Consider the following 57,671-nt stretch of genomic DNA (forward strand, 5'->3'; position numbering starts at 1 on the left):
CTGTCTTTGAATTCACCGTTTCTCCGTTAATCGTGATGACCGCATTGGTGTTGGTCGTCGTATTTGTGGCTGCCGCAACATCTACTGCTGCCGTACCTGCTGGCACTTGAACATCATAGGTCTTTGTTTCCGCCTTGAAACCTGTCAGCAGATTACTTCCGGAAGAAGTCTTAAGGGTCAGGCTGGAAAGCGCTGCTTCAGGCATGGTTGTTGTCGTGTTTGCCGTGACGATTGCGGAATCGGTACTGTATGCATTTCTGAGGAATGCAGAGACATAGTACTTGGTGTTTGCACTGAGCCCGGTTAAGGTCAGGGTTCCGGCAGTATTGTATTTCACGGAAGTGCTTTTTCCGCCGGATCTGATTTGTGATACCGTAAGCGCTTCGGGACTGGTTTTCGCAATGGCATATACTGTTCCCGTGGAATTCGGCATAAAGGAAACCGTTATTGAGCTATCTGACGGCGTTAACGTAAGGCCGCCCAGTGCCGGAGTGGCGGCTGTTTCTTCCGGTGCCAGACCTTCCGTTGTGAAATAAACCGATCTGCCGTCATTGAGATTGCCGCCTCCGTTGATCAGGGTTTCTTCTGCCAATACGACATAATAACGCGTGCCCGTCAGTAGTTTTTGACTCGGCGTAATGGTAATGATCTTCTTAGCGCTGTTGATGGCTGCTTTAAAGGGAACCTTGTCACCGGTCTTGGAGCCCTTGGCAAGGGTAATGAAGTTTCCTACGGAGGAATCGCTGATCTCCTTGCCTCCCGCAAGCTTCATTGAGGTATTGAAGGTTATGGTGATTTCGGTTTCCACATCGACATCATTCGCTTTGTTTTTCGGTTTGAATGCAACGTCTACGTCTTCATCTCCGCCTTCCTGAGGCCGGTCTGTTTTCAGTCCCACGGTCATTTTACCCGGCTTTGTTTCATATGTCACGCCGTCTGCATTGACAATCATGTAAGCGACTGTGCCCGTTCCATGAAAATAACATTCATTGTCAACCGTTGCCTGGGTGATCTCGGCCTTGCCTGACAGTACAATATCGGAATACCTGCCGTCGTCTGTTACCTGCAAATCCAGAACCTTGCCGGATTCCAGATTGAGAATCGCTCTAGACCCTTCGATGCTGACCTTCGGGAAAACACCTTTTAAAGTGGCATCGGCAGAGCCGTGAATGATGACCTTGGGCGTACCCTGACCGTCTTTCCCCGTCGTCTGAATATAGCTCTTTCCGTAGAGCTCCAAATTGGAGATGGTTGTATTTCCTTTTGTTGCGATCCGGACCTGGGTGTCATCCTTGTCGGCCTCAGCTTTCACAACCCGTGTGTTGTTGAGCGTTATGGTACTCCCGCCGTTTATGATAAGATCTCCGAGGATGATACAGTTATCGATGGTAGCGCTGCCTTCTTCAAGATCCTCATCAATTCTCACATCACCGACAAAGGTTTTGCCCGCGAGAGTTGTTTTGTCTTGGTCGACGATCGTTCTGCGCGTGACGATGTCTTCATTATCCAAAATATCACTCAAAATTTTTGCAGTCTGAGCTCTGGTAAGGGGATCCGCAGGGTGAAGCTTATTATCACTGTACGGTCCCATGTATCCTTTTCCGTTCAATTTAGAAAACGCAGCAGCTGCCCAGCTTTGCAGCTGCTTGGAATCAGGATAGGACTTGAGACTTCCTGCCTTTTTCCCATTGGGAATCAGCCGATCCAGCATTACTGCCGCCTCCTGTCTGGTGATGGGATTGTTGGGTCGGAAGGTACCGTCGTTATATCCACCGGCATATCCCGCTGATACAGCGAGGGTAACGTCCTTGTAGTACCAGGAGCTATATGGGACATCGCTCAGAGTGGATGTATCTGCAATGTCCAGTCGGTTCAATTCGTAGGTCCTGTTTACCATGGAAATAAATTCTGCTCGTGTCACGGCTTTGTCCGGCTGGAAACCGCCGTCGGGATAACCGCTGATCACGTTGGCGTTATTCACTTTCTTCACATAAAATTCAGACCAGTGTCCGCTGATATCCCAAAATCCGCTTGCAGCATTTACGCTCTGCGGCGACAGAAGAGGAAGTGACAGAAACAGAAGCAATGATAATATCAACGTCAATACCCTGTCTCTTATTCTTATTCTGTGTTTCATTCCTATCATCTCTACTCTCCTTATGTCTCACTTGTTGATCTATAATCATTAGACTAATATCTTGAATGATTTGTAATCACTATGCCAGTCAACTCTATTTAACTGTCTATTATTAATTTCGACAGTACTGCCATAAAATTAAACAAATTTTTATTCTGCTTAATTTCTGAATGTAAATCTACTGGCGCAAAATCGAACGACAGAATCTGTCGCGCGATACTTTGCTGCTGCACAATACGATTCTGCCGTTCGATACTTCTCTAATGCATAATACTTCTATGTCGCCCGATCTACTCTGTCGTTACGGCAGACCCGGTAGTTTCTGCGCCTGGGGTACTCGGTACTACAGGCACTTCGGAGTCCGGCTTGGTCGGCTCCGGGTCAGGTTTTGTTGGTTCTGGCTCCACCTCGGGGCGGGTAAACTTGAGCTTATAATTACCGCTTTCAGAACCAGAGGTGATGGTGAAGGTAAACACGGTCTCCGATGCGGAAAGCGTAAAGGTGGTGCTTCCCTTCTGGAGAGATCCTTTTCCGTTCAGCTCAACGATCGCGTAAGGATCAGATGCAGTTACTTCTACCTTAATTAGCGCATCTCCTGTTGAGGTGAGAGAGAAGCTTCTCCCGCCATTGTCCGTAAGCGTTCGGCTTCCTTCTGATACCTTCAGTGTGGAGATAGAGAAATCATCCTTGCTGTTTACGGTAACTCTGTAAGTGGTGCTGTCCGTTCCGCTCTTTGCTATTTTAATGTCAATCGTCTGGTTTGACCCTGTCAGCGCGATCTCTTTTGTGATGTTGTCCTTGGAAGCAGTTCCGTCTATGGTAATATCTCCTGAACCGGACGCCTTAACGATTAGGGACGGTATTCCGGTATTCAAAGAAATGTTATAAGCAGTGGTACCTTTATTGAAGGAGACCAAATTTTTCTGATTGGCACTCCCGTTGACGACCGGAATCACTTCCAGCTTAGTCAACGTCGATACGGGCCGTATCGTTGACGTACTGGCATTTTTTACAGGTGAGTTGACATTGTTTGTACGAACCACCGCGTAAATCTTGTACTGTGTGCTGCTTGCAAATCCGGTGAGACTGAAGGTCTTTGCAGTCTTTGCAGTCAGTGCACCGGAGGCCTTATAGCCTGATTCCAGCGCGATTCCTGAAGCGTTTTGACCTGCTATGATCTGAGCCGCATTAGGGGCGGTATCTCCTGCAGGCAGTGCGACAAGATAAGCCGTTCCTGCAATATTTGAAGTAATGCTTGCCGAGATGGATGTTTCACCAGGCGTAAGGGTCAAGGCATCCACAACCGGTGTTGTCACCCCTGTTGTCCAGGAGACCGCTTTTGCCTCAATTGCCACATCACCGTCAGCAGTCTTTAATTTTTTCCCTGAAACAGCCAGATAATATTTCTGATTCAGCGTCAGGTTGGAAGAAGGTGTTATGGTAATCGTTTTCTTTGAGGAATTGATCTTGGCAGTAAAAGCTACAGAGCTGCCGCTGGAACTGTCTTTCTTAAATACAATGCAATCCTTCAGATAGGAATCGCTGGAGCTGATCGTTGCTCCGTTGCTGTATCGAACCACCTCTTCTGAAAAAGAGATCGAGATACCAGTGTTCACGGGAACAGCGGATGCGCCATTCGCAGGGCTGAAGGTGGTCGTGACCTCGCCAACGCTATCTCCAGTGCTGAAATAGATCGACTGGGCAGTGTTGGCCTTCCCGTTTTTATCCTTCACCGAATTTTTATCCATAATAACATAATATTTTGTATCTGTTGCCAAAGATGACTTTGGCGTAATGGTGATTACCGTCTTTGCGCTGTTCACAGAGGCTTCAAAGGATACCTTTGAGCCGGACGAGCTTCCCTTGCGCAAGGTAACAAAGTCTTCTACGTCAGAACTGGTAAGGGTGCTTCCATCATACAGCTTTACCGCAGAGCCGAAGGTTATTGTGATCTTTGTATCCCGTTTCACCTTGGTCGCCTTATCTTTGGGACTGAAGGTAATATCCGTCTCTGCATCGGATTGCTTCGGTGTATCTATCTTAGAAGCAATGGTCCATTTTTTGGGCTTGGTTTCGTACGTCACACCGTTAGCGTTGACATTCATTTGAGAAACAGAGCCGCTTCCGAAAAAATAGCTTTCAGCATTGACGGTGGCGGTACTTATGGAGGTTCCGCTTTCTGCAGTGATTTCAGAGTATCGCCCATCCACGGTAAGGGTATCAATGGAACCGGAGGACAATGTGACTTTTGCTTTTGATCCGGTTATATTGAGTCTTGGAAAGCTGCCTTTTAAAGTAAGTTGAGCGGAACCGCCTGCTGTGACGCTGCTGAATCCGGGCCCAAACAAACCGCCGCTGAGGCTGGAGGCCTGAAGGATTGCCGCTTGTTCTGCAGAGAGTTTTACGATGGCAGTTTCGCCTTTGGCAAGAATACGAACCGGGTCATCATCGTTTTTGTCAACAGATGCGTTTGCGACTCTTGAATTGCTGATCGTAATGGAATCGCTGCCTCCGCCCTTAACGGAAAGATTTCCAAGGATGATACAATTTTCTATTGTCGCACTGCCTTCATCCAAAGACTTATCGATTGTGACATTATTGACATAGACTTTGCCTGATAGCTTTGTTCCGTTCCGATCTACGGTAGTGTTTCCAGAAACAATGCTTTCCTGATCCAAGAGATCGCAGAGAATCTTTGCAGTCTGCGCTCTGGTCAGCTGATCTTCTGGATGGATTTTTCCGTCGTTATAGGCGCCGATGTATCCTTTTCCATTGACCTTGTCGAGGGCGTCATAAGCCCAGTCGGCTATAGATCTGTAATCAGAGAAGGATTTTAGATTTCCTTTCGCTCCATAAGAAGGTACGATTCTCGAAATCATGACAGCGGCTTCCTGCCTCGTGATGGGACTGTCAGGCCGGAAGGTGTTATCGTCGTAGCCGGCGGTATAAGCAGCGGAAAGTGCTTTTGCCACATCGTTATAGTACCATTCGTCCCGCGGAACATCGCGGAAGGATAGGGATGCGGTGCTGGTATTTCCGAGAGCCTTATTGACCATTGCAGAAAACTCAGCTCTGGTGACCGCTTTGTCAGGAAGGAATCTTCCGTCAGGATATCCGGATGCAAATTTTTTATTGATAGCAGTATTGATGTATTTTTCGGCCCAATGCCCTGATACATCTGTAAATTTTGATGCGGAGTAGGATGTGGTTGGCGCGGCTATTGGCAAGCACAACAAAGCTGCAAAAACGCAGCAGATAAGCCGTTTTAAGTTCATTGAATGTTTCCCCCTTTTAATAAATAACTTCTTGCATCGGCGAAAGGAGGTATCCTTGTTAACCGACGACATAGTTCCACTTCATAAACAGAATGAATCCTCATTCTATTACACACTTTATTAGATGGTATCATTTATATTTACAAAAGACAATTATTGGATTGTCTAGAATTGCCAAAAACCCCTTGGGTTTTCAGCTTTTTTCTTCTTTATTACCTTCCCTCTTATTTTCTCACTTATTTTCTCCATAACCTTTTCCCATTCCTTTTCCCGTTCCTTTTTCGCTGGACACCCCTTTCTGAAAAGAATATAATAAAATTTAACAGCAGGCAGAAGCCTGCAGGATGTTTCGCAACATTCTTTTGACGGGAAAACCAGGGGATTGGTTCCTTACGGGAACAGTGATTTATTTCAAATCATCGCATCTTTAAATTCTCGCTCGGGCGCGAGAAAAAGGGAGGAAGAAGGGGATAATGAGGAAAAAATATATTGCTTCCGTACTTGCCGCAATCATCACTGTGGCGGCGGGTACCGTGTGGAGCTTTGCTTTGCAGGAGCAGGAAGATACAGGGCCAGCTAAAGCGTTGGATTTGACAGAATCCAAGCGCACCTTTTCAGATATTAAGGGTCACTGGGCAGAGGGGATCATCCAGGAAGCCGCTGCTCTCAATATCGTAGGAGGATACCCCGGTGGTACATATTTTCCTGATCATCTGATTAAGAGAGAGGAATTCTTTCAGCTACTGACCAATATTTTAACAAATCGACCGGACATTTCGGGAACAAAAATACCCTTTGCCGACGTCAAAGAAGGTAGCTGGTATGTTCCAGCCATAAAAGCGGCAGTTGCCGCAGGCATTACAGACGGCTATCAGGACGGTACCTTTGGAGTCGGTCGGATGATCAGCAGGCAGGAAGCAGCAAAGGTGGCTGGATCGGTTATTTCCCGCCCTGCTAAGCAAATGGTACAGGGAGAAGAGGAGGCGGGGGGAACGGTCGCTTCTGGCGTTGCGGGTGATTCGGACCTTCCTGCTGGATCAAGCGCTGTGATTGGATCGAGTGCGGCAAAGGCCCTTGATCGAGACGCCATTGCAGACTGGGCATATGACTATGTAGATTTGATGTTTCGGAAAGGATACATGAAAGGGGATTCGGCAGGAAATTTTCGTCCAACAATGGCCCTGACCAGGGCGGAAGCTGCAGCAATCCTTCTAAGCATAAAAAAGAACGAGCCTGTTATATCGCCAAATGCCGATGGGTTTGAAATTACAAGCTGTATGACAGAGCATGAAGGTCATGAAGGAGTTTTTATAAACGGTGAAGGCACAGCGGCCGAACCGTATGAAATCGCCTCGGAAGAACAGCTAAACCACCTTCGGATGCATGCTGATGACGGAGCGTATTACATCCTTACAAAAAACATCGCAATCACTAAGAGTTATGCGCAAAGCGGTTCTCAGACGGGGTCAGGTGAACCGGATTGGAGTGCGGGAAACTTTGTTCCCATAGGAAGCAAAGCCCAACCCTTTAAAGGAACACTTGATGGAAACGGATATACTGTCAGCGGGCTTAATATATACTGCAAAGATGACAGAAACTCCGGGGCGGCTGGTGAAGCGAATCAAAGCTGCGTGGGCTTGTTCGGTGTACTGGCAAAAGAATCTTCGGTTACGAATTTAATCATTGATGCCTCCAATATTCAAGGCGGACAGTACACCGGAGCGCTGGCGGGTTATAGTGAAGGGCTCATCGAGAATTGCAGGCTTGGACCAAAGGGCATCGTGACAGGCTTGGATGTGGCAGGCGGCCTTGTGGGGTTGCTTGATCAAAACGCGGAGATATCAAAGAGTAGAAATAGCGGATCGGTGGAAGGCAATTCCGCAGGAGGAATCGTTGGAAATAACCGAGGAATTGTGATTGACTGCTATAATATGGGGAAAATCGATGCCTCCGAAAATGCAGGCGGTATTGCGGCATATCAAACAAACGGAGAAGGAAGGATTACCCGATGCTACAATGAAGGCAGGGTAAACTCAAAGAACTTCGCAGGCGGGATTGTTGGAGACAATGGAGCGAAAACGGACAACTGCTATAATTCAGGAAGAATCTCAGCTATAAAATTTTCCGGCGGAATTGCAGGAAACAATGCGGATACCATAACGCATGTCTACGGAGCCGGGGTGGTTACCGGAGACGGCGGTGCAGGGAGCATCGCTGGAAAGAATGCGGGGGCGATCCGCAAGGCGTTTTGGCTGGGAACCACGGCAGCTTCCGGAATCGGCGTTCCCGGACAAAATGGGAGCGAAGAAACTGTCAGAAAACTGACCCATGAGGAATTGTCAGGGCAGACCAAGATCTTGACGGACACAGGATATGAGTCAGTCTTGAATATCTTAAATGAAAGCGAAAAAACCTGGAAATTCCTTTATTCCTATCTCCCTTCAGAGAACGTGGAGAAGGATAAATTTTCAGACGAAGGGGGCAGCACTCAGCCGGATGGAAGTCAGAGTGAAGAAAGTCGGGGCAATGTGATTGACCCTAATGATCTTGCGACAAAATACCTCTATCCTGTGCTGATTCAGTGAATTGTAATAAAGCTGTAATGGACATAAACCGAGACTTTGATATAATGTAGGAAAATCAAAAAGTTCTAAATAAGGGACAAAAATCAATTGATTTTCTGACACAAAATTAATTTGTATCGGTGAAAAGCAAGGCGCAGCTGCGGCTTGCCGTTAGCATGTAATCAATTGAAAAATGTGGACGAGATGTACACAAAAGGGGGAAAAAAGATGAAAAGACAATTTAAAACATTAGCAGCATTAACGCTTGTGCTGGCACTGTCCAGTACGACTGCTTTTGCGGCAGTACCTGCAGATGTAAAAGGACAGCCGTATGAAAAGGCAGTGACCGCATTGGTTGAGAAAGGTATTATCACCGGAGATGCGGACGGCAGTTTTAATCCTGAAGCACAGCTCACGAGAGCGCAGGCTTGCATTATCGTGGTAAAGTCCATGAATCCACCGGCCGCTGAAGTAACGGGGACAGCGACTCAGCCGGCTCCCAAAAGCGGCTTCTCTGATTTGTCAGGGTATGGATGGGCCGAGGGCTATATCAGTTATGCGGTAAAAAGCGGAGTGTCAAAAGGATATCCTGACGGAACTTTCAAACCCGGAAACAAAGTGACGATGGATGAGTTCATCACCATGGTTCTTAGAGCAGCTGATTACAGCGATCAGACCTTGGGCGGCACTTGGCCGCAAAATTATACAAGCAAAGCGGATGAGCTGAAGCTGATGGAAGGAATCGACAGCGTGGCAGCCCATTATGCTACTAAGTGGATGGCGGCACAGTTCAGTTACAATGCCCTTGATATCATCGAAAAGGCAAACCTGCAGGAAGAGACTCCTTCACAGAGTACAGACAATAGCGGCACAAACGCGATTCCGGATACTTCAAAGATGAGCTATACTGCTGCCGGCAGCTTTAATGATAGTATGACCGCATACAATGGCAGAACGATTTCAAACAATGTGAAAATCTATACTTACGGACTGAAAAAAGACTATAAGCAGGATATGACATTCTCAAAGAAAGCATCTGATTATCTTGAAAACACAGTCTATAAATATAAAAATGTCAGTACACCGGCATTCTGCCAGGTAGAAAACAACAAGATCACCACCATCGTGCTCCCGGGAGATGTAGGCTTCAGCGGAAGAGCCTACGGCGTGATCAACGGTACGGTCAAAACCGTGAACGCAAGCGGCGAAGCGGTAACAGGTGTTGAAACACTGACTGCCACAAAAGAAATTACATGGCTTGCAAAGAAAAATCTAAGCGGAATCCCGACGAGCTCCAGTTCCTATCTTGACGGCACTGTTTACGAGCTGTATCTTTCCAACGGCGAAATTCAAAATATTGCAGCAGCAGAAGGGAAGCATAAAGGAAAAGTTTTTGAAGAACTATCCGGTGAGGGGTCTGACTTTGTTGAGGTGGAAAGCTATGCAGACGGCGTGGTGACCACCACAGGTGGAAAAATGTTCGCGGTCAAAGACAATGCTTCCGTTTATGTGCTTAATAAAGCAGACGCAGACGAATATAAAGCAGGAAGAGCTTCGAGCATTAAGGCAGGAGTGGAGATCAGAGCATACGACATCTCAGATGATAAAGAAAATTCAGCAGATATCATCGTTATAATGAAGTAAAAAAACTACTAATAATAGAAGCAAAATTCTCGATTCAAACTTGCGACATTTCGAAGCGTAACTTATAGACCATAAAGTTTGAATCCTACATTATATATTAGGAAACTTTTTATTCAACACAGGAAATTTCGATGTTCAAATGAAATTTCCTGTGTTTTTTAAAATGATTAAGTTCAAGCTTAACGCTGCAAATGCAGCACTTTATCATTTATTACATCGAACATTAACAAAGCTGTAATATGTCTGTAATGGACTTCTCTGCACACTCTGTTATAATAAATATATGCTTCGGCGGTGACAGGGAAGACAGGGGCTAACCCAATGAAATCGATGCTTTTGGATGTATTACAATTTCGTTACATTTCCCAGTATCGGTTGACTGCCAAAGAGGCAAACTGTATAATTCATTGTGATAGAATATGCGGGGATTTACGAACTGCATTTCTATAGATAATGTCAAATTATCTTCGGAAGGGGAGGATAATTTGAGCAAAAGAACACTAAAATCTCCCCTTCTAAGCAAAATACCTTAAAGGAGGAATTTTAAACATGAGAAAAGTACTTTCATTTGTACTTGTGCTCACCCTGGTTCTGGGAAGCTTCTCAATGGCATTCGCTGCTACTCCAGCCGCTATAAGCGACGTAGCTGGAAAGAACTGCGAAGAAGCTGTTAGAGTGCTGACAAGCCTTGGTGTTGTTACCGGTTATGAAGACGGCACATATAAGCCAGATCAGGTGGTAACAAGAGCAGAAGCAACTCTCGTTGTAATCAAGGCACTGGGCCTTGCTAACTCCGTTGGAACTCAGAAGAGCTCCTTCACTGACCTGAGTGGTTATGGTTGGGCTGAAGGCTACATCGCTTTCGCTACTCAGCTGGGAATCACAAACGGTTATCCGGATGGATCTTTCAAACCGGGACAGACTGTAAGCTACAATGAATTTGCAACCATGCTGGTTAGAGCATTAGGTTACACTGATGTTTCCTTAACTGGAACATGGCCTGCAAAATATGTTAACCAGGCTTCCGCTGTTGGAATCATGGATGACATCGCAAGCGGCGGCGCAGCTGGCGCAAACAGAGGCGATGTAGCTATTATGGCTAACAATGCTCTGACTGCTTATATCGGAAGCGTTGATAAGGACAACAACTGGAGTCCTATCATCAAGAGCGGATCCGTAGCAAGAGACAATATTGTATATGACACCATGATCGGAAGACTTGGCGGTAACTTCTTCGAAGGTATCATCTTCGATACAGATTCCTCCACGATCAACATCAGACCTTATGTAGGAAAATATGCTGAGTACTACACAAGCAAGGCTGATGGCAAGGGTGACATTATGGCTATCGCTGCTGTAAAATCAACTGCTATCGCTGGTGAATTCGATGATGACAACGCTAATAACTGGACTGTTGCTCAGGTATTCGAAGGCAACGACGATGTTGATTACAAACTTGCAGCAGACATGACTGATGATACCGAATTCTTCTATAATGGAGAATCCACAGGTACTCTTTCACCAAGTGCAATCACTGACGTCGAAGTTGATCTTTCTGGAAAGACCATCAAAGAACTGTACAGTGCATCTCAGTGGCATGTTGATATCGCTGAAAAAATTGATGCTGGTGACTTAGATGATCTGGCTGACGGCGAACTGCTGGGCTTTGATTTCGATACTGATAAGAAGGACAGCATTATCGATGATTCTTTCGAACTGATCGGTGCTAAATCCTTAAGTGATATCAAGGGCGACAATGTTGTTTATATCTACTCCGGAACTGACTACATCAGAAAAGTTGCAGTTGGAACAGAAGTAGTTGAAGGCAAAATCACCAAAATCAACTCTGACGGTGACTGGATCATCGCTGGAAAGACTTATGCTTTCTCTGACGTAGCTGATGCTGCTAGCAGCGATGCTGATGCTGGCGATACTGTAAAAGTATGGCTCGATGCATATGGCGATATCTTTGACGCTGACGTTGTAAGCGGTTCTGCTAAGGATTATGCAGTTGTACTGAATACTGGTTCCTTCGATCAGATCAAGCTGTTCCTGGCAACTGACAGCAGCAAGGTATTTGATACTGATTTAACTAGTGCCGAATATACTGCCGCAACTTCACCTGCTAACAGACTGATTGGATACGGCCTTGATAAGGACGGCGCGGTTGACAGCGTGTACACTGATGACTTCTATGTTGCTGCTACTACTGCAGAAATCGTAAGCAACAAAGTATTCGATGACGGAACAAGAACTTATGCAATTGCAAGTGACGTAGTAGTATTCACCAAAGACGGAAGCGATTACGGTGTTACTAAGCTCGCAGACGTTGATAAGGGTACTGACAGCGTAGGAGAGATCGTTTCCTTCATCCTCAGAGAAAATAAAGTGGTAGCTATGATCGTTAACGAAGGTATTGCAGCTGGAAGCGGAGACGATTCCTATGCGGTAATTTCCAAGACTGAAGCTTCTACAAACGCTCAGGACGACAAAGCATACCTGCTGACCGGATTCATCGACGGAAAGAAGATGAGTGAAGTATACACCTCCAGCAGATCCACTATTGGTGAAGTAACAACTGGAGTTGCAATCTACGAATTCAAGTACAACGATGACAAAAACGTTTCCAAGATCACTAAATTTACGACTGCCCCTGTGACTGGAGCTGTAAGCGCTGATGGTAAGGTATCTGATGGATACATCCAGCTCGCTAGTGGTAAGAAAGCTATCGCAGACAACGCTGTTGTTTACGAAGTAGTGTTCAAGGATGACAATACTACAGTAAAAGAATACAAGGCATACTCCGGAACAATTAAGGCAACTTACAATGTTTGGATGTATGACACAGATGATGACAAAGCTGGTGCTGAAGTCGTAATCATCGAAAAGAACTAATTCGCAAATGCGACTGAGTTCACTGATTAAAGTAAAATATTAAATTATTTTCTCGATGGGCAAGTTTACACTTGCCCATCGTTTTTTATGGGTATAATATGTGGTACTAGTACTTTCGGGAGGAATAAAATGTCAGCTTTTGAGCAACAGCTTGAGTATGTCAAGCTTCGTCACATGACAGGCATAGATCGGTGGCATGATGCAGGATATTTGGGGCAAGACCTTAAAATTTTCTGCGACGATGTGGGTGGGAAGCATGTAGAACATGTTGTGGATATTTTAGAAGTAATTGTACCAGAGGCTGAAATTCTTACAGGAAAAATCGGATACCGTATTCGATACGGATCAGTGGTTGAGAGTTTTGTTCATTATGATAAAACAGGAGAGACGATTGATTTTGACAATTTTATGAAGAGGCATGAAATCAGGCTTATTAACAATTCGACAACCGGATCTGGCGGACCAGCAGTGTCGCCGATAGGGGCTTTTATGAGAACAAAGATAGATCAATACAATATTATAATGACTGCTTCTGCCGGGAATGGATATGGACAGCCTATCAACACCAATTACTACGGCGCCGCAATACTTGTCACATCCGTTCAATTGAATGATGCTGGCAGAATTGTCAATTCAAAGTGTGCTGAAGACGGAGGTATTGATTTTTCTATGTTTTATGGCCCAATGCCGGGAACTTCATATTCATCCCCTTTCTTGTTAGGAATGATAGGTCTACTGCTTGGTAAATATCCGCGCATGAATCAAAAAGAAGTGTATCAATATTTAAAAGAGCACTGTATTTCGCTTGGTATAAGGGAGATATTCGGACACGGATTGCCTATACTTGGGCAGGTTTGAGACTCTGTGATAAACATGAGAAGCCAAAATATTAGTTATATCTGAAATCTATTATGCAAAACTCTGAGGCGGAAACCTTGAAATTGTAGGAAAGAAGCAGTATACTGATTAAAGAAAGAAATTCAATAATGTAAGTATGATCAAGGGGGTATACAGATGCACAAGTTTTTTAACCGCGGTATTGCAATGTTAATGATAATCGCAATGACTTCTTTCTTTTTTCCTGTAACGGCCTTTGCAGCATCGGATGAAGCGGCTCGAATTACCTATTCCATTGATGCGGATGAGGAACTGAACTTTGGGGATAAGGATGTGGACGAGGACCTTAACGATGCCTGCGACGATTTAAATGATGAGGAATTAAATTATATTAAATTTACTTCACTTCCCAAATCCTCTGCAGGGACTTTGTTTTATAAATACGACAGAAGCGGAGAAAAGGAAATCGCAAAATCTGATAAATATTATTATGATAAGTCTCCCTATTTAAAGGATATTACTTTTGTACCAGAAGAAGATTATTCCGGTACGGTCACGATCGGCTATACCGGATATGATGAAGAAGGGGCTTCCTACACAGGAGAAATCAGAATCACCGTGGAAGGCGTTGACGATGAGGAAGTTATCACTTATAAGACAGATGCCGATGAGGAAGTTGATTTTGAAGAAGATGATTTTAATGATCTTTGTGAGGACATTAATGACGAAGAACTGGATTATATTAAATTTACCTCTTTGCCAAAGTCTTCTGTAGGTACCTTATACTATAAGTACGATAAAAAGGGTCAAGAAACGGTCTCTAAATCTGACATGTATTACTACGATTCCTCTCCTTCCATCTCAGACATCACTTTTGTACCAGAGGAAGATTATACGGGTACAGTCAGCATTGGCTTTAAAGGATATGACATTGATAGAGGTTCCTTCACAGCTGAGGTCAAGATTGTCATCGGGAAGGGATCGAAGGAGACCATGAAATATACCATTAGCTCCAGTGAGGTTGTTCGCTTTGATGCAGAGGATTTTAATGATCTTTGCGAGGAGTTGAATGATGAAACTTTGGATTATGTTATTTTTTCAGATCCGGCATCGTCAAGAGGAACCCTTTATTATGACTATTCGTCAGGAAGTGAATCCAAGACAGTTGTAAGCTCCAGCAAAAAATATTATTATGATGGAACGCCTTCTTTGAACAAGATTACATTTGTTCCGACACAGGGAGTAACGGGGACAACAACATTGTCCTATAAAGGCTACGACGAGGATAAAGATACCTTCACAGGTACGATTACCATTACAGTAACGGCCAATACAAGCAGTACTGGCAGCGCAAAGATTATTTCCTATTCAACAGTGCAGAATGCGAAAGTTCAATTAACGGTAGCTGATTTTAACAATGTGTGCCAAAATCTGAACGGTTATCAGTTGAACTATGTTCAGTTTTCACTGCCATCCTCATCATCCGGTACCTTATATAATGGATATATTTCTGATACCAGTTATACTTCTCTAGTAAAATCATCTGAAAAGTATTACTATAGTTCATCGCCATACATTCAGAATGTGTCCTTTGTACCGGCAAAATATGTATCGGGAACGGTTGTGATTGACTATACAGCATATGATGTCAGAGGGATCTCTTATACTGGAAAGGTACAGGTTACTATTACCTCAGGGACTGCAGGAGCGGGTACTGATTACTCGAATCTTCCGGTATCAAAATATTTCAAAGACGTTGACCAAGCATATTCGTGGGCAGTCACATATGTGGATAGTCTGTATGAAGCGGGGATCATTTCTGGTACTAGCACAACGAATAGCTTAAAATATTACGGGCCTTCGCAGAATACCACCAGAGGAGATTTTGTACTGATCCTCTATAGGGCTTTAAAAATGCAGAAGAGTACTACTGGAGGGAGCTTTAAAGATGTTCCTTCCGGCAGCTATTATTACGATGCCATAGCTACAGCAAAATCACTGGGAATTGCTACAGGAACGGATAATTATTTCTACCCTGATAAACCAATTACTCGTGAAGATGCCATGGTGCTGACCTTGAGAGCAGTTAATATTCTGGGAAAAACAATTGCATCTGGAGACACAAATAGCTTATCGAAGTTCACAGATGGAAATAAGATTTCTGATTATGCTAAAACTGCAGTAGCTGCTCTTACGAAAGCGGGAATTATTACCGGAAGTGATGACAATCACATTTATCCTCAAGGTTATTTGACTCGTGTCCAGGTAGCCGCAATCGTTTCACGAATAAAATAGGGGAGATTTAAGTTTTTAACATTAGCTAGAGATATTTTATGAAAGATTAACACTTACTGCGGGCATTCCGAATTCGGAATGCCCGCAGTAAGTGAAAAGATTAAAATTTAATTAGTAGAACAGCATTACACAAATGTGATTGGAGATAATTTTGCGTAAATTGGCATTAACTTCTGCGCAGACAGCCATAATGATGGCAATACTTACGTTAATATCTAAGTTGATTGGATTTGTCAGAGAAATGGTCATGGCTAATTTTTTTGGTACAAGCTTTGTGACCGATGCCTATGCGATGGCCTTTACGATACTGACATTGTTGTTTGGTGGTATTATCGCAGCAATCTCAACAGCATATATGCCATTATATTCTAATATAGTTGTGAACCGTGGAAAAACCGAAGGGGATCAATTTACAAGTAAAGTAATAAATCTTTTATTTTCATTAACAGCACTTATTTCACTCTTGGGCATATTTTTTTCTGATCAGATAATCTCCATATTTGCCAGTGGGTTTGTTGGTGAAACAGCCAGTCTTGCCAGCTATTTTATTAAGGTTTTATTTTCGTATGTAATTTTTTCATCTGCTGCGGGAATTTTAGAATCTTATCTTCAGTATAAAGGAGTATTTCTTCCGCAGATTATAACGGGGTATTTGATTAGTATCTGCACGATTGCCGCAATAATAGTAAGCGCATATGTTAGTTATTATTATCTGGCTTTTGGACTTCTAATTGGATATGCACTGCGGCTCGTCTCGATATTAATAATCGTTAAGAAAAACCAATTCCAATATCATTTTGTAACGAAACCTGACCAGGAGTTTAATAAAATATTGCGCATGGCAATACCAACTTATATTGGAAGTTCCATGCTTTATATAAATCAATTCATTGATAAGACTTTGGCTTCTCGCTTGATTGAAGGGAGTATTTCCGCCTTAAATTATGCGTGGCTCCTCAATGGGGTTATAATAGGTATAACAATTACCATATTATCAACTATCATATATCCTAAACTAACCAATGCTAACTCGCTGGCACAGTATGATAGATTTAATGCGATTATAAAAAAGGGCATGAATATTGTGCTGTTAATAGCGCTGCCTTGCTCTCTTGGAGCTATGGTATATAGCCAGCCTATCGTCCGAATTGTGTTTGAACGAGGTGCCTTTGATTCTACTGCGACGGCCATGACGAGCTCTGCATTCTTTTATTATTCAATGGGAATGCTGTTTATGTCAGCCAATGAGCTTATCACCAAGGCGTATTATTCAATTCACGATATGAAACTACCAATGATTTTCGCGGCAATTACTGTTATCATTAATATTTCTTTATGTCTGGTATTTTTAACCTTTATGGATCACAGCGGATTGGCCCTAGCGACAAGTATTGCATCGTTCTGTAATCTAATTCTGCTAAGCCTGGGAATCAGGCGGAAATACCCACATATTAAATTGTATGATAGTAAAAGTAAAATAATAAAAACCATTATAGCTGCAATGGTCTCGGTTGGGGCATCTTATGCAATATATATGCTTGTTGGATTTCTTCTAATTGATACTTTTATAGTGAATTGCACACAGCTAGGCCTGTCTGTATTATCTGCTTTAATAATTTATTATGTTATTTTGAAGATATATGATTTCGAGGAACTAGAGTTACTGAAATCAGTATTTAGAAGAAATAATTAGACTGATAAATAATAAGAATTTAACAGGGGAATCTTGATGTATAGAAAACATTTCAAAGGGCTGATCGATCGTACCCTTGCCCTAATTTCATTAATGTTATTATTTCCGCTATTAGTATTTCTGGGGATATTAATTCGTTCAAAACTTGGAAGTCCGATTTTCTTCAAGCAGAAGCGCCCTGGAAAAGATGAAGAAATTTTTACATTGTACAAATTCAGAAGTATGAGCAATAAAAAAGATGATAAAGGTGAGCTTCTGTCAGATGAGATAAGGTTGGGTCGCTTTGGTAAATTTTTAAGGAGTTCATCAATGGATGAGCTTCCAGAATTGTGGAATATCTTGAAAGGGGAAATGAGCTTTGTGGGGCCAAGACCCTTGTTGATCAAATATTTGAACCGCTACACACCGGAGCAAGCACGGCGGCATGAAGTAAAGCCTGGACTTACTGGTTGGGCTCAAGTGAACGGGAGAAATTCCATCGGTTGGGAGGAGAAATTTAAGTTGGATGTTTGGTATGTTGATAACTACACACTAGGCCTAGACTTAAAAATCATAGCATTAACGTTCATAAAAGTATTTAAACGGGCAGATATAACTTCCCAGCATGACGTGACAATGGAGGAGTTTTTGGGTACAAAGGAGTGATCTGTTTCATGGAAAATGGTATACAGCGTTATAGAAGGTATTTAAGATTCTTATTAGTATGGATACTAAAAGAGAAACCAAGAGGGTTGGACTTCACTATGCGAAAGAAAGCGAGTGAATCTGAATTCGCTGCCGGTTATCATGGATATTCAGTTACTCCAGAAATGCACTTTCGAAAAGTTATGAGTTATTTTATTATAAGCCCAACAGACAACTTTCTGGACGTTGGATGTGGAAAAGGTTCCGTGCTAAAGCTTGCAAGCGAGTATCCCTTTGGAAGAATCGAAGGGGTAGAATATCAGGCAGACCTGGCTCAAATCGCACGAAAGAATTTAAAAAAGCTAGCCTTGGATACTCGTATCAGTATTGTTTGTATGGATGCTCTTAAATACAATGATTATGATATGTTCCAGTACTTCTACCTATTTAATCCATTCGGAGAGGATTTATTTTCGAAATTTCTAGACATTGTTGCGGAGAGTATTGCCAATAAACCGAGATCTATTGTTTTGATTTATCATAATCCGCTCTATCATGAACTGGTACTGAAGAGTAACTTATTTAAATTAAAGTATGAAGAGTATGACCACCTTAAAAACTATTGGACATATATTTACCAATATGAATACAATAAGAAGGAGTCAGTATGAGCTATAATTTTCTATTTTGCAGTTCTGGCAGAAGAAATTCGTTGTTGGAGATCTTCAAAAATGAGTTCGGCAGACAGGGAGAAATCATAGCCTGTGATTTCTCAGAATACTCACCAGCAATGCATACTGCGCATAAAAGATATACTGTGCCGTCAATTAATGATGAACGTTATATTGCTACGATTTTAGGTATTTGTATGAAGAACAATGTTAAGGGATTGACCACATTAATTGACCCAGAGATAGAGCTGCTGAGTAAAAACCAGAGAATTTTTCAAGAAAACGGAATTCTGGTCTTTGGCCCTTCTCATGAAACTGCTAAGGTTTGCTATGATAAGTACAGCACATATCAACATCTTGAGAAAAATGGGATTCCTTGTGTAAAGTCCTATTTGCCATCTGAGATCCGTTATAAAATTGAGGAGTTTATTTCAGCAGGACGGCCCCTGTTTGCAAAGCCACGCTGCGGCAGCGGAAGTGTGGGTATTAAGAAAATCGCGCCACATGAGGCGCTTGAAGCAGAGCTATATACCGATGAAGGCTATGTCATTCAGGAGTATATGTCAGGTGAGGAATATGATGCAGATATTTATATTGATATGATCAGCGAAGAAATGGTTTCAGTATTTTGTAAGAAAAAATTGTCTATGAAAATCGGCGGAGCAGATAAGACCATCTCTGTGAAAGATGAGCGACTGATTTCCTTAGTTGATCAAGTTTTACTTGCTTTTGATTTTGCTGGCCCCATCGATATTGATTTTTTTTATCAGGATGGTGAGTACTTAGTGTCTGAAATCAATCCAAGGTTCGGTGGCGGGTATTTACATGCTTACGGCTGCGGCGTAAGCTTCCCAAAGCTAATATTAAATAATATGATGGGAAAATCCAATCCCAGAGAACTATTTCAATATGAGGAAAATATGGTCATGATGATGTATGACAGCTATCTTATTAAACGTCTGGATGAAATTAATCGTGTGGTCAAAGGCTAAAAGGGTAGGATTTTTCGCAAGTCTTAATAAAATAAAGGAAAAAGATATGAGTAAAAGAATTGAACTCTCCGTTCCGAATTTGAATATTGAAATTCTGGAAAATTTACGCGAGTGCATTGAAACCGGCTGGGTTTCAACGGGCGGGCGCTTTATCGCGGAATTTGAGCAGAAAATGGCATCTTATGTAGGTGTAAAAGAAGCCGTTTCAACGCAGAGCGGTACTGCAGGGCTGCACCTTGCTCTGAACGTATTAGGGGTAGCGCCTGGTGATGAAGTGATTGTGCCTACCTTAACATTTATCGCCGCAGTAAATCCTGTACGCTATGTGGGAGCAGAGCCGATTTTTATGGATTGCGATGATTACTTTTGTATAGATGCCAATAAATTGGAACGATTTTGCAAAGAAGAGTGCAAGCTAGAAAATAATAAACTGATTAATCGTCTGACTGGCAGAACTATTTCAGCAGTGGTTGTTGTTCATGTTTTTGGCAATCTGGCAAATATGAGTAAGATCATGGATATCGCAAAGAGATATCACCTGAAGATCTTAGAGGACGCGACGGAGGCGCTAGGAAGCTACTATGTCGGGGGGCGTTATAAAGGATGCTTTGCTGGAACCGTGGGTGATATTGGGGTATACTCGTTTAATGCCAATAAAATTATTACAACCGGCGGCGGCGGTATGGTGGTGTCTCGAAACAAAACCTATATTGACAAAGTAAAGTATCTAAGTCTGACTGCGAAAGATGATCCTTTATTTTTTATACACAATGAAGTTGGGTACAATTACCGAATGTTGAATCTCCAAGCCGCTTTGGGTGTAAGTCAGATTGCAGAACTGGAGGAATTTATTAAAATCAAGCATCGGAATTATGAACGCTACGTGCAGAGATTATCCGGAGTAAACGGCTTGAGCATTTTGCCTTTCTCATCTGATATCAGGTCTAATTATTGGTTTTATTCATTGCTGATAGAAGAACAGATAGTTGGAGTGAGCAGGGATAAATTGATGGAAGCACTGATCGCACAGGAAATCCAATGCCGTCCGGTATGGAAACTGGTTCATACTCAAAAACCTTACCAGCGCTGTCAAGCCTATGATTTGGAAAAAGCTTATAGGTACGAAACACAGATTTTGAATGTTCCATGTTCTACAAGTTTGAATTTGGAAGACGTGGATTTTGTCTGTGATAAAATCTTGAAGTATAGTAACGGATAACAAACACCCCTAGGGTTGTAATGGCAATCTTAGGGGTGTTTGTTTTTCTACTGCTAAGCTAGGTGATTATTCCGGATGACTCCCATTTGTATTCTTAATCATCATGTTGATCGATATTCCTGTGCCTAATAAACCATAAAACATAGGCATAACCGATACCGAACTGTCATTTACAAGACCAGAGACAATAAAGCCAAAGATTCCTAAAAATATACCCACTCCGCAGAAAGCGATAAAATCATAGTCCAATCTTTTGCTATAAATTCGTATGCTTTGAATGATATAGCCTAGCAAAAGGGAAAGAAACGCTAGCAGTGAAATGCCGCCAGTGCCTATGACCATCCCCATAAACATATTATGAGGCTTATCCACTATTGTGTTGATATTCCAGCCTGCATTATATTTCCCGGCATAATCCTCCTGCGGGAAGTAGATACAGTAGGTATCGGCGCCATGCCCTATGAAAAGGGTTTCTTGCATCATAGGAATTGTTCTTGACCAGATGTACCCCCGTCCACTTCCAAACGCCTGATTGTTTTCCCAGCCAATGGCGGGAATCTTATGGAGGCTTACTGTTTTTCCGTAGCTCGTTATATATCTAGGACCATCAGGCGTAAGCATAAAAGGCCAATCATCACCATCGGTTTGTATGACAAACAAGCGATTTCCCGCCTCGTCTTTGGCAGGATAAAGTGTAAACTGCTCAAAACGATCATCTTCGACTTTGTAGACCGGTGATGTTTCTGTGGGAGCCAAAGGCAGTAAGTTGCCAGAAGAATCGTAAGGGTAAACCTCCAAGGGATTTTTATAATTTGTTAAAAACTCAATCACCTCACCATCGATGCTGAAACGAATTAAATCATTTTCCGTTTCGATGTAGTCGATCTTAAATGATTTCGTTCCAATATCAGATGTGTTCCCAAGATTCGCAGATGACTTCCTTGATTCATCTGCCGTCGATTGTTGTGGCATTCCAAGAACACCGCGCACAGCTTGATTCAATTCAGGTATCCATCGATCATAGCTCATGCCTGCTACAATTATTGTTAAAAGGAGCAGGATCGCAACGGGCTTCCGCCATTGCACAATTCTTTTGTTTAGAATTATGATTGCAATAAGGATTACAATTCCCATTCCAAGGAAGCCTCCCGATGAAGAAGAACCTATTAAGTTGTATACAAGCAAAGTAAACAACGCACCAAGTGTGATTTTTTTCCAAAGAACTTCTTCTTTTCCGCGCATAAAAGATCGGATAAAAAGTAATCCGAACAAGGGGATCAGCAACGTTAAATAGAAGGACACATAGTTGATATTATATACCGTCTGATAAACCTCACGATTCTTAAAGGTGAAATTAAGTGTATCAACCCGATCCCAGAACCAGCTTGGGGTAATGAATTTTTTGCCAATTGAGGTTCTAAAAAAGTCATGATTAAATGCCTGGGTCAAACCTAACAAGCTCAATAAAATGCTGGAACCCGCCAGCGTGTATACGAGCTGGCGAACATTTGCCTCAGAATTGACAACATTAATAATAAAAAAGAGCATAACCATGTATGCAACTAGAGTTAGAGTTCCTTCAAAACGATCATTCCATCCCAAAAGTGCAATGCCTTTGTAATCCGAGGAAAGCTGGGATAAAAGAACAAAGGCAGTATAGACAATCATCGGGATATAGAAATTACTTCGCTTAATATAAAATGATTGGGTAAATACTCGATATAAAAGAAGGATAAACGCCAAGGCAACACATACCAGTATCCCAACCATTTTGTAATAGCTAAAAAAGTCTGTCAACTGGCTGCTTCCTCCACTCCAAAAAAATTGATCCATAGACCGTTCGTAGGATGCCATCCTGGTAATCATAATAACAATAGCGGTAAAAAAAAGCGCAGGGATCATCTGGAAAATATTCGTCGATTCATTGATGCTTGGTGCATAAGCCATGCGGAACAAATAGCTGTTAGCTTGAACCGCCTTTTCGCCCTTAAGGTTACCATCTTTTGTTTTTTCGTATTTCTTATCCCTTAAATTACTAATGTCTGTTTTCCCTTTTGACATTGGGTTTTCCTCCTAATTGTATTCTATCTAAATCGTTGAAAATTTAATGTTTATAACTATATTATTATAATATATGGTAAAAAATCATTCAAGTAATATTGAAATATACGGTAATGGGTTGGCAAGTCATGCTATGTAATGTAAAATAGAAGTTGCTGGTTAATGAGACGCGATTCATAAAAGAAGCATTTATCTTGCAAACTTAGTGCAATATTAATAAATATAAATTGGAATTGGAGAATAGGGGTTTGAATCATAAGGCGATCAAAGAATATTGGGCTACCTTTTGGAAATACAAAGAATTATTAAAAGAGCTTGTTATGAGGGATTTGAAGGTGAAATACAGGCGGTCGGTATTGGGGTATATTTGGAGTATACTGAATCCCCTGCTGATGATGCTTATCATGTCTATCTTCTTTTCCTATATGTTTCGATATAAGATTGACAATTATCCGGTTTACCTGATTTGCGGACAAGTTATCTATAATTTTTATTCGGATTCCACAAAGCTTTCTATGAATTCCATATTGCACGGCGGGGCATTGATCAAGAAAGTGAAACTGCCAAAGTATATTTTTCCGATGGCAAGAACGGCATCCTCATTTGTGAACATGCTGTTTTCTCTCGTAGCAGTTATTTTGGTTATGGTAATTACAAGGGCGCCCATTTCCCCTACGATTTTATTATTCCCACTGCCGTTATTTTATCTGTTTTTTATTTCAATGGGGATAGGCATGATTTTATCGGTATTGGTGGTTTATTTCAGAGATATGGTGCATCTTTACGGAGTGTTTCTCTTGGCATTGATGTATGCCTCTCCGATTTTTTACCCGATTTCCGCGTTGCCTCCTTCGGCGGTGATTATTATTAAGTTCAATCCGTTGTACCACATCATGGTGATGTTCCGGGATGTGATGTATTATGGAAATTTGCCATCGTTGAGGGATAATCTTGTTTGTATGGCGTTTACGGCGCTCTCTATGGGGCTTGGCTTGTTCTTCTTTAAAAAGTATCAAGATAATCTTGTTTTAAATATTTAGGAGCGATCTATGACGGAATATGCTATAGAAGTAAATGATGTGACGATGCGCTATAATCTGGCCAGAGAAAAAGTGGACAGCTTAAAAGAGTATTTTGTCAGAAATATAAAAAAGAATAATCAGAGGGACGAGTTCTATGCAGTAAAAAACGTCTCTTTCAAAATAGAAAAAGGTGACTCCTTTGCTATCGTCGGTTCCAATGGATCAGGGAAAAGCACTTTGCTCAAAATGATAGCAGGGATATACAAGCCTACACAAGGGAATATCATTGTTCGGGGAACCATTGCGCCAATGATAGAGCTTGGCGCTGGATTTGACAGCGATTTGACCGCTGCGGAAAATGTCTTTTTGAACGGAGCTGTATTAGGCTATTCCCGTGCATACATGAAGCAATATTACGAAGGTATTATTGATTTTGCAGAACTATGGGAGTTTGTCGATGTTCCGGTTAAGAACTACTCTTCCGGGATGAAAGCAAGATTAGGATTTTCTATAGCAACAGCGGTGCAGCCGGATATCTTGATCGTGGATGAAATACTGTCTGTGGGAGATGCAAATTTCCGAAAGAAATGCGAGCAGAGAATGGGCGAAATGAAGGATCGAGGGACGACAATGATTTTGGTTTCACATTCCATGGAGCAGGTGTTGAAAACTTGCAATAAGGCGATGTGGATTAACAAAGGGGATATGATGTGTATTGGGGATGTGGAGGAAGTTCAGAAATATTACTCTGCATCAATATAAAAGAGGCATAAGCTTAGTTAGATAAAATCGGATTAAAAGCTAAAGTGGCTTATTGAGTAGTGCTCAAACTTAATGTAGTATAAGGGGATTATTCAGAAGAAATAGAATTTAATGGATAAATTCATTAGACAACGTCATATGCTAACCCCTTTTTTAAAATTGAAGTTCATATAAATTTCAAAATATGATATCCTGATAATATTGCGAGATAAATGAAGTTTTTTTATGGAGTATAGGATGTACTGATGAAAGACTATCCCAAAATTACAATTATTATACCGATTTATAATGCGGAATTGCATTTAGAAGAATGCTTATTTTCAGTAACAAATCAGACATATGAAAATCTGGAAATTATTTGCATTAATGATGGATCAACTGATACTTCCGCTAAAATTATTGAGAATGCAATGATTGGCGACAGAAGGATTAAATTGATAAATCAGGATAATAGAGGAGTTGCTTCAGCAAGAAATGTGGGGATTAAGGAAGCAAGGGGAAAATATATTTGCTTTGTTGATGCAGATGATTTGTTGAGTTTTAATGCATGTGAAATTTTAAGCCAAGAAACACTAGATGAAGCCGTGGATATAGTTGTATTTGGGGCACAAATCATTACTAACTCAACGCAAATACCTCAATTTTTTATTGATGCAATCTCTCCTAGAAAGAAAAAATATTCTGAATTCAAAAAAGAAGCTTTGTTCGACGAAAAAGGAGCGTGCCCTTTTGTTTGGAATAGTATGTATCGTAGAGACTTTCTTTATAATTATTCTCTTTTTTTTGATGAAAGTATAATACTTGGAGAAGACCATGCTTTTAAATTCATATCTTTTCCACGTGCTAGGGGAATACTCTTCATCGAAAAAAAAATATACTACTATCGTTATTTGTCGAGGAATTCTTCTATGAGGAAATTGACTTTACATCAAAACCATTTATGTGCGTACCACCTTAAGCTTATTAATTCTATTGCAAGCACATGGAAAAGAAGAGGTGATATGCATGATATGTCACTTGATTTCTTATCATGGTGTATAGACTTTATGGCATATGATATCCTTTCATTGCCATTCAAACAATATTCATCTAACTCTAAAAATTTAATAAAAATTTTGAATGAAAATGATGCGTTGCAGTTTAAGAAGAACTTAAAGCTGAAACAAAAGCTTAAAATTACTGCTTTCAGTAATGTGTTTCTGTGGATAGTTTTTTCATTATATTACAAATTAAAGGAGTTTTCCGATGTCAAAAAAATTGAAAACAATCTGTAAAAAAATACTATCAGACGTAAGCCCAAGCTTTAGAAAAATGTTAGCGATACAAAAGAAGCTTGAAGGAGTTGAGCGGCAACTTATAGCAATCGAACAAACAATAAATAATTATCAACTACGTAATCAGGCGATGCTTTGGCTAGCTATTCCTCAAAAAGTTACCTCTTTGAACACTGTTCAAAGAAACTTTTGGATAAACTATCCCAAATCGGAAGGTGACCTACGAATTCTTCAAAAAGGGAACATGTACATACTGAAAGAATTAAAGGAAATCTGCGATCAAAATGGAATTCAATTTTGGTTACATGGAGGGACTTTAATAGGGGGGATACGGCATGGTGGCTGTATTCCCTGGGATGATGACGTCGATATAGCAATGCTACGCAGTGATGTTGAGAATCTATACAATTTACTCAAAGATGACGATCAATTTCAACTTAATATTTATTATCATGATGATGAAAAGTTTTCACGCGCATACCAATTTAAACTGAGAAATCAAGAAATTCCTTGTTTTGTTGATATCTTTATTTTTGATTTTTGTCGTTGTGATTTACCAAAAGGAGAATTATCATTTAAACAACATTATCATAAAATCAGAAATAAAATGATTAGTGAGTTTTGCTCGATCGAACCCCGATTAATTGTTGAGGATATAGGGTGCTGGCATTTTGGGCCGTTTAAGGAAGAGGATAAAAAACTGGCAGATAACATAATTAATAATGCACTAAAGGAAATGGGAGACTATAATCAAGGTAATGCGGTTTATTACAGTATTGAGAACTACCCCTTTCCATATCCAGTTATCCCAATAGATTCGATTTTCCCTACGAACAAATGTTCTTTCGAGGGCATTGAAGTTAACATTCCAAAGGATGTTGATCTTTATTTAAAAGGTTATGGCGATTATTGGCAAATTCCTGCAGATATCGAAAAAGCGCCCCATTTTTATTATTTTAAAGACCATATTGAGGCAATAGATGATTTTTTGAAAAAAAAAGCTTTTGATGTTTAGTCGTACATGGTATAAATTAGGAGAAAAAAATGAGTCATAATAACTGCACAGAATTAATCCCTGCATTTTCTAAAAATAATATCGCTATATGTTTGGCCTCAAGTAATGAATACACTCCATTTGTAAGTGTTGTTATACAATCAATGATAGAAAATTCATCTATAGAATATAATTATGATATTATTATTTTGAACACAAATATTTCAGACAGAAATATTGAATTAATGGGGTCGATAATTGCCAATAGAGAAAATTTTTCTTTGAGATTCGTAGACATTACAGGCTATGTTGAAGGTTTATCCTTTTATACGTGGGCACACTTTACAAAATTTACTTACTATAGATTAATTGTGCATGATGTTATGCGGAATTACTCGAAGGTCATTTACCTAGACAGTGACATAATTATTAATTGTGATATTGCAATTTTATTTGAGACAAAAATAGAAGGTTACTTATTAGCTGCATGCAGGGACACACATGTGATTGGGCGATTAAATAATCCCTCACCTAACAGAGAGAAAAGTTACTATACAGAAAAGTTGGGTTTGAAAGATTTGACATCTTACTTCCAGTGTGGAGTCATACTTTTTAATATAGTAGAGATGTGTAATAAATTTAAAGAAGGTGAACTAATTAAAGAAGCATCCTCCAGAGAGTTGATGTGGCTTGATCAGGATTTGTTAAATATACTCTGCCAAGATAGGGTCAAGTACTTGAATAATTCATGGAATGTGATGGTTTTTAATACCGTAAATGACATAGATGAATACTTTTTACCTGAACCATATTACGAAGAATATTTCACAGCTCGTAAATGTCCTAATATTATTCATTATATTGGAAGGAGCATCCCCTGCTATAATCCTCATATTGATATGAATGATTATTTTTGGAAGTATGCGCGGAAATCTCCATACTATGAAATCATGATATCAATAATGATAGATTTTAAGGTTGCGATTGCCTTTAATAAATATAGAAAGATTAATTCGTTAAAAGGCAGGCTTAAGAATAAACTTATAATTCCGGCTGTTAATGTTTTTCTTCCAAAGGGAACCAAACGACGCGCTTCCATGAAACATTTTTATTTCAGACTCCGAGGATGGGAGTAGATAATACAAATAAAAGGAGATATTTGTTATGAAAATAGTAATATTAGCTGGTGGTTTTGGAACCAGAATTTCAGAAGAAAGTCATCTTAAGCCAAAGCCAATGATTGAAATTGGTGAGCAACCCATTTTATGGCACATAATGAAATCATATTCGTATTATGGCTTCAATGATTTTATCATTTGCTGCGGATATAAAGATTATGTTATAAAAGAATACTTTGCAGACTACTATCTTCATCGTTCAGATATCACATTTGATTTTTCAAATAATAATGAAATGATAATACATAATAACATTGCAGAGCCTTGGCGTGTTACAGTTGTTGATACTGGTTTAAATACGATGACAGGTGGACGCATTAAACGGGTAAAGAAATACATAGATGATGATACTTTTATGCTGACATATGGTGACGGAGTATGCGATATAAATCCGAACAATTTAATAGAGTTTCATAGAAAGAACGGGAAAATGGCTACTTTGACCGCGATTCAACCGGGAAGTCGGTTTGGAACGCTAGATATCTCAGAAGATAAATGTGTAAAGAGATTTGCGGAAAAAAATAAAGAAGATGGAGGTTGGATTAACGCAGGATTTATGGTCTTGGAGCCATCGGTAATTGATTATATCGAGGGAGATAATACAATATTTGAGAGAGGTCCACTAGAATCTCTTTCAGCAGAAGATCAATTAGCTGCTTATCAATATGATGGTTTCTGGCAATGCATGGATACCTTACGGGACAAGCTATATCTGGAAGAATTGATTGAAAAGGGGAATGCGCCATGGATGGTGTGGGAAAAATAATAGATCCTTCTTTTTATAAAGATAAAAAAATACTAGTTACTGGACATACCGGATTTAAAGGTTCCTGGATGTGTAAGGTTCTAATTATGAATGGTGCACAAGTAATAGGTTATGCTCTGGAACCTCCAACCCTTCCGAGTCTGTTTGCTGTTGCAAATATCGACACTTCGATTACTTCGATTATAGGAGACATCAGAGATTTACAATTATTAAAAGATACAATGCAACAGTTTCAACCTGAAATTATTATCCACATGGCGGCGCAGCCAATTGTACGAGAGAGTTATCTTAACCCGGTATATACGTATGAGACAAATGTAATGGGTACGGTTAACATTTTAGAGGCAGTTCGTTGTTGCCATAGCGTTAAATCTGTTATTAATGTAACAACAGATAAAGTCTATAAGAATAATGAATGGGAGTGGGGATACCGAGAAAATGACAGCTTAGACGGTTATGATCCTTATTCGAATTCCAAATCATGTTCAGAATTAGTTACGAGTTCGTATAGAAACTCTTTTTTTACGGGCCGAGATATTGCGATTTCGACCTGCAGGGCGGGCAATGTCATTGGTGGAGGTGACTTTGCAAAAGATCGCATCATTCCTGATTGTGTCCGGGCAATGGAGAAGAAGATTGATATTAATGTCAGAAATCCTTATTCTACTCGACCTTATCAGCACGTTCTGGAACCTGTCTATGCATATTTAATGGTCGCGCAAAAACAATATGAAAATCGGCCTAGGTATGAAGGTTGCTATAATATTGGACCAGATGACAGAGACTGTGTAACTACGGGAACATTAGTTGATTTATTCTGTAAATACTGGGGAGATCAAGCAACTTGGAATGATCTTTCGGAAGAAAATGCACCGCATGAAGCTAGCTTTTTAAAGCTGGACTGTTCAAAATTAAAGAAAGTTTATGCTTGGGAGCCCTCTTGGAATATTGAGCAAGCCATCGAAAAAACAGTAGAATGGAGTAAGGCATACTTATCTAAACAGAATATCGAATTAATAATGGAAAAACAGATTAAAGAGTATATGGAATTAGAATGAGGTAGTGTGAATTGAAAAAGGTAATAGTAACTGGTGCAACAGGGTTTGTTGGACAGGCACTAACAGGAGAATTGCTGGATCAAGGTATCTCAGTAATTGCTGTCATCAGGCAAGATAGCCGTAATAAGCTTCCTGTTCATGACCAATTAGAGGTGGTATACTGTGATTTAAACAGCATAGAAGAATTGAAAAATTGGATTAGTACTACAGATATAGATACCTTTTATCATTTGGCTTGGGATGGTTCGGCTGGCGCGAAACGAGCAGATACTGCCCTCCAGCTTCAAAACGCCCAATGGACGGTTGACTGTATAAGAGTAGCAAAAGAATTGGGGTGCAAGCGTTTCATTTGCGCAGGCAGCATTATGGAGCATGAGACCATGGCAGCAGCTTATACGAGAGGTAACAAGCCAGGATTGGGCTACATCTACGGTGGCGGAAAATTAATCGCTCATGTCATGTCAATGGCAGTCGCTGCTGACATAGGTATGGAACTTATATGGGCGGAGATAACCAATGCATATGGTCCTGGAGAGACAAGCCCCAGATTGGTAAACTCTACAATCCGTAAGTGTATTAATGGGGAAAGCCCTCAGTTTACCTCGGGAACTCAAAACTATGACTTTGTTTACATAGATGATGTCGCGCGGGCGTTTTACTTAATTGGTAAGAACGGGAAGCCCTTTAATGAGTATATAATAGGAAGTTCATTAGCTCGTCCTCTAAAGGAATTTCTGCTGGAAATGAAAGAGTCTATAGCGCCGGAATTGGATTTTGATTTTGGAGATATCCCCTTTACTGGCATTGACCTTCCTCTGTCGAAGTTTGATTGCTCGGCTACTGAAGCGGATACAGGCTTTCGAGCTGAGATAAGCTTTGCAGAAGGCACATGGAGAACCATGGAGTGGATAAAGGAGCAGGAGAAGCATAAATGAACACAAAATTCGCATTTAGTGAGACGACAATACCAGGATTAATAGAGGTTACGCCTTTTCATGCTGAGGATGTAAGAGGTTCTTTTACAAAAGACTATTCAAAAGAGGTTTTTGAGCAAAACGGAATAATTTATGATCTTGCAGAGGTTTTTTATACAACATCACACACGGGAGTAATACGCGCATTACACTTTCAGAGAGAGAAGCAGCAGCCCAAACTTGTACGTTGTATTTGGGGAAGTATTTATGATGTGGTTGTTGACCTCAGGAAGGACAGCCCATCATTTAAAAGATGGCTGGGATTTGAGCTTAACGGAGAGAATCACAGAGAACTCCTGATTCCGGAAGGCTGTGCTCATGGTTATCTCGTGTTGGAGAAGTCAGTGGTCTCCTATAAATGTGCGGAAAAATTCTATGGAGAATATGATGATGGTATTATGTGGAATGACCAGGATATAAGCATTAACTGGCCAATCGAGCTTGTTGGAGGAATAGAAAATATAATTCTGGCCGAAAAGGATAAAAACCTTCAGACGTTTTCTGAATTTAGGGAGAAATATGGGGGGTTTTGATTCCATGCGTAAGTATGATAGGAACTATGCTATAGATTTTTTAAGATTTATCTTTAGTATCATCGTCGTAATGACACATACGAATGGCTTGAGACCACCTGATAAGAACAGTTATCCTTTTGTAGGAGGGTATCTGGCTGTTGAGTTTTTTCTTATCTTATCAGGATTTTTTATGATGCAATCAATATACTCAAGCGATGATAAGGTAGATAAAGAGAATTACGGCAGACAATCTCTGGAATTTATTTTCATGAAGATGAAGCCCATATTTCCATATTATATATGGTCATTACTATCATATCTAGCTGTTTACAATTTCCTAAACTCTTTTAGCAGTTACGAGTTTCTGAAAAACATTACATATTCCTTTTTCGAATTATTCATGCTTCAGATGACGGGAATCAGTCAAGTGGTTTATAATGCTCCAACTTGGTATCTATCGGCTTTGTTGCTAAGCATGCCAGTATTGTATTACCTTGGCTTAAAAAATAAGGACTTCTTAATTTATATATTCGCTCCAGTGTTTGTGATTCTAATATATGGATTTTTTTCCCAGTCTTTTGGACAAATGGATGTATGGAATAATTATATCTTAGTTGCAAAAGCTGGAGTGCTAAGAGGAATTGCGGGTTTGTGTGTAGGTATCGTTTGCTATAGTATTTACCTAAAGATCAGTAAATTGAAATTTTCAAAACGGCAAAGGCTTATAATGACCATATTAGAGATACTGGGCTATCTTGCAGTTATTATAATTTTGTTTATGAAAGGTCACAGCCGATTGGATTTTATTCTCATTTTTGCTATTGCTGCTCTCATTTTGATTACTTTAAGTGGACAAAGCTATACTCAGGGATTTTTGAACAATAGAGTCTCCTACTGGCTAGGACAGTTTAGCATACCTTTATATTTAACTCACTGGACGATCAGATTTGTTGTGCCCAAGGTGTTTGATCAAGGTTCTTATTGGGAGTGGATGCCAATTTATTTAGTATTATCAATGGTCTATGCAGGAGTCGTATTTGGTGCTTATATCTACGCTAAGTATAAATTTCAACTAAGCAAATTCAGAACAAAAATAATGAGCGAAACCTAGGAAATAACAATGATGTTTGATGCATCTAAAGCTATACAAGTTTGCAAGGAGCTAAAGCATTTTATGAACAGCAAAATTAAAATTTACATATCCTGCCATAAAGACTGCTACGTAACGAACCACCCACTTCTATTTCCTATTCACGTGGGTGCTGCTTTGGATTCTGCACCAATTCCTGGGATGCTCAGAGATGACTACGGTGATAATCTATCGAAATGTAACCGCAGTTACTGTGAACTGACTGCACAGTATTGGGCATGGAAAAATGATTACGCCGATTTCTATGGTTTTTTCCATTATAGGCGTTATTTTTCATTTTCAAAAAAGAGTCCCCGACCATATATCATTCGGAAGCAGCCTGACGATGTGACTTTGACGGAACTGGGATTTGCTGAAAATCAGATGAGGAAGCTGATTGAATCCGCTGATGTGATCGCGCCACTTGCAGAAAACATGTATATCAATGTGAAAGAGCAGTACCGAACCACGGAGCACCATGATCTGAGAGATCTGGAACTGATCAAGGAGATTATTGCAAAACAATATCCAGAATATTTGGCCGCGGCTGACAAGTATCTCAGTGGCAATCTTTTTTACTTCTGCAATATGTTTATCATGAGAAAAGAGATATTTAATCAGTACTGTAGTTGGCTGTTCTCGATCTTGGAAGAGTTTGATCAGCATACTGACTTTTCAAAATATACGGGTAAGGCTGCTCGTGTTGATGGTTATCTTGGTGAAAGGCTGTTTGGAATCTATTTTACATGGCTCAAGCAAAATCCCAGCATCAAGTATATAGAACTTGCCCGCGTTCACTTTGAAGCATTTCCCGGTGAAACCGACAATTTCAAACAGATGAGAAGGATCAATCTCATTCTTCCTCCGGGGACACGGCGCAGAAGCATGGTGAAGAGATTTTTCAGATGATAGGAGCGGTTTATTATGTATGATTATTTAATCGTTGGAGCAGGGTTGTTTGGATCAATATTTGCTCATGAAGCAACCGCCAGAGGGAAGACATGTCTTGTTATTGATAAGCGCAGCCACGTCGGGGGAAATATTTATACCGAGGAAGTTGAGGGAATACAGGTTCACAAATACGGGGCCCATATTTTTCATACTTCTGATCAGGAAATCTGGGACTATATTAACCGCTTTGCATCCTTTAACCACTATGTGAATGCTCCTGTTGCGATCTATGGAGATGAGCTTTACAATCTTCCGTTTAACATGAATACCTTTAGCAAAATGTGGGGCATTAGAACTCCCTGGGAAGCTCAAAAAATTATAAGGGAGCAGGTAGCGGAGCTTCACATTGGGATTCCTCAGAATCTGGAAGAGCAGGCGCTTTCGCTGGTTGGAACTGATATCTATGAAAAGCTAATCAAAGGCTATACTGAAAAACAATGGGGAAGACCATGCCGGGATTTACCAGCATTTATCATTAAGCGACTGCCCATGCGTTTTACCTTTGATAATAATTATTTTAATGACCGATACCAGGGGATTCCCATCGGAGGATATACAAAAATAATAGATAAGCTGTTGCAGGGTTCAGAGGTGAAACTGAATACCAATTATTTTGATAATGCTTCTGCATATCGAGATATTGCAGCCAAGACCGTATTTACGGGAATGATTGACAAATTTTATCAATATCAGTTGGGAATTCTGGAATACCGATCGCTGCGATTTGAGACAGAGCTGATGGCTTGTGATAATTATCAAGGGAATGCAGTAGTGAATTATACTTCTCGGGAGGTTCCTTATACAAGAGTGATCGAACATAAGCATTTTGAATTCGGTTGTCAGCCGGTTTCAGTAATAACAAGGGAGTACCCTTCAGAATGGAAGCGTGGTGACGAGCCTTACTACCCGATCAACGATGATAAGAATAACAGTCTTTGTAACCAGTACAAGAAAATGGCAGAGAGTGAGAAGAACATTGTTTTTGGCGGTAGGCTGGGGGCGTATCAATACTACGATATGGATAAAGTGATCAGAGCTGCACTGGAGACTGTCAAAATGGAATTTGGAGCGTAAGTTTATGTTAAAGCTATTTGATATATTGCTGCCCAAAAAAGAAATCTGTATGGAAGAATCCCTATACTTCAGAGTATCAGATTCAGGCTCTCTTGCTGAGTGTTTTTGCTGTTTAGAAGATCATCAGATTTCTCTTAATAATGGAGCTCAGGTTACGTTTGATACATACTTTAATCTCTTCTCTTTTTCCAAATATTTAAAATACACAGTAGTTGACAATATTGGAGTCCGGTTGACTTTAAAGGGACGATTCCTTATCCGTCTTGTTGGTGTATATAAGGGCAAAGACACTGCCAGCAGGGTGCTGGTGGAAAAAGAGCTGGATACCCAGACTCCAGAATGTATTGATTTATGTTACGACTTCAAAGACGAACAGGAAGAAGGTTTTTACTATATTGAACTGACTGCCCATTCTGATGAAGCCGTTTTTTACGAGGGATACTATTACAGCAATCCAGACGAGTCGGATTTAAATCAGGTCTCGATTGCAGCTGCGATCTGTACCTATAAACGGGAGGATTACGTATATCGAAATCTTCAGACCGTTAAAAATTATATTGACAGGAATGAGGACTCCCCCTACAAGAATAACATCTCTTTTTTGATTATAGACAACGGACATACGCTGGATCAAAGTAAAATTGAAAGCGAGCATGTTAAGGTTTATCGAAATAAAAACTACGGAGGAAGCGGAGGCTTTACCCGTGGAATCATTGAGGCTTACCGTGAGCGGCAACGCTATACCCATGTGCTGTTAATGGATGATGATATTTTATTTGAGCCCGAGATTCTGATCAAAACAGTAACGTTTCTGATAACTGCGAAAAAGCACTTTCGTGATCTCTGCATTGGGGGAAGCATGCTAAGGTTGGATTGCCCTTATCTACAGCATGAAGCGGGCGGCATATGGATTGGCAATGAAGTTGACAGCGTAAAACCTGATCTGGATTTATCCAATCAAGAAGGATTACTGTTGAATGAACTTGAGGAACCGATTGATTTCAATGGCTGGTGGTATAGCTGTTTTCCGTTGTCCCTTGTGGAAGAAAAAAAGCTACCGTTGCCTCTCTTTATCAAAATGGATGATATTGAATATGGCTTAAGGCTGGGTGCTCCGATTGTTACACTAAATGGTATCGGTATGTGGCACGATCACTTTGATAATAAGTTCAGTCCACACTTGGTATATTATCTGCAAAGAAACAAGCTAATTGTAAATGTTTTACGATTTTCAAAATATGGGGCAATCTCAAGCATCATAAACTTTCTCTACACTGTAATCAAACAGATTATCACGCAGCGCTACTCCATGGCAAGCTATGTGTTTCAAGCTCACTTGGACTTCTTGAAAGGTGTAGATTTTATAGTAAATCTGGATGAAGAACAACTTAACCGTCGCTTGATGAATCAGTCCATCAAACAATTGGCGGATGAGCAGCTGCTGGCTGATGAAAATGTTTTTTTCGAACAGGAAGAATACGATCGAAGTGTGAATAAAAAACTACCATGGTATGAAAGACTACTCGAGGTGATTACCTTAAATGGGTATCTACTGCCAAGAATGTTTTATAGCAAAGGAAGCTTGCCATACACGATCGTACCAATGGCAGGGTGTTCGGAAGTTCATTTTTATAAAGCAGATAAAGTGCTCCATTACAACCTGGCGGAAAGAAAGGGCTTCGTGACAAAGCTTGATAAACGAAAGCTATGGACAATCGGAGCGAAAGCGATCCCTGTAGTAATACAGCTGCTTTTAAAATACAAAAAAGCAGCTGCGTCTTACCAAACACGAGTGGATGAAATAACTAGTTTTGAATTCTGGTGCAAACATTTGGAGATCGATCCGATTGAATCTACAGCCCCACCACAAACGCCTGATTCTCCTCGCTCAACGTAATCTCAAGAGGCGACGTTTCCAAATACGCTTTCAGCTGGTCATAGGCCGCTGAGGCGTATTTTTTTATGAGAGCCAATTCCGGAGTAGCATTGGCCTTTGTGGCAAGCTCCATATGCTCCCTGTAAAAATCAAAGGTCTCATTCCAGGCATCCTTGTCATAACGAAGCAGAGACTGACGATGGTTTACAATCTGGTAGGTCTTCTCAAGCTGATTGGTTTTCAAGTAATAGCTTACAGCGTAGGACAGGCTGCTGAAAGAATTATGATCCACCAGGTCTTGCGCGTACTGCTCGGCAGTTGCCTTGTAGGTCTCAGGCATCTCCGGTGTATAGGTAATGATATAAGAGCTCTTGTAGCTATTGTCATTGGTGAAATCCAAAATAGTCCCGGTTTTCAGGGCATTCATGAATTTTTCCGTAGAACCGCCTGCACCAGCACCCTTTACCGTATTTTGACCTGCAAACTGCCCGATAAAAATGAGCAGCGGAATCAGAAATAGCGCGAGCGCAGAGCGCAGGACAACGGATGGAACCACATCGGTTGCTGTAGCATATACTGCCTTTTTTCTTGGCTTTTCAGCACCTTTTGCGGCAGGCTTGCCTTTTCCGACAGAGGCGGCAGCTCCGCCTGCTGCAGACTCAACCACAGGTGACGTTTTTTCAACCTTTTGCCCGTAATGGATCGAGATTAGTCCCAAGATCAGATAGGCAACCATGTTATAAACACCGGAAAAGAATGTGACTTCGACAGCAGAGTGGATGATCATCATCACCAGCATCGCAGATAGGCTGCTGTATAACGCTCTATTTTCTGCTGAGCGGGCCTTTCTGATCAATGCGGCTGCGCTGAAAAACATAATTGCGGCAAAGGCGAGAAGCCCCAGAACGCCAGTATCATCCAGCGTCTGAATATAGTGATTGTGGGGGGTTTTCGTCTCATAATAATAATCCTGAACCTCCAGAACCTTCGATTCAAAGGCACCGGGACCATGGCCGATGATGGGACTCATGGCAGCAATCTTGAGCCCGTCCTCAAAGAAGACAAACCGTTGCGCAGCGTTCTGATTGACCAGAATGCCTTGCAGACGGTTGGCCATAAAAGAAGGCAGGAGCAAATAGTCTGGCTTCACGTTCTTTATGATGCTGCCTTTCTCATCTGTGACAGCGATTCGATCAACAACAGTTCCGTTTGGCGCGGAAATCTCGATAAATGTAATATTGGAGTCCATGGGAACCGTGAATGAGGTTGTATTTTCCGGCACTCCCTCATAAAGTACCGTAGAGGTATGGGTTGAAGCCTGACCGTAATTCTGGCTTTCAATCAGCAAAGTTGTCTTACCTTCCTCCTTTGACAATGAAAGTGCAAGTTCGTAATCGCCCGGCTCCAGGGAGACTGCACGTCTCAAAGAGCCGCTGCCTGGCTGGAATGTGAAGGAATCGGAGAGCGACACTGCAGCTCCTGCACCGGCTGAAAAGAGCAGAACCAGGATCACCAGCAGGACTACGATCCTTCGCTTACCCCAGGAAGCAGTTTTCGCTGTAAAGGCATCCATATAGCGAAGCAGAAAGAACAGCACAAATCCAAAGATCAGTAAAGAAAGGAGCGGAAGCAGTGCGATCGCTCCGCTTTTGCCCATACCGGAAAAACCAGCAAAAACGCTTAAAAACGAGGCTGCAATGGTAGTGAGAATGACATAGACCACCCTCGAGCGTTCCTCTTTGCCGGCAGAGGCAATAAAGATGACGACGGAGAAAAGCATTCCCATCATAGCGCCAAGACTGAAACAGTACAAGAAGGATACCGCATTGACGATGAGCAGCCCAGTACTGAGGTGCTTTTGTCGTTTGCTTTGCGCCGACAAAAATAGGTATGCCGCGGAGAGGATTCCCAGCGCAGTCAGACTTGCAAATACATTTGGGTTTGTTAGGATGGAGGTCATTCTCGTACCTGCTTCAAAGCCGCCCAATGTTAAAGAATCGTTCTTCAATAGCGCCGACAAAACGTTGCGCAGTACGCCAGACAGCCATCCCCAGGAGGCGGAATCGATGCTGAAGATACCGGAAAGGGCAGTGGAACATGCCAGTAGAGAAAGGAGTGTCCTAGTATTGGAGGTTTCTCTGTTTACAAGCATCACTGTCAGAAAGAATACGATGATACCTCCTAGATAGTAGGAGTAGACACCCAGAGCAAACTGCCCTGTGGTAGCGTAAAACAGAGAAACTGTATAGATCAAAAAATACACAGAAATACTGATCACCATCGGGTTGACTGCAGTCTTTGGAAGCTCTCTGAACTTACCTGTGACCATGGCAAAGAGGAGGAGCAGCAGCATGGAAAAGGTTGCAAGCTTGCTGACCGAATCACCGGTGACACCGTCTAACAGCATATAAAGTGTGATGATAATTGAGATCAAAATCAGTGTAATCTTAGAATATGAATCTATAGTTATAAATGACGCTTTCTTTGTATTTGGATTCATTCTTTCATTCCTCCCCAAGTTGAGATATGTTTATGATAAATCTGCATAATTGAAGGCAGTACGTTGTCAATGGAATACATCTTCATGCTGGAAGACCCATTCACTTTACAGTCTTCCAAAAGCGGTGAATTATATAGCTCCAGTATCCCGGAGGCCAGCTGCACTGCATTTTCCCGTTCAAATAAAAGTCCGTTCTTTTGATGCGCAATCAATTCCCGGTGGCCCTTAATATCCGAGGCAATGACGGGCAGCCCGCATCCAATAGCCTCCATCACGTGAAATGGAAGCCCTTCAATTCTGCTGGTTGATACCGCGGCCTGGCAGCAGGAGTATAGAGCCTGCATATCAGTTACGTAACCAAGGAAATTGACATGTTCGGAGATCCCGAGGTCTTTTGCAAGGGCTTTCATTTCCTCCAGTAGTGCACCGTCTCCCGCCAATACCAGTATGAGTCGGGCGCATCTGCTTGAAACAACCGCTTGGATGCCGTTCGAATTCTGTAAGCCTTGTAGCTCCTGCAACTGCTGTGACTTTTGCAGGAGCTGCGATTCCTGCACCTGCAATTCCTGCAGGGCCTTGGCAAAACCTTGCAGAAGGAGTCTGTGGTTTTTCCGCTTAGAGAATTCTGCAGCATACACCAGAGTAAAATCTCCGTCCTTGAGGCCAAAGGCCTTTCGCTGTTCTTCTGATGGCGGCATTGGATGAAACAGGGCTAGATCAATGCCCATTCCATTCGTACAGTAAATATGCTCCCTGTTCCTGCATAAACGGTACTTCTGCGCGATGGCTAGGTCTTCCCGATTCATTACCATCAAAACGTCAGTCACAGCAGCACACAAGATCTCAGGAATCAGGTAAACCCATTTTTTCAGGTATTGATCATCCCGGAACAGGTAGCCGTGCATGGTATGAAAGACCAATACGCTTTGCCGGTTCTTTTTATTGATTAGCACTGCCAGTCTGGCTACGATACCGGCCAGGGTGGTATGGGTGCTGATCACCGTGAAACCTTCCTCCTGAATGAAGCGGCTGGTGGACCAGATGGACCGGAGATTCTTTAAGCTAAGAAACCGCTTGCTGACGGGCAGAGCCTTGGCGATAACCTCCCAGCCTTCCTGCTCAAACGCCTTGATGTATGGCTGATGAAAATGCTTTAAATGAGATTCAGTGGAGGCGGTAATAAAGATCTTTTTATTCACTTTGGTTCACCACCCCTTTGAATATGGTCATGATCAATATTTTGAGATCAAATAAAAAGCTCCAGTTTTCAATATAGAAAATATCATGCTCAATCCGTTTCTTGATGGAAGTATCTCCCCGAAGACCATTGACCTGCGCCCAGCCCGTAATACCGGGGCGCACCTGATGCTTGACCATATAGAGAGGAATTTGTTCCTTGAAATTATACACATGGTAGGGAATTTCAGGCCGAGGACCAACCAGGCTCATGGTTCCTTCCAGAACATTAAAAAGCTGGGGCAGCTCGTCGATGCTGTATTTACGGATAAAGGTGCCGAATTTTGTTTTTCTCGGATCATTTCTTGTACTCCAGGCAGTTTTGTCGGAGCCGTCAGAAGCCATCTTCATCGACCGGAACTTATACATCATGAAATTTTTCTTATTCAGCCCCACCCGCTCCTGCTTGTACAAGATAGGTCCGGGGGAAGAGAGCTTGACCCCAAGCGCAGCAGCCAGTAAAATCGGTGACAGCAGGATGATAAGAACCAGAGCGGAGAAAACATCAAATAAGCGTTTCGCCCAATTGTTCAGCAGATTATCCAGCGGAATCCTTCGGATATTGATTACAGGCAAGCCCTCAACCTCATCAATATAGGGCCGGGCTGGAAGATACTTTGTATAAAAGGGAATGACACTGACCTTGGTGCCGGATTTTTCACAAATTTCGATGATGTCCGGCAAAGCATCGTACTGATCATATTCCAAAGCGACCACAGCCTCATCCACACCTTCTTTTGCAATGACTTCTTCCAGATCGGAAAAAGTCCCTTTGTGAGGAATTCCGTAAGGAAACGGCGGGACATCGCAGGCACTCATCTTATTGCTGAGGAAACCAACCACGAAATAGCCGAGGTTTTTATTCGACATGATTTTCTTACTGAAATCCATAGATAAGTTGCTGCAGCCGATAATCAGAAGACGCTTGATGTTATAACCTTTTCTTCGAAACGCTCGCAGCGTTTTACGAAGCGCGATGCGGCTGATCAGCATGCATATCGTATTAAAAAATCCAAATAGCAGAATGACCATTCTGGAGATGTTGACTTCCTTTATGAGAAAGGACAATAGAAAGATGAAGATGATTCCCGCAAAATTTGCTTTGATGATCCTTCCGATTTCCAGCAAAAGCCGCTTGGAACGGTAGGATTCATAAAGCTGATAATAGTTGAAGATCAACAGATAGATTGGTATGGCTACGACACAGAGCTGCAGATAAAACTCCAGCCTGATATGCCCTCCTTCATACCGGTAGAAACGCAGAAAGTAAGCACAACCCATTGATGTCAAAAAAATAAAAGCATCCGCCAGGATTTGAACCGTATTAAAGATTCTCTGATTTTCCCTTATCATGACAAACTCCGATCTGCTAATATTTTACCAATAATACCATTATAGTGGGAAAAACCGCGAAAATCAACCCAACTCTCTTGACCTTCCTTTGATTGTAGTTTATAGTAAAACTGTAATTGGGAAGTGAATCAAAGGGGGATAAAACATGAAGCGAGTCGCAGCATATTTAATAACAGCATTATTAATTGCAAGCATATTTCCTGCCGACATCTATGCGGATTCTTCTGCTTCGGGCCAGAATCAGATTGCGGTATTTCTGAAGCCGGATATCTCGGTGAAATACTATGGGGAAAAGAAATTATTCAAGGATGCAAACGGACGCTATGCTTGTCCCATTGTGTATCAGGGGCGCACGTATCTGCCGCTTCGCGGAATTTCGGGACTGATGAAAGAACCGATCGCATGGGACAAAAGCAGCAAGACGGTCTTCATCGGAAAATCCATGGCAAATCCGGATAAAACAACGGCCAAGGTCTATACGGATGCAGTAGAAACTGTGGATGAAACGTATAATAACATCATTAGTAACAGTGCTACTGAAATGGAAACCGCTTATTTAAATCAGGATGTCATCGTTATGTACGATTTTGTAATCAAGACATATCAAAGCGAAAAAGGAGAAACCGTTACACCGATCTTATATAAAAATTCCACCTATCTTCCCATCAGAGCCATTGCGGCGATGATGAATGAACCGATCCTCTGGTTGGAAGAGAGTAAAACCATCAGCATTGGACGGTTTAGCCACGCTGATGGGGATGAAACCGCTGGACCGGATAAGCAAAGTAGAATCGTGAGAGATCTGAATGATATTTTTGACCGCACAGAGGCTCTCTTTTATGAAGCAACTTCAAAGATAACAAAAATAAGCACTGCAAAGACTTTGAAAGAGAAACAAGTCATTGCAGAATCCATCAGCAAAGATTATGAAGAAGTTTCCCATATTGCAGGGGAAGTAAGCGACTGGACAAAATTTAATTCTTCCGAAGAGGTATCTGCCTATCAGGAAGTCAAAGCCTTTGTGACAAAAACGGAATACTATCTGCTGCTGCTTGAGAACGTAGCATATCTGGCGGCATCTGACGAGGATTACTCTATCCTATCAAAGCTGTTCTTCGACCAGGCATTGGATGCGCAGAATGCAATGAATAACGCACGCAGTTTGCTGAGTGAATTCTAAATCTCGGTTGGATTTCGCGGAGCGTTTGAAGTCTGATAATAAAATCAAGTAATTTAAAAAGCAGATGATTGCGTAATACAAACATCTGCTTTTTCATTTTCATATTATTTAATTCATTAGATCCTAGCAGGTTCAATCCCGACACCGCTGGACAGATTGTAGGCATCCACCGCCAGATTATATTCCAGCAATGCTTTGGAATAGGCCAGCTGCGCTTTATAGTATTCTACCTGAGCTCCTTGCACATCCGCTAGAGTACTCAGACCGGAATCATACTGCAGCTGTGCTAGGCGTTCCGATTCCTTCGCGTTTTCTACGGTTTTTTTGCCGGTCTGGACCGCCGAGTACTTCTGATTCATTTCCATATATTTCGTTCTGACATCGCGTTCAACATTCAAAGGTGCGTTTTTATAGCCTGTCTCATACTGCAGGCACTCCATCTGTGCTGCAATGTATTTTGATGAACTCCTTGGATATGCTGCATACTGCTCTAAATTTAGTTTTGCCAGCTCGAACAGATATTTAGCGCCTGAAATCTCATTCCGATTAGCAAGGGCTGATTTGATTGCACTTGCCAATGTCGTCGTGGAAAGGGGAACCTCTTTTATTTCATCGCTTAAAGTCACAGTTTGCATCAGATCATATCCCATAAACTGATTAAATCCCATCTTCAGAGCATTCAGTCCGTCGGAGGAGGCTAAGAGGTTGTCCTTCGCTTCGTTCACGGAGATTTCAGCCTTGAGCACATCGTTTTTGGATACGGTTCCCAGCTTGTATTTCAGCTGCGTATTAGAAAGTAGTTTCTCACTCAGTGCAAGATAATCGGCTGCAATCTTTTTCTGCGTTTCCATTTCCTTCAGTGTGTAGTATTTCTCAAAGGTATCTGTCTTTAATGCGTTGATCTCCGATTCATAGTTTTTTGATCCCTGAGTCGTAGCGTAATCTCTGCTTAGCTTTGCCATGTCCTTACTGACGCTGTCATAGACGATTCCAGATTTAACATCATCGGGAATACTCGGATTACTTAAAGCATCTCTTGCTTTGTTAATCTTCTGTACAGACTCCCCATAGCCTTTTGCAACGCCGTCGGCACTCTGTCTGTTCAGATCAGCCATCTTTGCCCCTGGGCTGTCTGCAAGCATCTTTTTATATGCATCCTCTAAGGAAAGCTTGACGGGAGTTCCTGTGAAATTCATGTCAGGAACAACAGTGACCGCGGAGGGGGTTGTCCCGTTTTCTGCGGAGCCAGTGTCTGCAGCAGCAATAGCGGTGGTGGGCTGATCAGCTGCTTCTTCTGCAAAGACTGCCGTAACGCCGCTTAGCATCAGTAATAAAACCAAGCTTGTACACAATATTTTTTTCATGTAGTCTCTAATCCTTTCTCTTCTTTTCAATAGATCATCAGGTGTTCTGACTCGTCGGTCAGTATAAATATTCTACTCTAATAGTAACGAATCGTCAATATACAGTTCTTCATCAAATGTTGAATTATCAGTGTTTCTATGTTACAAAAAGATTACATTTTATCGTTGGCTATTCTGTGCCGTTTGCATTATTTCATCTCATATAAATGATGCACTTTGTATTATTCAAAAAGAAGATCGCAGAAAAAATATTTTTTGATTGAAATTGTCCATGCCCTATAGTATAATCTACTCTATTGGGGCGGTTAGCTCAGTTGGCTAGAGCGCCTGCTCGACAAGCAGGAGGTCGTTGGTTCGAGCCCAATACTGCCCACCACTCCAGTTCGCTTGCTCTTTGTATCACAAGGGCAAGCGAATTTTTTTATTATATAAAGAATTATCAGCGGAGGACAAAACCGATTTTCTTTTTCCTGTTGCGATCTCTTTATAAATCGAAGCAGAACCAGTATAATATAGATAAGAACATAAACATGCGCTGAAAAGCGGCAACACAGAGCGCCAAACGGCGCGCGAAAAGGATGTGGTTTCAGATGACCGGAGAAGAACGAAGAAGAGAGATCATTGATATTTTGAAAAACAGCACCGATGCAGTTTCTGGCGCGGAGCTTGCTAGGAGGCTGAATGTCAGCAGGCAGGTGATTGTCCAAGATATTGCACTGCTGAGGGCTGTCAACCGCAATATTCTTTCTACTACAAAAGGCTACCTTCTGTATTATCAAGAGCTGCAGAAGGTGAATCGTTGTTTTATGGTGAAGCACACAGACGATGAAATCGAGGATGAACTCTGTACCATCATTGACAACGGAGGCAAGGTTTTGGATGTCATCGTTCTGCATGATATCTACGGAGAGATTTCAACCAGTTTAATTATTAAAAATCGGCAGGACATTTATGATTTTGTAGAAAAATTAAAGTCTTATAAAACGGTCTCCTTGAAGGGTCTGACGGGTGATCTTCATCTTCATACGGTGGAAGCGGATTCGGAAGCCGCCCTGGATGCCATCGAAAAGCGGCTCAGGGAGAAACAGTATTTGATTGAGGAAAAGGTTCGGTGAAATCATGGGTTTTCATGAGGTAGAGAGGACTGGGCAAAAGCACTTTGATGTATTGATCATCGGAGCCGGTGCTGTGGGAAACGCCATCGCTAGAGAAATTTCAAAAAATAGTCAGGTTACTGTCGCAGTGCTGGAAAAAGAACCAGATACGGCTTTCGGCATCAGCGGCAGAAACAGCGGAGTGTTGCATGCCGGGTTTAATAATAAACCCGGTTCTTTCATGGCAAGGCTCTGCGTTCTTGGATCAGAAGGGTTTGAAGAAGAGGCAAAAAAACTGCGAGTGCCCTTTAAACGCACCGGAAAACTGGTGATCGCGAGATATGAAGAGGATCGAAACCAGCTGCTGCGCCTGAAAGAGCAGGGCGAAGCGAGTGGTGTCAAAGACCTTCGGGTTGTCGAAAAAGAGGAGCTTGAGCGACTGGCAGGTTACCCGGCAGGAATTGCGGCACTGTGGTCCGGGATGACCGGCATTTTTGATCCCTTCCGGTATACCGTTGCCCTTGCTGAGGCAGCATTTGCCCAAGGGACGAAATTTTATTTTGGCAGAAAAGTAGTTGCTGTGGAACAGGGCTTTGTCATAACGGCAAAAAATCTTGTAAATGGATGCATGGAACGTTATTCGTCCAGGGTACTCATCAACTGCGCCGGACTTTCGGCAGGCGAAATTTGCAAAATGGCTGGCAGCGGCGAATACATCATTCATCCCTGCAGAGGGGAATATCATGTTCTTGATCGGAAGGATTCCGCTCTTCCTGAAATGCCGATTTATCCCATCCCCAATGAAAAAGAAGGGGGACTGGGGGTACATCTGACTCCCACTATAGATGGGAATCTCATGATTGGTCCCAGTGCAGAGTATCTTCCGGAGGGCTGGGATCCTGAAGATTACAGCACTACCCTCAATGTGATGGACAGACTGAAAACAGAGGGCGTTCATCTGCTGCCGATTTTGGAACATGCGGCGTGCATCCGCAGCTTCTCGGGTATCCGGCCGAAGCTGGTATCTGAAAAGGAAGGCGGGTATGCGGATTTTGTCATAGAGGAGAGTAAGAAGGTCCCCGGTATGATCCAGCTGTTAGGGATTGAATCTCCTGGCCTAACCGCTTCCATCCCCATTGGAAGAGCCGTTGCAAAAACGGCTGGGGAAATCCTGGAGCGCTTGCCCTCGGTATCGGAATCAGAGCAGCATAAGCTGATAAGCCCAAAACCCTCTGCCATTCCTAGGACTGTCCAAATGGAAAAAGGGGATCTGAAAATGCTGTGCAGATGTGAAGGCATTACAGAAGCAGCGGTTTTGGACGCATATGACCGCATCTGCAGCATCGGGGCAATACCATCCGTGAAAGGGATAAAAAACAGAACGCGTATCACAATGGGCTATTGTCAGGGGAGTTTTTGTACGATAAATCTCTTGAATGTTTTAACGCAGAAGCGGGGGATGGACCCCTTCGAGCTGCTGTGGTCTGACTTTGGCAGCTATCTGCTGGAAGGGAGCGTTCGGAAATGAGGCTGAAAAAGGATGTTATCATCATCGGCGGCGGCCCTGCGGGAATGGCGGCAGCGGTTTCTTTGAAGGAAAGAGGGATCGATCAGATTCTGCTGCTGGAAAAAGAGAACCGGCTGGGCGGTGTGCTTTCTCAGTGCATCCATGATGGATTCGGACTGGTCTATTACAAAAAAAATCTGACTGGTCCGGAGTATTCGTCGATTTATGAGGAAAAGATGTTTGTGAATCAAGTTCCGTTCCTGACCGAAGCAACGGTGCTGTCGGTGCGGGGGCTTCCGGCACTTGCTGGAGAAAATCCGTACCGATCCATTGTGACGGTGCAAACCAAGGAAGGTGCTGTGGAATATGAAGCAGATGCAGTGGTTAGCGCCGCAGGATGCAGGGAAAGAGGGCGTGGACTGGCTGGCATTCCCGGGTCAAGACCGTCAGGGATTTATACGGCAGGTACTGCCCAGGCGCTGATCAATCTGAGTAACTTTATGCCAGGACGGAAAGTGGTAATTGTAGGTTCAGGAGACATTGGGCTGATCATGGCCAGAAGGATTACCATGGAGGGTGGAGAAGTCCTTTGCGTTGTAGAACGGGAGGATGTGCCGGGAGGACTGGGAAGGAACCTGATCCAATGTCTCGATGATTTCGCTATCCCGCTCCATCTAAATACGGTGGTGACCAATATATATGGAAAACACCGGATCGAAGGCGTTGATCTCGTCTCTGTCGATGGGGAGGGAAGGCATGATCCTGACAGCCTGCGTCATTTAGATTGTGATACCTTGATCTTGTCTGTCGGACTGCTGCCTGAGGAGGATATGATCAAAGACCGAAACCAGGGCATTTTTCTTTGCGGAAATGCGCTTTACGTCCATGATATTGTCGATGATGTCAGCCTGGAGGGGCAGATGGTGGCAGGACAGGTAGAAACCTATTTAATGCAGATCGCAGCAGGGCAGGAGCCTGATGAAACGAGATACTCTTATCCGGGGTTAGAAGCAACGAGGAAGAAACGAGGAGAGCTTCTTCAAAGAAAGAAGGCATCAGCCAGAAAAAAAGCGGAAACGGGTGCAGAAACCATCACTTGTATTATGTGCCCCAACAGCTGCGAAATCTCCTATGATCTAAGCGGCGGCATGTGCTCCAAGGGACCGGAATACGTGAAGAATGAAATTTTAAATCCAAGGAGGACCTTGACCACTTCAGTCCGGGTGGCAGGAGGAAGTATTGCCCTTGTCAGCGTGAAAACAACAGCAGGACTGCCAAAGGATCTGATGAAGGATGGAATGAAGCTTGCTTCTTCTGTTTCTGTCAGCGCTCCTGTGGTTGCCGGACAGGTTTTATACAGAGATTTTATCCAGGAAGGGACCGATCTCATCGCCACAAAGACTGTTCTTCGAGGAACTGATCTCTGAGCCAGTAAAAGCCTTGATAATCTTTTGAAAAAAGTGTAAACTATGCTGAGGAAGCTGGTAAAATATTCACGATTTTACCGTTTCCCGGCACTTGTTTTTTGTGAAAGGATTGCTGCTTTTATGGTGAAATTCTCCCGAATTCTATTGTTGCTGATTGCGGATGTTATCTGCATCAACTTCGCATATATATTATCATTTTTGATCCGTTTTAATTTTGAAGTAAGCTCCACAGTTTTTTGGGCTTATTTTTCCACTTATGCGAACAATATTTTGACGTTAACGGTGGTCTATATTATTGTTTTCTGGCTCCTGGGTCTTTACCGGAGTCTCTGGCGTTATGCGGGTACGGAAGAAATCGTCAGGATTGTTATTACATCGGCAGCTGCGGCTGCAGCTTCCATTGTGTACCTGGAATTTACCCAGCAGATGTTCCCCAGAACCATCTATGTGTATAGTTTCATCTTGGACATTTTGCTTATTGGAGGGGTTCGGCTGGGTTACCGGATCATCCGGGAACTCAGAGCACCGGGTGCTGTAAAAAGTCTTTTCTTTGGGGTGCTGAAAAGCGAGGCTAGGGGAAGCTTTACCAAGGTCATGATTGTAGGTGCCGGAGATGCAGGAGCCGCAATTATCAAGGACATCAAACGGCATCCCGACTTGGGCAAACGAGTCGTGGTTGCGGTAGATGACGCACCGGACAAGCTGAACCAGAATATCGTTGGCGTTAAAATTGCGGGAAATCATATGGCCATCAAGCAGCTTGCCAGAAGATACGGTGTGGATGAGATTATCATCGCAATCCCTTCCGCAAAACGAAAGGCAATTCAGGAAATCGTAAACGAATGCAACAAGACACGCTGTAAGATGAAAATTCTGCCTGCCATCAGCGATCTGATCAACGAAACCGTCAGCATCAGCAAGCTGAGGGATGTTGATATTGAGGATTTGCTGGGCAGGGATCCGGTTCAGGTCAATCTGCGTGAAATCAGTGGATACGTGGAAGGAAAGATCGTGCTGGTTACAGGCGGCGGCGGCAGTATCGGCTCGGAACTTTGCCGTCAGATCGCCAAATTTAAACCCAGGAAACTCATCGCTTTGGATATTTACGAAAACACGGTTTTCGAACTTTCCAATGAGATTCGAAACACATACCCAGACCTGGAATTTGAAGTGGTCATCGCTTCAGTCCGCAGCAGACAGCGGATCAGAGAAGTGTTTCTAAAATATAAGCCCCATGTGGTGTTCCACGCGGCGGCACATAAACACGTTCCTTTAATGGAAAGTAATCCCAAGGATGCGGTAATCAATAATATTATTGGAACAAAAAATATGATTGATCTGTCTGATGAATATGCGGTGGAGAATTTTGTTATGATCTCAACCGACAAGGCCGTAAATCCCACCAATGTTATGGGAGCCACAAAGCGCGTGGCGGAAATGATTCTTCAGGAGAAGAGTGTCCATTCCCGCACCAGCTTTTCTGCGGTCCGATTTGGAAATGTTCTTGGAAGCAACGGAAGTGTTATTCCCATCTTCCGGAAGCAGATCGAACGAGGCGGCCCTGTTACCGTAACTCATGAGGAGATTACCCGATATTTTATGACCATTCCGGAAGCAGTGCAGCTGGTCATACAGGCTGGTGCTATGGCAACGGGAGGTGAGATTTTTATACTGGACATGGGTGATCCTGTTCGTATTATGGATCTTGCAGAAAACATCATCCGTCTTTCCGGTTACGTGCCCCATGTGGATATCGAGATTAAGGTCACCGGGCTCAGGCCGGGGGAAAAGCTCTACGAAGAACTCCTTCTGGATGAAGAGGGGATCGAGCGAACGGCGCATAACAAGATCTTTGTTGCCCACCCGCTCCCGCCGTCTCAGGGCTTAGGAGAGTTCCTGGAGCAGGAACATATCTCCACGGAAGAAAATATTACCGGCATCATTTCCATGCGGGATGATGAGGTCAAGGACTGGCTGCAGGAGCTGGTTCCGAATTACAGCAGAAATCAATAATTGTAATGATTCGCTAAACACGCCACATACTTTGAATTGTTGCAATTAAATTTATGATATAGGAGGAATTCTCCATGCGGGAAATGATTAAGCTGGATCTTTCAAGATCCCGGGTAGATGCGCAGGAGCTGCAGGCCGCTGCAGCCGGTCTTGAGGAAGCCAAAGCAAAACTTTGGTCAGGTGAGGAACCTTTCACAGGCTGGGTGAAGCTGCCCTTTGATTATGACAGAACAGAGCTGGAAGAGGTTCTGGCTGCAGCAGAGCAGATTCAAAAACAATGCGATATCCTGGTTGTCATAGGGATCGGGGGATCCTATCTCGGCGCTCAGGCAGCCATCAGTACTCTTAAGTCAGGCAAAGATAATGTGCCTGAGGTTTGTTTCGCTGGACAAAATCTGAGCGGAACCTATCACAAAGAGCTTCTGGATCGGATCAAGGACAAAGAACTTTGCCTTTGTGTCATTTCAAAGTCAGGAACTACGACGGAATCCAGCGTAGCCTTTTCCATTTTGAAGGATGAACTGTACCGAAAATACGGGAAGGAAGAGGCTGCAAAAAGAATCTACGCCATTACCGATGCCAATAAGGGAATTCTACGGGAAGAGACTGCCCGGGAGGGATATGTCTCATTCGTTGTACCGGACGATATCGGAGGCCGCTACTCTGTTCTGACTGCCGTTGGGCTGCTGCCCATCGCTGCAGCCGGAATTGATATCAAGGAGATGCTTGCAGGAGCGGAAAGCGCTGCTGCTGCTGAAAAAGAGGATCGTGGAGCTGCTGCTTCGCTGGCGGCGGCGAGAATGGCGCTGCTGAGCAGAGGCAAAGCCATCGAAGTATTTGAATACTACGAACCAAGCCTTTTCTTCTTCGGGGAATGGCTGAAGCAGCTGTTCGGGGAAAGTGAAGGAAAAGATGGCAAGGGGATCTTCCCTGCGGCACTGCAGTTCAGTACGGACCTGCATTCCATGGGACAGTTTCTTCAGGATGGAAATCAGATCTTCTTTGAGACCGTACTCAATGTGATGAAGCCCGCTCAGGATATTCTGGTTCCGGAAAGTGCCGGCCAGCTGCTTGCGGGAAAAAGCATGAATGAGATTAATCAGGCCGCAGTGGAAGGGGTTATTGCTGCTCATGAGGCAGTAGGAGTTCCGATCATCAAGCTGGAAATTCCGGAGCTGACTCCTTATTATTTCGGACAGATGGTCTACTTCTTTGAAACCACCTGTGCAGTCAGCGGATACTTGAACGGCGTCAATCCGTTTGATCAGCCTGGCGTGGAAAGCTATAAATCCGAAATGCGCAAGGTACTGATGAAATTGTAGTGCGGCGTGTTCTCTGCTTCGTGATAAATAATAGTTGAAAATTCGCCTAAAAAGAGGTACGCTATATTCGTGCAATCGCACGTTGGTTGTTGGAGTAACAGTCGGATTTTTGAAAGTCCGGCGGTAGGGCTCGCAGTAACATAGGAAGGCGCTGATTTGTTTCAGGGCATAGAAGAATACGTACGGCGGGCGTGTTAGTTGGAGGAACAGGAATGAAAAAGATTGGAGTTTTAGGGACTGGAACCATGGGTGCCGGAATCATCCAGGTACTCGCTCAGAACGGTTACGAGGTAGTTCTTCGTGCCAGAAGAGAAAGCTCAGTTGAAAAAGGAATTGCTACGGTTAGCAAGAATCTTGACAGACTGGTAGCAAAAGAAAAAATCACTGCGGCTGATAAAGATGCCATCATGGCGAGAATTAACGGTTCGACGGATATCAGCATCGTTGCAGATGCAGACTTGATCATTGAAGCGGCCACTGAGGATATGGCATCCAAAAAAGCGCTTTTTGCAGAGCTGGATCAGCTTTGTAAGCCGGGTACAATTATCGCCACCAATACGTCCTCTCTTTCTATCACTGAAATTGCAGCGGCTACAGGAAGAGCAGATAAGATTATAGGCATGCACTTCTTTAACCCTGTTCCAATGATGAAGCTCGTTGAGATCATCAAAGGTCTTGCAACTTCAGACGAAACGAGAGATGCAATCCTTGAACTCACAAAGAGCCTTGGAAAAACACCTGTTGAAGTAGAGGAAGCTCCTGGATTTGTAGTGAACAGAATCCTGATTCCTATGATCAATGAAGGAATCGGTATCCTGGCTGACGGAGTAGCTAAAGCGGAAGACATCGATCAGGCTATGATGCTGGGTGCAAATCATCCAATGGGACCTCTCGCTCTTGGCGATCTGGTAGGTCTTGATGTTTGCCTGGCGATCATGGAAGTACTTCACGCTGAGTACGGCGAGGATAAGTACAGACCCCATCCTCTTCTAAAGAAGATGGTCAGAGGCGGAAAACTGGGAAGAAAGACCGGCGAAGGCTTCTACAAATATAATTAAGAGAAGGATTCTTAGGAAGCATTGATTCCGTAAGTTGTGCTAGGAAAGGCTGATTCATTCCGCGCGCAGCTGGCGTAAAGGCGCGCTTCCGGAAACAGATACAACAATATAATGAAAACTTTTATCAAAACTTTTATAGCAGGATTAATCATATTTACCGTAATCTTAGTCCCCATTCGTTGGGGACTAAGTCTTGTAGGCGAAACCAGGGTATTCAGCGGAACAGAAAACCTCATGGAAGACATGCCCTCCCTGGTGGATCCGGACAGCCCGTTTTTTGAGGCATTTAAAGACAAGAAAAGAGTAAACATCCTGATGCTGGGCGTAAATGACGGAATGACCGACACCATCATGCTGGGAAGCTATGATCTGGACGCACAGCACGTTGACGTAATCTCAATACCGCGTGATACATATTATCCCAGAGAGGGAGCTAAGAGTGCCGCGGCAAAGAAGATCAACGCCATTTACAATGTAAACAAGGCGGTGGGAACTGCGGCAGCGGTCAGTGACGTGCTGTTCGGAATGCCGATCAACTACTATGTTGTCATTGATTATGATGTCGTGCGCAAGGTTGTTGATTCCATGGGCGGAGTGCCTATGAACATTACATTCCACATGCACTACACCGATCCGTACGACAAACCCCCGCTCAAGATTGATATTGCTGAAGGCTATCAGGTTCTTAACGGTGACAAAGCAGTGCAGTTCCTCCGCTTCCGTAAGGGCAACGGCGGATATGCCGGCTATCCTGAAGGAGATATCGGAAGAATCAAAGCACAGCAGGAATTTGTCAAATCAGCATTTCGCCAGGCGCTCGGCCTCAGTCTTCCAAAAGTTGCTGCGACCACGCTGGAAAATGTAGATTCTGATCTGCCTCTTTCAATGGCAGCAAAACTTGCGGGAAAGGCTGTCAGACTGGACGGAGAGGATATGCAAACCTATATGCTTCCTGGAAAGTCAGGGACGAAGGATGGTTTGTCCTATTGGTTCGCCGATGAGGATGAGATCGAAAACATGTTGATGGAAATCTATAATACCGTCCCGGAAAATCCGGAAACAGACGGTGAACAAGAAAATAATATGTAACAAAAAAATAATATAGGGAATTATGGTTCCCTATTTATTTTTTTTGCAAAAAGGTATAAAATATAACGACTAATGGATATGCTAGAATGATAATTTGACCTAAAATTGACTTTTGACGTTGGCAGCAGCCCAAATTTAAATTAGCAGCAATATTCTGAGTAACGGGGGAAAGAGAGATAACGTAAATATGGGAACAGAGATTAAAAATAACAGCAACAACGAGGCAAATAGGACCGGGAGCGCAGGCTCAGGGAATAAAAGCAATCAAACAAGTCAAAAAAACAAGCAGGTAACGCCGGCACTGAGCTTTGTCAGAACCTTCTTGCTCGCATTCGTCGTATTTGTATTACTATGTATACCGGGAATGTCAATTTTTGGTGAGGTTTCCGACTACAATCCGTTCGATCCGGAGGGGGACGATGTGGTTCTAAGGGAGCAGTTTCCGACGATCGTAGATGAAAACAGTCCTTTTTTTGATGCCTTTTCAGATAAAAACAGAGTCAACATTCTACTTCTTGGGGTAAATGGTGGGTTGACGGATACGATCATGCTGGCCAGCTTTGATACCGATGCAAAACACGTGGATCTGATCTCTGTGCCGAGGGACACCTATTATCACAGGGAAGGCTACAATAGTGACGGCGAGAACAAGATCAATGCTGCCTACCGAAAGGATCCGGTAAACACCGCCAAAGCAGTCAGTGAAGTTCTTTTGGGAATGCCGATCAACTACTATGTTGTGGTCGATTACAATGGCGTTGCCAAAATCGTAGATGCCATGGGGGGCGTTCCCATGGACATCAAATTCGACATGAAATACAGCGACCCTTATGATAAACCGCCACTGAACATCAATATAAAAAAGGGATATCAAGTCCTGGACGGAAAGACATCGGTTCAATTTCTCAGATATCGAAAAGGATACCTTGAAGGAGATATCGGACGTGTAAAGGCACAGCAAGAGTTTATGAAGTCTGCGTTTAAACAATCCATAGGCTTCGATCTGCCGAAGATCGCAAAGACGGTATTTGAAAATGTGAAATCAGACATCAATCTTGGAACTGCTACTAAATTAGCAAAGAATGCAATGGGAATCTCCGCTGAGGATATTGAAACCTACATGATTCCTGCAACACCGCTTCCTGATCCGCCGTTCTATGTGATACCGAACGCAGAAGGAATTGCGGAAATGATAAACAAGATCTACTCGATCGAACCGAAGACAACTACGGAAGCAGCCATTACGCAGTAGCTGCTTCCAATCTCTTTCGATATGTGCAGAGAGCCCGGTGAAATGTGAAAATAGGGCTTTCTGTAACACCTTTCAATAGAAGCTTTCATCATGATAAACTCAGCAAACTCTTATAAATCTTAGCAAACTCAGTTAACTCAATAAATCTTAATAAACCCGATAAAACTCAATAAACTAAATAAAACGCAGGAAAATGCGCAAAAACTCGGATTGTAATTACCCGTAAGGTGATTTATAATAGACATGCAATAATCTTGGAAAATGAAATAGTAATCTAAATGACCTTTCTATGGATTCTTCAGGCAGTGTAACAACCGCCGCCCTATACTTTTTCACAAACGGATACTATCACTCATGGTTGGAATCTATGCTTTGTTTGTTTCAAACGTAGTTTTGCCATGAACCTATACATAACTATGATTTGAAATCAAATAAGCCATTTTAAATGAAAATCCAACAGGAGGATATATGGATATAGAGATATTACAAAGCAAAAAGATTGCCGAACTGCGTGAAATCGCAAAAACCATCGGGCTTGAGCATGCTGAAAAGATGAGAAAAGCAGAATTGGTTCAGGCTATTAGCGGGCAGCAGGAGGAAAAGGGTCAATCGGATAGTGCTGCGCAGGAAAGCGCTGATACCGTCAAACCAGAAGCGGCTGCCAATACCGTCAAACCAGAAGTGACTGCCAATACCGAGGCCTCTGCAGAGCCAGCAGGAACGGAAAAAACAGTGAAACCGAGGGGCAGGGCACCGAAATCTGGAAAAGAGGCAACGCTGACAAAGGCACCGGCAGTATTTGCACAGGAGCCGGAGACTGCACAATCTCAGCCAGCTGCTGCTGCACCGATGAAGGGCCAGCGTGAAGCCTCAAGAAGGAAGTCTGCTTTTTCTGCGCCAGCCCCATCAGCTGCCACTCCAACTCCGGCTGCAGAATCCTCGCAAAATCAGGCAAACCAGGCTGCAAGGCCGACTCCAGCTCCAGCACCTTCGCCCAATCAGGTAACGCAGGCGAATCGGGCTGCTACACCAACGCAGGCTGCAGTACATTCGCCAAATCAGGCAACGCAGGCCGCTCCCACGACAACACAGCCTACGCCCACGGCAACACAGACTGCGCCCTCGCCAAATTATGCTGCTGCTCAGACTCAGGCTCAGGCTGCTGCGCCCTCAACGACGCAGGCAAGCTCTGCTGCTCCTTCTCAGGCAGCTGCTGCCACTCCAACGCAGCATCATTCTTCCGCATCTTCCTCGGCTCCTTCCGAAGAACCGGCAAAAAAGCAGCAAGAGCAGAGAGAAGATCGGCCTGAAGTGGAGGGAATTCTTGAAATAGCGGAAGGCGGTTTCGGTTTCCTTAGATTCCACAATTTCTTGACCAGCGATAAGGATGTTTACGTCTCACCTTCTCAAATCAGAAGATTTAATCTCAAAACGGGAGATAAATTAAAAGGAATCACAAGACGGCCAAACGAAGGCGAAAAGTTTGGTGCTTTGCTTTATGTCAACACCGTCAACGGAGATGAACCTGGCGTTGCCATAAGGAGGCCGGATTTTGATGACCTTACTCCGATCTTCCCCAACCAGAGAATTACACTGGAAAGCGGAGCGACGGAGCTTTCGATGCGTCTCATTGACCTTGTGGCCCCTATCGGAAAGGGTCAGAGAGGATTGATTGTAGCGCCTCCGAAGGCGGGAAAAACAGTGCTCTTGAAAAAGGTTGCAAACAGCATAGAGAAAATTTATCCGGACATCGAAATGATTGTACTTCTTGTAGATGAACGTCCGGAGGAAGTAACCGATATGCAAAGGTCTATTGGTGGTGAGGTAATCTATTCTACCTTTGACGAGCTTCCCCAAAATCATGTAAAGGTTGCAGAGATGGTTCTTGCGAGAGCCCAGCGTTTAGTGGAGCACGGAAAAGACGTGGTCATTCTTCTTGATAGTATCACAAGGCTTGCGAGAGCCTACAATTTGGTAATTCCGCCAACAGGGCGTACTCTTTCCGGAGGCCTTGATCCCGGTGCGCTTCATAAACCGAAAAAATTCTTCGGAGCGGCCAGAAAGATGGAAGAGGGCGGAAGCATCACCATTCTTGCTACTGCGCTGATTGAAACCGGAAGCCGTATGGACGACATGATCTTTGAAGAATTCAAAGGTACGGGAAATATGGAACTCCATCTGGACAGAAAGCTCTCCGAAAAGAGAATCTTCCCGGCCATCAACCTGAATAAATCGGGAACCAGAAGAGAAGATCTTCTGATGAGCCAGGAGGAGCTGGAAGCGGTTTGGACCATGAGACGAGCCATGTCCAATATCGGAACTCAGGAAGTTACGGAAAATATCATTGATCAGCTTGCTCATACAAAGAACAACGCCGATTTCATCAGGATTATTAAAAAAACAAAGCTGGAGGCGTAAGCATTAGTCAATGGATTTCAACAAAATATTTATTAAAAACGCAAACCCCACGAAAGTAGGCGGTCAAGCTGTTCTGGAAGGGATCATGATGAAGGGGGAGGACCGTACCGCTGTTGTCGTCCGAAAACCTGACGGAAAGCTCCATATCAAAACAGAACTGCTGAAAAAGCCGGGAGGCTGGAAAAAGATACCGATTCTTCGAGGCGTATTCATTTTCATAGACTCTCTTGTCACAGGCACCCGAACGCTGCTGTACTCGGCAGAAGTGCTCGAGGCATGTGAAGGCGTCGAGACAGAAAAAGACAAGCTTACGCTCTGGATGGAAAAAAGATTTGGCGAAACGAACGCGTTCAATGCAATGCTTTATTTATCTGTCGT

The 57,671-nt window shown here is 42.8% G+C and carries 41 protein-coding genes and 1 tRNA gene (2 of these 42 only partly in view); 35 read left to right on the forward strand and 7 right to left on the reverse strand.

Translation table 11 applies throughout. From position 1 onward, the window contains the following. Both FRZ06_17735 and FRZ06_17740 read right to left on the reverse strand, forming a co-directional pair. Positions 1-2,146, reverse strand: partial view of a hypothetical protein gene (locus tag FRZ06_17735; protein ID QOX65053.1) — the 5' portion only. 107 nt of this gene lie to the left of the window's left edge; only the first 2,146 of its 2,253 coding nucleotides appear in the window; the start codon lies at positions 2,144-2,146; its stop codon lies beyond the left edge, outside the window. Between the two features lie 281 nt (positions 2,147-2,427). Continuing rightward, positions 2,428-5,484, reverse strand: a complete 3,057-nt coding sequence (locus tag FRZ06_17740; protein QOX65054.1) for a hypothetical protein — start codon at positions 5,482-5,484, stop codon at positions 2,428-2,430. A gap of 401 nt (positions 5,485-5,885) precedes the next feature. On the opposite strand from FRZ06_17740, the gene FRZ06_17745 reads away from it, so the two are divergent. The 10 genes from FRZ06_17745 to FRZ06_17790 all read left to right on the forward strand — a co-directional run bounded on the left by FRZ06_17745 (position 5,886) and on the right by FRZ06_17790 (position 20,846). Next, positions 5,886-7,997, forward strand: a complete 2,112-nt coding sequence (locus tag FRZ06_17745; protein ID QOX65055.1) for an S-layer homology domain-containing protein — start codon at positions 5,886-5,888, stop codon at positions 7,995-7,997. Between the two features lie 165 nt (positions 7,998-8,162). Next, positions 8,163-9,620 (forward strand): S-layer homology domain-containing protein, encoded by a 1,458-nt coding sequence (locus FRZ06_17750; GenBank protein QOX65056.1) that lies wholly within the window; start codon positions 8,163-8,165, stop codon positions 9,618-9,620. A gap of 549 nt (positions 9,621-10,169) precedes the next feature. Beyond that, positions 10,170-12,515: an S-layer homology domain-containing protein gene (locus FRZ06_17755; GenBank protein QOX65057.1), complete on the forward strand. Its 2,346-nt coding sequence runs from the start codon at positions 10,170-10,172 to the stop codon at positions 12,513-12,515. 129 nt (positions 12,516-12,644) lie between these two features. Continuing rightward, entirely contained in the window at positions 12,645-13,373 is a 729-nt protein-coding gene (locus tag FRZ06_17760; GenBank protein ID QOX65058.1) for a S8/S53 family peptidase, read from the forward strand. A gap of 156 nt (positions 13,374-13,529) precedes the next feature. Then, positions 13,530-15,647 carry a hypothetical protein gene (locus tag FRZ06_17765; GenBank protein QOX65059.1) on the forward strand — a complete coding sequence of 706 codons (2,118 nt, stop codon included), beginning with the start codon at positions 13,530-13,532 and terminating at the stop codon, positions 15,645-15,647. A gap of 151 nt (positions 15,648-15,798) precedes the next feature. Then, the gene (gene murJ / locus FRZ06_17770) at positions 15,799-17,340 is read left to right on the forward strand and encodes a murein biosynthesis integral membrane protein MurJ (GenBank protein ID QOX65060.1); all 1,542 of its coding nucleotides are present in this window, start codon (positions 15,799-15,801) and stop codon (positions 17,338-17,340) included. 36 nt (positions 17,341-17,376) lie between these two features. Further along, positions 17,377-17,985 carry a sugar transferase gene (locus FRZ06_17775; protein QOX65061.1) on the forward strand — a complete coding sequence of 203 codons (609 nt, stop codon included), beginning with the start codon at positions 17,377-17,379 and terminating at the stop codon, positions 17,983-17,985. 8 nt (positions 17,986-17,993) lie between these two features. Next, a complete protein-coding gene (locus tag FRZ06_17780; protein ID QOX65062.1) occupies positions 17,994-18,635 on the forward strand; it encodes a methyltransferase domain-containing protein in 642 nt (213 codons plus the stop codon). Then, positions 18,632-19,627 carry an ATP-grasp domain-containing protein gene (locus FRZ06_17785; GenBank protein ID QOX65063.1) on the forward strand — a complete coding sequence of 332 codons (996 nt, stop codon included), beginning with the start codon at positions 18,632-18,634 and terminating at the stop codon, positions 19,625-19,627. The genes FRZ06_17780 and FRZ06_17785 overlap by 4 nt, the downstream gene beginning before the upstream one ends. A gap of 46 nt (positions 19,628-19,673) precedes the next feature. Beyond that, a complete protein-coding gene (locus tag FRZ06_17790; protein QOX65064.1) occupies positions 19,674-20,846 on the forward strand; it encodes a LegC family aminotransferase in 1,173 nt (390 codons plus the stop codon). A gap of 66 nt (positions 20,847-20,912) precedes the next feature. Here the strand turns inward: FRZ06_17790 and FRZ06_17795 are convergent, their stop codons facing one another. After that, positions 20,913-22,907 (reverse strand): hypothetical protein, encoded by a 1,995-nt coding sequence (locus FRZ06_17795; protein QOX65065.1) that lies wholly within the window; start codon positions 22,905-22,907, stop codon positions 20,913-20,915. 320 nt (positions 22,908-23,227) lie between these two features. On the opposite strand from FRZ06_17795, the gene FRZ06_17800 reads away from it, so the two are divergent. The 13 genes from FRZ06_17800 (at position 23,228) to FRZ06_17860 (ending at position 36,501) form a co-directional block, all read left to right on the forward strand. Beyond that, the gene (locus tag FRZ06_17800; GenBank protein ID QOX66004.1) at positions 23,228-23,947 is read left to right on the forward strand and encodes an ABC transporter permease; all 720 of its coding nucleotides are present in this window, start codon (positions 23,228-23,230) and stop codon (positions 23,945-23,947) included. A gap of 9 nt (positions 23,948-23,956) precedes the next feature. Next, complete coding sequence (locus FRZ06_17805) at positions 23,957-24,691, forward strand: ABC transporter ATP-binding protein (GenBank protein QOX65066.1); 735 nt, start codon at positions 23,957-23,959, stop codon at positions 24,689-24,691. 245 nt (positions 24,692-24,936) lie between these two features. Next, positions 24,937-25,965 carry a glycosyltransferase family 2 protein gene (locus tag FRZ06_17810; protein ID QOX65067.1) on the forward strand — a complete coding sequence of 343 codons (1,029 nt, stop codon included), beginning with the start codon at positions 24,937-24,939 and terminating at the stop codon, positions 25,963-25,965. After that, on the forward strand, positions 25,937-26,980 hold the full coding sequence (locus FRZ06_17815) for a LicD family protein (protein QOX65068.1): 1,044 nt from the start codon (positions 25,937-25,939) through the stop codon (positions 26,978-26,980). Before FRZ06_17810 ends, FRZ06_17815 begins: the two co-directional genes overlap by 29 nt. 29 nt (positions 26,981-27,009) lie before the next feature. Next, positions 27,010-28,095 (forward strand): glycosyltransferase family 8 protein, encoded by a 1,086-nt coding sequence (locus FRZ06_17820; GenBank protein QOX65069.1) that lies wholly within the window; start codon positions 27,010-27,012, stop codon positions 28,093-28,095. 28 nt (positions 28,096-28,123) lie between these two features. Then, positions 28,124-28,903: a glucose-1-phosphate cytidylyltransferase gene (rfbF, locus tag FRZ06_17825; GenBank protein QOX65070.1), complete on the forward strand. Its 780-nt coding sequence runs from the start codon at positions 28,124-28,126 to the stop codon at positions 28,901-28,903. Continuing rightward, on the forward strand, positions 28,882-29,961 hold the full coding sequence (gene rfbG / locus FRZ06_17830; protein ID QOX65071.1) for a CDP-glucose 4,6-dehydratase: 1,080 nt from the start codon (positions 28,882-28,884) through the stop codon (positions 29,959-29,961). The genes rfbF and rfbG overlap by 22 nt, the downstream gene beginning before the upstream one ends. Before the next feature lie 11 nt (positions 29,962-29,972). Further along, entirely contained in the window at positions 29,973-30,896 is a 924-nt protein-coding gene (locus FRZ06_17835) for an NAD(P)-dependent oxidoreductase (protein QOX65072.1), read from the forward strand. Continuing rightward, positions 30,893-31,468 (forward strand): dTDP-4-dehydrorhamnose 3,5-epimerase, encoded by a 576-nt coding sequence (gene rfbC, locus FRZ06_17840; protein ID QOX65073.1) that lies wholly within the window; start codon positions 30,893-30,895, stop codon positions 31,466-31,468. The genes FRZ06_17835 and rfbC overlap by 4 nt, the downstream gene beginning before the upstream one ends. Beyond that, on the forward strand, positions 31,455-32,561 hold the full coding sequence (locus tag FRZ06_17845; GenBank protein ID QOX65074.1) for an acyltransferase: 1,107 nt from the start codon (positions 31,455-31,457) through the stop codon (positions 32,559-32,561). The genes rfbC and FRZ06_17845 overlap by 14 nt, the downstream gene beginning before the upstream one ends. A gap of 9 nt (positions 32,562-32,570) precedes the next feature. Further along, the gene (locus FRZ06_17850) at positions 32,571-33,488 is read left to right on the forward strand and encodes a DUF4422 domain-containing protein (GenBank protein QOX65075.1); all 918 of its coding nucleotides are present in this window, start codon (positions 32,571-32,573) and stop codon (positions 33,486-33,488) included. Between the two features lie 12 nt (positions 33,489-33,500). Next, positions 33,501-34,604: a UDP-galactopyranose mutase gene (gene glf, locus FRZ06_17855; protein QOX65076.1), complete on the forward strand. Its 1,104-nt coding sequence runs from the start codon at positions 33,501-33,503 to the stop codon at positions 34,602-34,604. 4 nt (positions 34,605-34,608) lie between these two features. Further along, complete coding sequence (locus FRZ06_17860) at positions 34,609-36,501, forward strand: glycosyltransferase family 2 protein (GenBank protein QOX65077.1); 1,893 nt, start codon at positions 34,609-34,611, stop codon at positions 36,499-36,501. Here FRZ06_17860 and FRZ06_17865 read toward each other — a convergent pair. From FRZ06_17865 to FRZ06_17875, 3 genes are all read right to left on the reverse strand, one after another. Then, complete coding sequence (locus FRZ06_17865) at positions 36,458-38,980, reverse strand: O-antigen ligase family protein (GenBank protein ID QOX65078.1); 2,523 nt, start codon at positions 38,978-38,980, stop codon at positions 36,458-36,460. The two genes, FRZ06_17860 and FRZ06_17865, sit on opposite strands and share 44 nt — an antisense overlap. Next, positions 38,977-39,792 (reverse strand): glycosyltransferase family 4 protein, encoded by an 816-nt coding sequence (locus FRZ06_17870; protein ID QOX66005.1) that lies wholly within the window; start codon positions 39,790-39,792, stop codon positions 38,977-38,979. The genes FRZ06_17865 and FRZ06_17870 overlap by 4 nt, the downstream gene beginning before the upstream one ends. Before the next feature lie 379 nt (positions 39,793-40,171). After that, positions 40,172-41,569, reverse strand: a complete 1,398-nt coding sequence (locus FRZ06_17875) for an undecaprenyl-phosphate glucose phosphotransferase (GenBank protein ID QOX65079.1) — start codon at positions 41,567-41,569, stop codon at positions 40,172-40,174. A gap of 145 nt (positions 41,570-41,714) precedes the next feature. On the opposite strand from FRZ06_17875, the gene FRZ06_17880 reads away from it, so the two are divergent. Next, positions 41,715-42,749, forward strand: a complete 1,035-nt coding sequence (locus tag FRZ06_17880) for a hypothetical protein (GenBank protein ID QOX65080.1) — start codon at positions 41,715-41,717, stop codon at positions 42,747-42,749. A gap of 116 nt (positions 42,750-42,865) precedes the next feature. On the opposite strand, the gene FRZ06_17885 is transcribed toward FRZ06_17880, so the two are convergent. Further along, entirely contained in the window at positions 42,866-44,113 is a 1,248-nt protein-coding gene (locus tag FRZ06_17885; GenBank protein ID QOX65081.1) for a TolC family protein, read from the reverse strand. A gap of 299 nt (positions 44,114-44,412) precedes the next feature. On the opposite strand from FRZ06_17885, the gene FRZ06_17890 reads away from it, so the two are divergent. The 11 genes from FRZ06_17890 to FRZ06_17940 form a co-directional block, all read left to right on the forward strand. Further along, a tRNA-Val gene (locus FRZ06_17890) sits at positions 44,413-44,489 on the forward strand. A gap of 214 nt (positions 44,490-44,703) precedes the next feature. Beyond that, complete coding sequence (locus FRZ06_17895; GenBank protein QOX65082.1) at positions 44,704-45,228, forward strand: transcription repressor NadR; 525 nt, start codon at positions 44,704-44,706, stop codon at positions 45,226-45,228. Next, positions 45,209-46,735 carry an NAD(P)/FAD-dependent oxidoreductase gene (locus tag FRZ06_17900; protein QOX65083.1) on the forward strand — a complete coding sequence of 509 codons (1,527 nt, stop codon included), beginning with the start codon at positions 45,209-45,211 and terminating at the stop codon, positions 46,733-46,735. The genes FRZ06_17895 and FRZ06_17900 overlap by 20 nt, the downstream gene beginning before the upstream one ends. After that, the gene (locus FRZ06_17905; GenBank protein ID QOX65084.1) at positions 46,732-48,141 is read left to right on the forward strand and encodes an FAD-dependent oxidoreductase; all 1,410 of its coding nucleotides are present in this window, start codon (positions 46,732-46,734) and stop codon (positions 48,139-48,141) included. The genes FRZ06_17900 and FRZ06_17905 overlap by 4 nt, the downstream gene beginning before the upstream one ends. A 120-nt stretch (positions 48,142-48,261) precedes the next feature. After that, positions 48,262-50,154 carry a polysaccharide biosynthesis protein gene (locus FRZ06_17910; GenBank protein QOX65085.1) on the forward strand — a complete coding sequence of 631 codons (1,893 nt, stop codon included), beginning with the start codon at positions 48,262-48,264 and terminating at the stop codon, positions 50,152-50,154. 74 nt (positions 50,155-50,228) lie between these two features. After that, positions 50,229-51,476 carry a glucose-6-phosphate isomerase gene (locus tag FRZ06_17915; GenBank protein QOX65086.1) on the forward strand — a complete coding sequence of 416 codons (1,248 nt, stop codon included), beginning with the start codon at positions 50,229-50,231 and terminating at the stop codon, positions 51,474-51,476. Positions 51,477-51,688: 212 nt separating this feature from the next. Beyond that, positions 51,689-52,534, forward strand: coding sequence for a 3-hydroxybutyryl-CoA dehydrogenase (locus FRZ06_17920; protein ID QOX65087.1), 846 nt, complete (start codon positions 51,689-51,691; stop codon positions 52,532-52,534). A gap of 111 nt (positions 52,535-52,645) precedes the next feature. After that, entirely contained in the window at positions 52,646-53,623 is a 978-nt protein-coding gene (locus FRZ06_17925) for a LytR family transcriptional regulator (protein QOX65088.1), read from the forward strand. 187 nt (positions 53,624-53,810) lie between these two features. Further along, complete coding sequence (locus tag FRZ06_17930; GenBank protein ID QOX65089.1) at positions 53,811-54,875, forward strand: LytR family transcriptional regulator; 1,065 nt, start codon at positions 53,811-53,813, stop codon at positions 54,873-54,875. Positions 54,876-55,343: 468 nt separating this feature from the next. Beyond that, the gene (locus tag FRZ06_17935; protein ID QOX65090.1) at positions 55,344-57,293 is read left to right on the forward strand and encodes a transcription termination factor Rho; all 1,950 of its coding nucleotides are present in this window, start codon (positions 55,344-55,346) and stop codon (positions 57,291-57,293) included. A 10-nt stretch (positions 57,294-57,303) separates the two neighbouring features. Next, positions 57,304-57,671 carry the 5' end (the start) of a DUF1385 domain-containing protein gene (locus FRZ06_17940; protein ID QOX65091.1) on the forward strand. It continues 625 nt past the right edge of the window, so only the first 368 of its 993 coding nucleotides appear in the window; its start codon is at positions 57,304-57,306; its stop codon lies off the right edge, out of view.

The organism is Clostridiales bacterium, assembly GCA_015243575.1.
In the GTDB taxonomy this organism is placed as follows: Bacteria; Bacillota; Clostridia; order Peptostreptococcales; family Anaerovoracaceae; genus Anoxybacterium; species Anoxybacterium hadale.

Excerpts from the sequence above, each read along its gene's own strand:
- FRZ06_17765 (QOX65059.1), top strand. The coding sequence starts at position 13,530 with ATGCACAAGTTTTTTAACCGCGGTATTGCAATGTTAATGATAATCGCA.
- FRZ06_17815 (QOX65068.1), top strand. The coding sequence starts at position 25,937 with ATGTCAAAAAAATTGAAAACAATCTGTAAAAAAATACTATCAGACGTA.
- FRZ06_17780 (QOX65062.1), top strand. The coding sequence starts at position 17,994 with ATGGAAAATGGTATACAGCGTTATAGAAGGTATTTAAGATTCTTATTA.
- rfbC (QOX65073.1), top strand. The coding sequence starts at position 30,893 with ATGAACACAAAATTCGCATTTAGTGAGACGACAATACCAGGATTAATA.
- FRZ06_17740 (QOX65054.1), bottom strand. The coding sequence starts at position 5,484 with ATGTCGTCGGTTAACAAGGATACCTCCTTTCGCCGATGCAAGAAGTTA.
- FRZ06_17745 (QOX65055.1), top strand. The coding sequence starts at position 5,886 with ATGAGGAAAAAATATATTGCTTCCGTACTTGCCGCAATCATCACTGTG.
- FRZ06_17910 (QOX65085.1), top strand. The coding sequence starts at position 48,262 with ATGGTGAAATTCTCCCGAATTCTATTGTTGCTGATTGCGGATGTTATC.
- FRZ06_17785 (QOX65063.1), top strand. The coding sequence starts at position 18,632 with ATGAGCTATAATTTTCTATTTTGCAGTTCTGGCAGAAGAAATTCGTTG.
- FRZ06_17915 (QOX65086.1), top strand. The coding sequence starts at position 50,229 with ATGCGGGAAATGATTAAGCTGGATCTTTCAAGATCCCGGGTAGATGCG.
- FRZ06_17755 (QOX65057.1), top strand. The coding sequence starts at position 10,170 with ATGAGAAAAGTACTTTCATTTGTACTTGTGCTCACCCTGGTTCTGGGA.
- FRZ06_17895 (QOX65082.1), top strand. The coding sequence starts at position 44,704 with ATGACCGGAGAAGAACGAAGAAGAGAGATCATTGATATTTTGAAAAAC.
- FRZ06_17850 (QOX65075.1), top strand. The coding sequence starts at position 32,571 with ATGATGTTTGATGCATCTAAAGCTATACAAGTTTGCAAGGAGCTAAAG.
- FRZ06_17925 (QOX65088.1), top strand. The coding sequence starts at position 52,646 with ATGAAAACTTTTATCAAAACTTTTATAGCAGGATTAATCATATTTACC.
- FRZ06_17795 (QOX65065.1), bottom strand. The coding sequence starts at position 22,907 with ATGTCAAAAGGGAAAACAGACATTAGTAATTTAAGGGATAAGAAATAC.
- FRZ06_17880 (QOX65080.1), top strand. The coding sequence starts at position 41,715 with ATGAAGCGAGTCGCAGCATATTTAATAACAGCATTATTAATTGCAAGC.
- FRZ06_17885 (QOX65081.1), bottom strand. The coding sequence starts at position 44,113 with ATGAAAAAAATATTGTGTACAAGCTTGGTTTTATTACTGATGCTAAGC.
- FRZ06_17875 (QOX65079.1), bottom strand. The coding sequence starts at position 41,569 with ATGATAAGGGAAAATCAGAGAATCTTTAATACGGTTCAAATCCTGGCG.
- FRZ06_17870 (QOX66005.1), bottom strand. The coding sequence starts at position 39,792 with ATGGTAATGAATCGGGAAGACCTAGCCATCGCGCAGAAGTACCGTTTA.
- FRZ06_17805 (QOX65066.1), top strand. The coding sequence starts at position 23,957 with ATGACGGAATATGCTATAGAAGTAAATGATGTGACGATGCGCTATAAT.
- FRZ06_17905 (QOX65084.1), top strand. The coding sequence starts at position 46,732 with ATGAGGCTGAAAAAGGATGTTATCATCATCGGCGGCGGCCCTGCGGGA.
- FRZ06_17930 (QOX65089.1), top strand. The coding sequence starts at position 53,811 with ATGGGAACAGAGATTAAAAATAACAGCAACAACGAGGCAAATAGGACC.
- FRZ06_17860 (QOX65077.1), top strand. The coding sequence starts at position 34,609 with ATGTTAAAGCTATTTGATATATTGCTGCCCAAAAAAGAAATCTGTATG.
- FRZ06_17920 (QOX65087.1), top strand. The coding sequence starts at position 51,689 with ATGAAAAAGATTGGAGTTTTAGGGACTGGAACCATGGGTGCCGGAATC.
- FRZ06_17935 (QOX65090.1), top strand. The coding sequence starts at position 55,344 with ATGGATATAGAGATATTACAAAGCAAAAAGATTGCCGAACTGCGTGAA.
- rfbF (QOX65070.1), top strand. The coding sequence starts at position 28,124 with ATGAAAATAGTAATATTAGCTGGTGGTTTTGGAACCAGAATTTCAGAA.
- FRZ06_17790 (QOX65064.1), top strand. The coding sequence starts at position 19,674 with ATGAGTAAAAGAATTGAACTCTCCGTTCCGAATTTGAATATTGAAATT.
- FRZ06_17845 (QOX65074.1), top strand. The coding sequence starts at position 31,455 with ATGGGGGGTTTTGATTCCATGCGTAAGTATGATAGGAACTATGCTATA.
- FRZ06_17865 (QOX65078.1), bottom strand. The coding sequence starts at position 38,980 with ATGAATCCAAATACAAAGAAAGCGTCATTTATAACTATAGATTCATAT.
- FRZ06_17810 (QOX65067.1), top strand. The coding sequence starts at position 24,937 with ATGAAAGACTATCCCAAAATTACAATTATTATACCGATTTATAATGCG.
- rfbG (QOX65071.1), top strand. The coding sequence starts at position 28,882 with ATGGATGGTGTGGGAAAAATAATAGATCCTTCTTTTTATAAAGATAAA.
- FRZ06_17820 (QOX65069.1), top strand. The coding sequence starts at position 27,010 with ATGAGTCATAATAACTGCACAGAATTAATCCCTGCATTTTCTAAAAAT.
- FRZ06_17800 (QOX66004.1), top strand. The coding sequence starts at position 23,228 with ATGAGGGATTTGAAGGTGAAATACAGGCGGTCGGTATTGGGGTATATT.
- FRZ06_17775 (QOX65061.1), top strand. The coding sequence starts at position 17,377 with ATGTATAGAAAACATTTCAAAGGGCTGATCGATCGTACCCTTGCCCTA.
- FRZ06_17760 (QOX65058.1), top strand. The coding sequence starts at position 12,645 with ATGTCAGCTTTTGAGCAACAGCTTGAGTATGTCAAGCTTCGTCACATG.